Genomic DNA, 57,671 nt, shown 5'->3' on the forward strand with positions numbered 1-57,671 from the left:
GAAACTCCCCACCTAACCGTGTTAAAGGGAAAAGACTAATAAGGAAAATTAGCAATGCACCAAGTAAAATTGTCTTTGGATGAGCTAAAACCTTATCCAACATAGGGCTGTATATTTTGATCAGAAAACGGTTCAGTGGATTACGCTGTTCAGAAGGTAATTTCCCTCGAATCCAATAACCCATTAAAACGGGAATCAAGGTAATGGATAAACCTGCTGCTGCTGCCATTGCATAGGTTTTAGTAAATGCCAGTGGTGAGAACAAGCGACCTTCTTGTGCCTGTAAAGTAAAAATAGGAATGAAGGATAAGGTAATGATGAGTAGACAGAAAAATAAAGTTGGCCCGACCTCACTGGCAGAACGTGTAATGATGTTCCAACGGACTTGTGCTTCCAAGACTTGCTCAGGATGTTCGTGTTGCCAAGTTTCGATATGCTTATGTGCATTTTCAACCATTACAATTGCGGCATCGACCATAGCGCCAATCGCGATAGCAATACCACCCAACGACATGATATTGGCATTTAGCCCTTGATAATGCATCACCAAGAAAGCAGATAAAATCCCAAGCGGCAAAGAAACAATAGCCACCATTGCTGAACGTAAATGCCAGAGGAATAGTCCACAGACTAAAGCCACCACAATAAACTCTTCAATTAATTTATGGCTGAGATTTTCTACTGCTCTATCAATCAATTGACTGCGATCATATACAGGAACAACTTGTACACCTTTCGGTAGACTTTGTTGTAATTCAGCTAGCTTCGCTTTCACAGCAGTAATCGTTTCACGTGCATTTTTACCTGCTCGTAAAATCACGACACCCCCAACCGTTTCACCTTGCCCATTCAATTCACTGATGCCACGACGCATTTCTGGACCAAGTTGAATAGTTGCAACATCACCTAAAGAAACAGGAACACCGAAACTATTTGTTCGTAAAGGAATTTGGCGAAAATCATCTAAAGTTTTTAAATAACCAGAAGCCCGCACCATATATTCCGTTTCAGCCATTTCCAGAACTGAACCACCAGTTTCCTGATTAGCTTTTTGAATCGCCTCAATGACATTGTTTTGTGTGACACCTAAAGTAGCCATCTTGCTTGGGTCTAAGACAACCTGATATTGCTTAACCATTCCCCCAATTGTGGCAACTTCAGCCACGTTAGGTAATGTCTTCAGTTCATACTTTAAAAACCAGTCTTGTATGCTTCTCAGCTCCGAAAGATCATGCTGTCCTGTTGGGTCTACTAATGCATATTCATAAACCCAACCAACGCCAGTGGCATCTGGTCCCAATGAAGATTTCGCATTTGCAGGCATTTTCCCTTGAATTTGATTTAGATACTCCAATACACGAGAACGGGCCCAGTAAAGGTCAGTATGTTCATCAAAGATGACATAAACAAATGAGTCACCAAAAAAAGAATAACCGCGAACAGTTTTAACACCGGGCACCGATAACATGGTTGTTGTTAAAGGGTAGGTCACCTGATTTTCAACAATTTGTGGTGCCTGACCAGAAAAATTAGTTCGAATAATTACTTGTACATCAGACAAATCTGGTAATGCATCGACCGGAGTATTCTTTACGGCCCAAGTTCCCCAAGCAGCCAGAATTAAAGCGGCCAACAGGACAAATACACGATTTGCAATTGAAAAACGAATAATACGGGCAATCATAATCGTCCTCCCGTTTAGTTCTTCATAGATGTCATAGACATCTTGGAAATGTCAGAAATAACGTAAGTATCTCTAGCATGTGTAAAACTAAAACGGACCTGATCGCCTTGCTGAATTTGGGTAAATGGTTGCACTGGTTGTTTAAAGCTCATAGTCATAGCCCCCCAACCCAACTCAGGAATCGCCTGATGTGAAATGGTAATGTCTTGAGCTGTGACTTTTTCAACTTTACCAATGCCTTGATATATTGATGTCTTAACCACTTGAGATGAAGTCTTCGATTGTCCAGTGTTCAGCTTATCCAATACACCTTGTAAATTTGCTTCAGAATCAATCAGGAATTGCCCTGAAATTACCACCTTCTGACCAGCTTTCAACCCTTTTAGAATTGCAATTTTATTGCCATCACTTTGACCTAACTGTACTACAACAGGTTCAAAACGCCCTTGCTCATGTCCCACAATGACAACGTTCCGAGTACCTGTACGTATAACAGCTTGCTCTGGTATAACTAAATTGCTTTGTGGGTTGTTGGAGAATTTAACGGAAGCAAACATTCCCGGCTTGAGCAATCCCTCTCTATTGGGCAACTCAATACGAACTTTTATGGTTCTACTCGTGCTATCCAAAGTTGGTAAAATATCAATGACTTTACCGGACACTATTTGAGGATATGCAACAAAAGTAGCTTCAACTTTCATTCCCCGTTTTATCCCGGCAATTTGTGCTTCTGGAACAGATGCTTCTAACCAGATTGGGCTTATCCCCTTGATGGTGACAAGCGTTTGCCCCATAGCTAAAGCCATTCCATTGCGGACTTCTAACGAATCAATAAATCCACTTACAGGTGCACTTAAAGTCATATTGGATTGCACTCGATGTGTCCGCTCGACTTGATTAATCACATTTTGTGGGATTCCTAAAAGCTGTAAACGTTGTCGGCTTGCCTGAATAAGAGAACGATCTCTTGTTCGGAGTACAGCTAGAAATTCAGTTTGTTCTCCTGTCCATTCAGGTATTGAAATATCAGCTATGGGACTGCCTTGCGTCACCATATCCCCAACAGCATGTCCGTACACTCGTTGGACGAAACCACTTGCTCTTGTTTGTAAAATAGCTACCTGTCGTTCATTGGTCTGCAATATACCATTGGTTAACAAAGTATTTCCCATCACAGCTTGTTCGACTGAAGCATAACGAATTGCTAAATTTTGTTGGAGGGATGGATCAATCTTAACCGCAGGATAACTGTCTTCAGTCATCGTAGTATTTTCATCTGCATATTTAGGAACCAGTTGCATGTCCATAAATGGCGATTTCCCCGGTTTATCAAAATGCTGTTCAGGCTTCATTGGGTCGTACCAATACAACACTTTGGCAGCCTGTTGCGGACCTGATTGAGGATTGTATTTCTGATGTGCAATCCAGTATCCAGCACCACCACCCGCAGCCAGACTAATTACCGCAACGCCCATGACAGTAACTGCTAATTTATTTCTTAACATTATGGCTGCCCCTCAACATGGTTTAAGGTCGGTTCTTCAAAGGCATAATAAAGTTGGGCTTTAGTCACAGCCTGTTGCTGTTGGAGATCAATGAGACGCAAACGCTGTTCTAAAAGAGCTTGTCGAGCAGCAATAACATTAGACAAATTACTTTTACCTGCTTGATAGCTTGCCAACTGTAAACCCACTTTTTGTTTAGCGAGTGGAATACTTGTTTGCATCGCACGTCTAATTTGCTGATCAAGTGCATCAAGATCGGATAACCCATCATCTAGCATAGTGAGATGGTCACGGTATTGGACTTCTTGATCGGCGGTAATCCTGTTTTGTTCGGCTAAAGCTGCCTGAATGAGTGGACTACTACGTCTTTTTGAAAAGACAGGAAGCTCTGTTGTTAGTTGCACCCCGATCATATCGCCAAATTCGGGTGCTCGATGCTGATAAGCAAGTTCAATACCCCAATCTGGTTTCTGTAAAGCCTGAGCTTGCTTCAGTTTTGCTTCAGCAGTTTGCTTTTCTGCCTGAAATGCTTTTAATTCAGGATGTTGATGCAAATGATGATATAGCTTTGATGTATCAAGGTAGATAGATGGTGCTTGGTCAGGTAAGGTTTCAATTTGAGAGAGATTTTCAGTAGGTTCTGCACTGACTAACCGATGCAACTCTAACTTGGCTTTATTTAAATCACGAAGTAAATCATCCTTCTGGTCAAGCAATACCGTGGCTTCTTGTCTTGGATCAAGTGCATCGGCAATGATTGTACGACCAGAGATGACCTGTGTTTGAGTAATTTGAGAAAGTAATCGATTCTCTGAAAACAGTTCATCATATAGTGCTAATTTACGTTCAAGATAAAAGCGCTTAAGCCAAGCAGATGCGACTTTCTGACGTACCTCAATACGCAGAATCTCAGTTTGAGCATTGGCCGAACCTAGTTCAGCTTTTGCTAAATCGACCTCAGCTTGTCTTTTGGCACGATTTGGAAAATCTTGCATCACGCCAATTTTTTGCATAGTCATACCTTCGCGTGTGACTGACCATGCGGCATCGCCGGATACAGGGTAATTATCTAAACCTACAAATAATTTAGGGTTGGGTAAAATACCTGAAGCTGAAACCATATTTTCAGCCCCTTCAATCCTTGCACTATTTGCTCTTAGGGTAGGTGCATATTGCTCAGCAAGCTTCATAGCTGTATTCAAAGTTAATGGCTCAGCATAAGCCTGACCATAGACCAGACAGAAACAGATAGTAGCTATTGGCCATCTCTTACGATGAGATTTCTTTTCTTTATAAATATTCATATTTTTTGCTCTAAAATGTTTACGCGCACGCGCAGAACATTCATAGAAAATTCTATGAATGATAGAGGACTATCAAATTAGTTAGAGCGTGGAGGCTTCCATAAACCCGAAGGGTATGGAGAAGGAAGATTTTGATCTAAAGAGTAAAAAGCTGAGCGCTCTATAGGAAAGGAAACCATTGAGTGCAAAATACCCTGAACGTCATTAGCATATACAAGCTTGGTAAAAGACATAATGCAATCTTGTTCAGACAGACAGGATGGATCATGCAGAGTTTTTTTGGACTTTGCTTCTCCTTTCATACAATCAGTATGCATCATATTCTGATTTTTCGACTCTTCCATTTGCATGGATTGCATCTGTTCAGATGGCATTAAACATCGTTTATGTACAGACGAGGCAACAGCAGCCGATCCTACTAACAGGATAGCAAACGATAAAAACAGCGATAGGCATGTTTTTAACCACTGCATAGACATAGACCAAATTTTAAGCTTTTTTAGTTTTACAGAATTGAATCGTAATAGCAACAATTTCATGAATAGTAGCCGAAACTACTATTCATGATTTCAAGTTATAGTATTTTAAAATACCAATTCGATGCCTGCACCATATTTCCATCCTTTTTCGGACTCAGTTGCTTCTTGCACGTTAGTTGCTTTTTGTCCTTTTTCATATTGGTAAGCAACATCCACAAAAGGTCTGACTCTTTTAGTGACTTCATATCGGGTTTTAATACCGGTTTTTAGTTCAGACAAACCTGATTTTGCAGCATAGTTAGAATCATCGCTAAATACAGCATCTACTTCAAGATAAGGTTGTGTGATCAATTTCTGGGTTAACAGGAAATCACGCTCGACTTCTAAGCTTGCCCCCCAAAAATTATTCTCACCACCGTACAAATAAGCTTGGGTTTCAAAGAAATATGGAGCTAATCCCAACACGCCAACAACACCATCAACCCGATCGCTGTTGCTGTTATTTTTATCTTCACTGTATCTCACCCCAGCCTGTACATCCCAAAAGGGTGCTACATTACGGCTATAAAGCGCAGATACATCATATTTTGGATCATGACTTTCTGCTTTATCCAAATTTGCTTCAATAAATAGGCGATTTTCATCTGTACCTATCAATGTTTCAATTTTCGATCCTAAAGCACCTTTGCCATCTTCATCCACAGTCCACTCATTCTCAAACTTAGTCATTTGGAAAACTTGTCCACCATGTTCTTTCAGATGTTTATCATGATTTCGGTTATTAGAAGTTTCGGCTTCCAGGCCTATACCATTATCTCCATCATTACCAGAAGTTGAATTTTGGTAAGTATTACGATCAACATAACCTAATCCACCAGGCTCTTTTAACAGCATTTTCATACTCTCGGACTGAGAGGATTTAGTACTACTATCCATGCTTTGAACAGCAGTATCATTTGCAAAAGCTACACCTGATAATCCAATTAAAGCTATAGATAAAAATGTCTTAGAATATATTTTTTTAGTGGTGCGCATGTTGATTTACCCCCTTATCATTAGTATTAGGTTGAGCAACAACATCTTTCGAATCAGTACTATTACTATCGACATTTGCCACAATAAGTTTATTCATCATTCCAGCAGACATGTGATAGAGCAAATGGCAATGGATAGCCCATTCACCTAACTCATCAGCCGTTAATAAAGTTGTAACTGTTTTACCTGGTGGAACAATTACTGTATGTTTATTCGGCATATTGCTAGGATCTTGGCCATTTTCCAGTTGCATAAACATGCCATGTAAATGCATTGGATGAGCCATCATACTATCGTTAACAAATTTCAAGCGTATACGCTCACCATATTTCACTTTAAATGGTTCAGTTTCATTAAACTTCTTACCATTAATTGTCCAAATATAGCGCTCCATATTTCCACCTAAGCGGATTTCAATTTCACGTTCTGGAGCACGGGTATCTTTTTGGGGGGTTAAAGATTGTAAATCACTATATTGAAGTGCTTTTAGACCAGCTGGTGTTGATGCATTCGCCCATCCGTAAACCACTTGATCAGATCCAGAAGAGCTTACTGTTTTTGAAGGCATATCATGATCCATACCTTTCATTGAAGACATATCATGATCCATACCTTTCATTGAAGACATATCATGATCCATACCTTTCATTGAAGACATATCATGATCCATTCCCATATCTTCCATCGTCAGTAAAGCACGGGGACGAGGTGTCGGCATCGTAGTACTTTTTACAAGTGAAGTATTTTCATCATGTAATGTACCAATAGAAAAACCACTTCGATCAATAGATTCAGCTTCAATCTGATAATTTGCTTGTTTCGGTTCTACAATAACATCATAAGTCTCAGCTGTTCCTATCCGGAATTCATCCACTGGCACGGGTTTTACTGGTTGTCCATCTGCGCTGACTACTGTCATTTTCAGATTAGGAATTCTTACATCGAACAAAGACATTGCCGAGGCATTAATAAACCGAAGACGTACTTTTTCTCCAGCTTTAAAATTTCCAGTCCAATTTTGTTCTGGAGTCTTACCATTCATTAAAAACGTATAGTTTGTTACATCAGACATATCTGTCTTAAGCATTCGCATCTGATTCCACATGGAACGATCTTTCCATGTTGCCTTTAAACCGTCTCTTTTAATCTGCCTAAAAACATCAAAAACTGTTTCTCTTCGATTCTGGTAGTAATCAGCTTCTTTCTTGAGATTACTCATAATCTGACCACTAGTAGAGTTGTGAAAATCAGAGAGTAAGACTACGTAATCTCTATCAGCTTTTTCTCCGGCCGTTAAAGGTACTTTATTTTTGGGATAAATGACTAAAGGGCCATACAGACCATCTTGCTCTTGACCTTTACTATGCGAGTGATACCAATAGGTTCCATTCTGACGAACCTTGAATTTATATTCATAGGTTTTATTTGGTGCAATACCATCAAACTGGTTGAACCCAGGTACTCCATCCATGATGCCAGGTAAAATTAAACCATGCCAATGAATTGAAGAATCTTGGTTTTTCAACTTGTTGTGTACACGAATAACGGCATCATCGCCTTCCTCAAACTCAAGAAGAGGCGCAACAAACTTACCATTTACAGTAATTCGTTTTAGAGGCTTTCCTGTAATATTCACCGTCTGTTCAGCAATTGTTAAATCATATTCTTTAACCGCTGCCATAACCCAAGTCGACGAAAACAATCCGACTCCTATTAAAAGGACATGACTTAATTTTCTAGACATTTATTTTCACCTATCTATAGTTAATTGAGGGCTAAGCAGGTGGATAAAATACTTTTCCCTCAATATCTTATTTCGCGTATTAATTATTTATTTGGCATATTCATTTGAGAATGGTCCATCTCACCCATTTTAGAATGATCCATATTCATCATCTTAGAATGGTCCATATTCATCATCTTAGAATGGTCCATTTGGGACATATCAGACATTTGGCTGTGATCATGCTGACTATGATTCTGTTGATTTTCCTTATCTTCTTTCATATCACAAGGTTTTTTGCATTTCTCTTGCGCTTTTGAATTTACTTTAACTTCTGTACTTAAAGTATTTTTCTGTTGAGCATCAGCAGCCCAAGATTGGCTTCCAGCAATTAAAGTCCCAACACACATAAAAGCAGTTAAGCCACGACGGAATAGAGTTTTCATTGATTGCTCCAAAAATAAATTTTATATAACTAACTTATAGGTTGGAACCGGACATCTATGTGACTTGAAAATGACATTTTTGTAATCTACATCGCATCCTGTATTTATAACGTTATTATGGTCTTAATATGCGATACGGGGCTTAATAAATGAGAATCTTACTAGTTGAAGATGAACAAAAAACTGGTGATTATCTAAAGCAAGGTCTTTCTGAAGCAGGATATATTACAGACTGGGTTACAGATGGCTTATCAGGTAAACATCAAGCTCTTTCAGAAGAATACGATCTAATTATACTAGATGTAATGTTACCGAAGTTAGATGGCTGGAATATCATTAATGATATTCGCAAAAGTGGCAAAACTATGCCTATCCTTTTTCTCTCAGCTCGTGATCAAATTGAAGATAGAGTTAAAGGCCTGGAACTAGGAGCTGATGATTATCTCGTTAAGCCTTTTGCTTTTGCAGAACTTCTTGCCCGAATTAAAACCTTACTTCGTCGCGGTCAACAAAAGGAAGATAGCAATATTATTACAATTGCTGATCTTGAACTTGATCTTCGTAAACGTCGCGTCACACGTGCTGGACAAAGAATTGACCTTACAGCTAAAGAGTTCGCATTGATGGAATTATTTATGCGTAGACGTGGAGAGATTCTACCTCGTGCTCTTATTGCTTCTCAAATATGGGATATGAATTTTGATAGTGATACCAATGTTGTAGAAGTCGCTATTAAACGTCTAAGAAATAAAATAGATAGTAATTTCAGTCCTAAGTTGATCCAAAACATCCGCGGAATGGGGTATGTCTTAGAGGTAGAAGATGACTCATAAACTGTTTAATGCGATCAGTTTCCGTATTGCGATCATTTTTTCATTATCTACCATTATTATCTTAATGATTATGGGGCTGGTCATTCATCAGCTTGTTATGCATCATTTTGAAACTCAGGACCGCACTCAGCTAGAAGGGAAAATTCAGCTTTTAGAAAATTTACTGGAACAGAATCCGAAAAACACCGATGAACTAAAGATATATTTAAAAGATGCTTTAGTTGGTCATCATGATCTAATTGTCCAGATTGAACGCCCAACTGGCCAAATCATTTTTAGTTCAGCCCCTGCCGTTATAAAGGCTCAAACATTAGTAAAGTCTAAACATATCCCTTGGATAGAGTGGGAAATTCAAAATAAAACATACCGTGGCTTAGTTTATAAAAAATCGTTTGATAAAAATATGAGTGTTCCAACTGCTCAAATTATTGTTGGAATCGATACCTCCGAACATCAACATTTTTTAAACGACTTTAGACGACAATTGTTATATATCGGAGTTGTGGGCACAATTTGTTTAATGTTTTTAGGTTGGTTTGCCGCATGGAGGGGCTTACGTCCAGTTCAGAAAATGGCAAAAGTTGCAGAAGGCATTTCAGCTCAGCATCTATCTGAACGATTAGCGGTCGATAATACACGCACTGAACTAAAATCATTAGCCATAGCCTTTAACGATATGTTAGATCGGCTAGAAACGGCTGTAGAAAAACTCTCAGATTTTTCATCTGATCTGGCCCATGAAATTAGAACACCTATTAATAATTTAATGACTCAAACTCAAGTATGTTTATCTCGTAGTCGGGATATTAATACTTATCAGGAAGTCCTCTTTTCTAATCTGGAAGAGTTTGAACGTTTGGCTCGAATGGTTTCAGATATGTTATTTCTTGCAAAGGCAGAGCATGGCCTACACTTACCAAACCTACAACAGGTCAGCCTAGTAAAAGAGATTTCTGCTTTATTTGACTTCTATGATGCTATCGCTGCTGAAAAGGGAATGTCCCTAGAACAAAGTGGACAAGGATACGTAAAAGGCGATCCCTCAATGTTACGTCGTGCACTGAGTAATTTACTATCAAATGCGATCAAATATGGTAAACCTGATTCAATAATTAAGATTAATTGCCGACAAAATATTGATACCACTATATTCACAATCGAAAATGAAAGCTCACCAATAACATCTGAACAGCTGAATCGATTATTTGACCGTTTTTACCGTACGGATGTATCCAGACAAAGAGTTGAGGAAGGCACAGGTTTAGGTCTAGCAATTACCAAGTCAATTCTTGATGTACATGGCGCAACGATTCAAGCAGACTATAACAACGGTCGGATAGTTTTTAAAATAACTTTTAAAAACTAATTTTTGTAAATAAAAGACAACTGACTACTCATTTCCAGTATCTAAAAAATTATGAGTAGTCAGAAAATGATCCTTTCTTAACTACGTAGCCTTAAAGCATTACCAATAACCGATGCTGAACTTAGGCTCATTGCTAAAGCTGCGATCATAGGAGAAAGTAGCCAACCAGTAAATGGATATAAAATACCCGCGGCTAAAGGGATGCCTAATGCATTATAAAGGAATGCAAACATCAGGTTTTGCTTCATATTTTTAATAGTGGCCTCTGACAGGGAGCGAGCGATCTCTATACCTCGTAAATCACCTTTGACTAAAGTGACTTGAGCACTATTCATAGCCACATCTGTTCCAGTCCCCATTGCAATACCAATATCCGCTTGAGCTAAAGCTGGGGCATCATTGATACCGTCACCTGCCATTGCAACCATTCTTCCTTCTTTTTGTAATTTATTAACCAGTTCCAGTTTATCTGCTGGTTTAACTTCTCCGTAAACTTCATCAATACCTAATTTAGCTCCAACTGATTTTGCAGTAGTTAAACCATCTCCTGTGGCCATTATAATTCTTAATCCAGAATTCTTCAGAGCATGCACAGCTTCAGGTGTACTGACTTTGATTGGATCTGAAACAGCCAATAGTCCTACGAGCGTCCCATCAACAGCCAAATGCATAACACTTGCGCCTTCTGCTCTTAATTGCTCAGCTTGAGGGATATATGTATCAACTGATATGCCGAGTTGTTCCATTAAAGCTGTATTGCCTAATGATAATTGTTGTCCATCTAACTCACCCTTAACACCAATTCCAGAACCTGACTCAAAATATGTTGGTGTTGTTAGTACAAGATTTCTTTCACGGGCAGCCTGTACAATTGCATCCGCTAATGGATGTTCACTACCTTGATCCAAGCTGGCAGCTAATCTGAGAACTTCATTTTCTTCATATCCAGATAAAGCAATGACCTTATCAAATGAGGGGCGACCTTCTGTTAAGGTCCCTGTTTTATCAATAATTAATGTATCAATCTTACGTAAATTTTCTATTGCTGCAGCATCACGGAAGAGTACGCCATTGGATGCACCACGACCCGTTGCCACCATGATTGACATTGGTGTGGCTAATCCTAAAGCACACGGACAAGCAATAATTAAAACTGCGACAGCATTGATTAGTCCGTATACCCAACTCGGTTCTGGTCCAAATATTCCCCACCCAAAAAAGGTAAGGATAGATATACCGATCACCACCAGTACAAACCAGCCAGCTACCTGATCTGCCATTCTTTGCATAGGGGCTTTAGAACGCTGAGCTTGCGCTACCATTTGAACTATCTGTGAAAGTACTGTTGAAGAACCGACCTTTTCCGAACGTATCACTAATGAACCGTTCATATTCATTGTCGCACCGATTACTTGGTCACCTATACGTTTTGTTACTGGAACTGGCTCTCCCGTTAACATTGATTCATCAATAGAACTTGAACCTTCTGTAATTATTCCATCAACGGGGACCTTCTCACCTGGTCGTACTCTCAGTAAATCTCCAACATGTACATGGGAAAGTGGGATATCTTCCTCTGTGCCATCTTCATTAATTTTTCTTGCGGTTTTCGGTGCCAACCCAAGTAAAGATTTTATTGCTGACGAAGTTTGCGAACGTGCCTTTAACTCAAGAACTTGACCTAATAAGGTCAGTGAAATAATTGCGGCTGTTGCCTCAAAATATACAGCAACACGCCCCATAGAGATGAAAGACGCTGGGAAAACTTGTGGGGCTAGGGTTCCAACGACACTATAAATAAATGCAGCTCCAGTCCCAATTCCAATTAAAGTCCACATATTCGGACTACGATTTAAAATTGAATGCCAACATCTAACAAAAAATGGCCAACCTGCCCAAAAGACGATAGGTAAAGTAAGAACAAGTTCAATCCAGCTTTGTACCTTCATCTCAAACCAGTTCAACTGATGACCAAACATCGCCAAAAATATGATAATGAGGGTTAACGGTAAGGTGTACCAAAATCTTCTTTTGAAATCTTTAAGTTCAGGATTATCATCGGCTTCATCTAGATTGGGAAGTAATGGTTCTAGTGACATACCGCAAATCGGACAGTTACCAGGATGATTTTGTCGGATCTCCGGATGCATTGGGCAAGTATAAATTGATGAGGTATTTACACTATCTGAGTGTGTATCCATCTTATTTAGGGAGACATTTTCGGAAACAGATCTATCTTCTTTAGCAATGTAAAAAGTAGGATCATGCTTAAATTTTATCTGACATTTTTCACTACAAAAGTAAAAAGTCTTATTGCCAACTTGTTCATGAAATTTAGATTCTTCTGTTACAGCCATGCCGCAGACAGGATCCTTTAGTACGTTATTTATAGTTTTCTTTTCATGATGATGGTCCATATAGAAACCTCCTTCATATTTGATTTTAAAAAATTAATTACCTTCGTGCAGAAATACATTTCTGATTATTTGAGTATTTAATGAACATTACTCTTGATAAAGTCAGTGTAACACTTGTGAGTTTTTAATTCTAAAAATGACAAAAATGTAATTTTGGAGTCATCAAGACGTTGCTCTCTTTCTTAAATAATAAGCATACAAAGAGTGATGACCAACTCGATCAATTTAGGAATTTCACTGGGTCATTACTTAGCACGTACTAATTTTTAAAAGGTGATGAAATGAAAATTTTCCAAAATAAAGTGTCAGCTCTACGTAATGTACTAGTAGGTGCGACTATGGTTGTAGCTGCTTCAAGCGCATTTGCTCATGTCAAACTTGAAAGTGCCACTCCAGCTATTAATGCATCTGTAGCAAGTCAGCCAAAAAATATAACTTTAAATTTTGGTGAAGAAGTCATGTTAATGAATGTCAAATTACTTGATGCTCAACGTAAAGACATCCCTTTAACTTATCAGATAACTCATGATTTAAAAAAATCATTTGAAGTAGCAGTACCTAAACTTAAGAAAGGTAAATACACAGTGGTTTGGACCACAATGGGTACTGATGGCCATAACATGAATGGCGAATATAGCTTCACTATTAAATCAGCGAAATAACTATAGAGCATCAATAGTCTATATGCCAGCAGCTTGCTGGCATATTGCTATCGCAGGGAGGAAAAATATGAATCCTGAAACTTGGATATATGCAACGTGGCTGATTAAAGTCGTTTTATATTTAGGAATAGCATTTGTTGTTGGTGGTGCCTTTAGCTATTTTCTACTGGGACGTTATGTAGAAATCAGGGAAACTCTTCTAAAGTACATTACTATTGGTGCAGGATTAGGCTTTATTTCAAGCACTTTAGGCTTCTTTGTTCTTATAGGAAGTTTTGCCAATACAGGTCTTTCAGGAATGTGGGACAGTAACTACATTAATATCTTAATAAATACTCCCACTGGGCATATCCATATCATCCGCTCAGTTAGTTTTGCACTTTTATTGTTATTTATGATCGTAAAGCTTAGTAAAGGGACTATCCAAGTTTCCAAAGTAGAAGGAACAATTTTTACCATCCTACTTATCCCCATGGTTTTTAGTTTTTCACAATTAGGCCATGTCACAAACTTGCCCTTTTTCGCTCAATTCTTATTATCAATACATGTCCTTGTAATGTCCTTATGGATGGGATCACTTTTTCCTTTATGGAAAACAAGTAAAAAAATTACTGGTCTTCCATTAAAAGATCGCATGCACTTATTTGGGAGAATCGCAGCATTTGTTGTGGGAATACTACTCGCTTGTGGTGCTAGTATTGCTCTGTTACTCATTAAAGATTTCAATACTCTACTAAATACTCCTTATGGGCATGGTTTTATTATTAAGATCGCATTTGTTCTAAGCATTTTATTATTAGCTGCTTTCAACAAATGGTATTTTACCCCTCGCTTACAAGACCCGAAATTTGCCAGACAGTTGGGCTATGCCATTTTATTTGAAATGTCATTAGGCCTAATGATCCTTTTAACGACTGGATATATTACAACTGTAGTGGGAATTGATTAAATAGGTATATAGTAATTTAAAAAAGTAAAATGAAAAAAATTATCTGATTCTGCTTGATTTCATCATTGGTTCAATCCTTGATATTTTTTCTAACTCCATAAGCTTTACTATTGTAAGTAGAGTGTAGTGTAAGACTGTAGAGTCTCAGATCTTTTAAAATATAGGGGTAAAATTACTTACCCCATAATCTGCCCATGTTTTTATAAATTAATTACATGATTTTCTGTAATTCATGTATAAATAAACTTAAACAAATAATCATAACTTATACAACCATTCTTAGTGCCTGTTCCAGCCCGCGTTGTTTAAGGTTGGCTCCTACCCCAAACCATGCTGAATCTAATCGGTGATCTTTTGAGATCGCACGTCGCTCATGATCAACAAACTCGGTAATACTACAAAGCAGTCCATACGCCGTATCTTTAGCTGAAGCTAACTCGGCACCACGACCATGCCCGTTAAACATGGTCATGACCTTAGACATCGCACGTCCATTTGGCTCAGTTTTATTGTCGGTTTTGGATGAGTTGATTTGTTTAGGCGTAGCTACATTACGGTAGAACTGAATGATACTTTCATCTTGTTCAGCAATATTCAGGTTTGTATTATTGAACACTGCATCGAAGTAAGCTGCTGCTTCCTGCTGGGTGACTTTACGCTGGCTGAGCTGCTTCATTTCATACATGTGCTCGTCCCATGCATGAACCGAAATACCCAATTGCTGTTTAATCTTTTCAGCATCAAACTTGGTACTGTGTGGAACTTTCACCACACCTGCACTACTATTCTGCCCACGTAAGGCAATCGCTAAGGTGTTATTACACACCACACGTACACTTGTAAATTGCGCCGTGGTGGCTAATGTCCCATCACATGCTGTTGCCAGAAGGATATAACCATTACTCACATCCTTTCCTTTCAGTGCTGTTGATTGTCCAGTCGTAGCCAGTGCCCAGAACTTACGACCACCTTTCAATACCCCTGCTGTTTCCAGTTCAAAGCCTGATTGTTCTGTCAGGTCTTTATAGAAGTTTAATATCTCCATCGGTTGCACCTCCTGATAACGCTGACTTACCACTGATAGCGGCGCATGAGTATCTGAACGATAAAGGACTCTCTGATCTTCATACGGCATGATGATGTTTTGTCCACGTTCATTTTTTGTCATATAGCTGACATTGGATGATTCAATTCGCCAATCCATCCCTGCTTGTTGTGCCCATACTTCTAAAGGTTGATTTCTAGTGAGTTGATTGCCCAAACCATGCCAAGGGGTTTGACCTACAAAAGCCATTGTTTCAACTTGATGTGCCATGATGTTTTTCCTATTAAGTGATTTAAATAATTTGATTAAGAGTTTGGGATGAAGTTAAGAAAAGCTTGATTGCTGGATTTCAAAATGTTGCAGACACTGCTCACACTGATAATGCAAGGACACTGTATTGTCTTGATGCTGGACGTAGAGCAGAAACATGCCCCCTACAACTAAACCAACAAAGCCACCGACTAGTGGGTGAATAGGACTACGTTTTGACAATTGCATACAGGCTGCTGCCAGAGACATGGGGGAGAATGATGAAAGTTTTGCAAATACACCTTGATGGCTTTGTTCTGACTGCCGTAGTAATTTCAGATGTCTCGAATGGCAGTAAGGACATTGATGCATAGTCGTCTCCTCTCAATAAAAGGCATAAAAAAAACCACAAGCAAATGCTTGTGGTTTGATTGAGCTTTATGTCGTTTTAGATTAAGTCAAATTAACGAGTTACTTTTGGAGTCGCTAAACCTTTCTTGCTACAAGGTTGGATACTTTCAATATATTGACCATCTCCAGTGTCTTTAAAGAAACCATGTTTTGATTTGATTTCTAAACATTGCCCCTTCTTAAAAGGTTTAACTTGTGGAACGACTTTAGCTGGTATAGCGTAGCTATTTAAAATGACTTCGCCTTTAGTAGTTGGAAAAACCACCGATTCTTCGCCGTAATAGACATTGGCTTTAAGTGTAATCTGCTCAGTTTTAGCAAAAGCAATAGAACTGAGTGAAAGACTTAAAATTCCACATGCGATAAGTTTGATTGGGTTCATGGTATTTTCTCTGATTAAGTAAAGTAATAATTAAACGAATGCTACAGACCAGCTTTAATTAGTGACCAAAGCATGGCTGGTATCCTTCGTGAAGGACTTGATTGCTGTTCTTATCCCAACTCACCACATACCAAGTACATTGGTAACGGTCAGAGTCCCATGCAGTACGATAGGTCATGGTATTACCTTGCTGGCTCCATCCTTCAACTCGTTTACTCACCTGATCTGGACTTGAGCGGCCCCATACATTCATGAGATGTGACGCTAACATTTGATCAATATTCGGGATGGTTGACTTTAAATCAGCTGGAGCAGATTTGATTGGCTTTAATCCATAGCGAGAAGCATTGGAACTTAAGGTTTTCCCTTCATGGTACTCACCATCAACTTCTGAACTGAGATTACCTAGACTTGTATCTTGTGCTTTTGCCTGATCAACCGCGGCTATTGCCCCCGCAACAACCTCATCTTCAGCTTGTGAATGAGCAGATTCTGATTCCGGGTTTTCCACCATACTTTCAATTCCAGTGAAACCTGATTCAACGGGTTCCGATGCTGCTTGTGTTGTGGCAGATTGATTTTGTACCTTAGATTGTTCTAAAGCGAGTTGTGCTAACTGAAGTTCAGTTTGTCGTTTTTGATGTTGATTAAATAAAATACCGCCTGCAATTAACACCGCCATCATGACTACAGTTAACAACCAATATAACGGTGGTATCTTTTTAGTTGAGTTAGTGCTGTTCTTTATCATATTCATATCATTACCTTGAAATAGAGGATATACGGCGCTTTAGGGCTGCCTTCACTGGGGTAATATGTAAGTAAAAATTCTTTATTTTCAGTTATTGTCCAAATAGCTTTTTAATAAAGCTCTTGCTTCATTCAGTTGCTGTGCCTGACTTTCAATCAACTGACGAACAGATTCAGGTAAGTTCTGGTATTTATCGGGATGGAACTCAGCCATCTTTTTTCGGTAAGCAGATTGTAAGTTCTGCTCAGTCAGTGAATTAGGCTGAATATCAAGAAGTTTGCACGCTTGAAGTTGTCCACCGTTGAAAGTAGAAGTAGTAGACTGATTCATTTCATCAGCCAGACATTGATAGATAATTTTGACCAGATCAGGAAATACGGCTTTAGAAACATTGGATACACGACATAAATGGGTCATGAAGAGATCCGCCTGATTCTGCTCAACCTGACCCAGTGCCATGGCATAAACCAGTTGTTCGATCATCTCCGTACGAAGCTTGTAAGCCAGCACATCTTTCAGTTCTGCAAAGCGATGTAATAATTCTTCATATTCAAAGTTGGGATGTTCAGTCAGTAACCTTTTAATATAGTGCTGTGATGCTTCATCATTCAGCTTTACAAAATGTTTAGATATTGCATGACTAGATTCAGGATTCCACTTACCCATATTGAATGTGATGAAATAAGCAAACAGATCAATAATTACCTTCAGTTCTGCATCAATCTGTGGTGGAGCCCGATCGGTTTCTGTTTCACCCTGACAAACTTCATTTAGAAATGAAGCCAATGTTCGTACTGTGCCCTTATCCAGTTGGGTAAAGGTCAGGGTTTCTATACGATTCAGTACGATGCCATGATTAATGACGCCAATATCTGCCTCGACATGATGAATACTTTTAAAGAGATAAACCGCTTCATCTCCAAAGCTTTCTTTATAAAAGAGTCCTGTCGCCGTCACACAAAGTCCAGCTTTAGCACTGCCAAATACCGTATCGTCAATTAGCATAAGGATTTCATCTGGATGAATTCCTTGAGGGAGATAACTCATAGCCCCTTGCAATTTTTTATAAGGAATAGCGGGTGCAAAATAAATATTGTCACTCGCTCTTAACATCAACATCCAACGGCTTTTCTGGAGTGATTCTCTCGATATGATTGTCATGGCAACTTCCCCAATTTAGCGACTAAAACAACCAACGTAGAAAATCAGCAGGCCAAACAAGTGCCCGACCCAAAGAATATGAACCAGAATAAATAGGGTACTGCCAAATCAAATACAGCCAATAACCAATCACAATGGTGAAATAAAGGCCAATCAATGGATGTTTCATTGTAAATTCCTCATTTTTTTAGGTAAGCCTATCCAACCCACTGCTCTATGGCAGCAGGTGAGATCAAAAGACAAACTAAGATTTAATGTGAATACGAGCTCTAAAGTTTATGTGCACATTGCTGACCAGACTTAAAAGACACCTCTTCGAAATCCTCTGGCATCCTGACTTGCATCATGCCAATCGCCTCCAGCTTTTCTTCACCATAATGTTCTTCCATCCTGTCGTAGAAGCAGGAACAGAAACTGCGACTTCCTCCCGTATTCCTACAGCTTTGTTTCATACCCTTTTCGAAATCAGAAGAACAACCAGTAACCAACAAAATACTGACACCTACCAAACCCATCAAAATTTTATTTTTCATCATTTTATCCAGTGACGTCGTCATGGAGCTTAGGCTTTTTTAGGCAACACGAAGCCTTGCCATGGTGTAGCTCACATGACATTTTTTTAAGTAAATTTTTAGACGAAAAGATCTAAAGCTTGAGAAACTAGAAGTTCATCAAATCCTATTAAAACTAATCAGGCGTTATAAAAAGAATATGCATAGCCAACTCCTTTATATTGGGAGTTCTGCCAAAGCATTAGAGAATTATGGTGGCAGAACGAGAAAGGGTTGACAGACCGGATTGGATTGACACCAGCACACTCGAAAGTGTCCCTCTCCCGTCCTACCGCAACGGGAGGAGACGAGATGTACCCTCAAAATTATTCCTCAGAAGGAATAACTCTGATGCAACCCAATAAAACGGTCTGTCAAAACCGACTGGCAATGTGGCCAGCAAGCAAAGGATAATGTGCAATATTTAAGGTGTCAATGATCTATCGACTAAGTCGTAAAGTGATTGTTATTGTTTTTCATTAGATTAATTCTTTAAACTAACCATTAGGTAAATTTAAGGATGATTCAGTGTTTCGGTTAAAGTGTCTTGGTGGTCCACTGTATGGACAAGAATATTCTCATGCTCAGGATGAGTTTATTTTTAAAGACAAACAGACAGGAAAGCAGACGCGTTATCGAAAGCAGGCTTTAAACTTCACCCCACCCCAAGAGTTCTTTATAGCAGAGTCAATTTCTACAACCGTAGCCTACAATCTTGCATTGCAATTAATGAAACGCTATTGAGACCTTTTAGTAATACAAAGACATACTATTAACTAACCAATAATGAGTGATTTTCTAGCACTTGATTCAGTCCATAATAAATTTATAATCCAGTAGAATGCTTCACAGTACTACAAGTTTAGTCCAACAATTATAACTCTAAGCTACATTTTGATTTTGACTACTTTTCACCCAAAACATCGCAAGTCGGTACAGAATCATCATAAGTCGGTACATAAATGGAGTGCAGTTTAACACCTAACACCCCTCTACAAATGCTCATAATTCACTCTCAAGTTAAGCTAAATCATTTTTAAATTATAAGTAGTTACGACTTATAATATATGCACTTCTTTTAAAATGAATAAGTGAACTTGATTACATGGCAACTTCAGCTAAAAAAAATGCTAAGGCTAAACAAGAAACCACATCTACGAGTAACATCAAAAAACTTATTGGCTTAATTGACCAACTTGAAGAACATATTATTAAAAGACATAAATTTCCCTATGGTTTGCCATCAGCCTATGCCGAACACTACAAAGCTTATTTACCCGAACAAATGGAACCTATCAGTGAAGAAATGACGGATAATGACCGAAAGTGGTTTTATGAACAGCTTGATCAAGGCTTATTAAAAGAATCGCCAGAACAAAAGGCTCTCCGTCAACAGGCATGGAGATTACCCCCACCATTACTTCGAGGTAAATCGGAAATTTACATCTACATTCCCGAAGAGGACCGACTTGCCCGACACTATGGCGAAATCGCGACTGAAATTCGTAAATTCAAAAACTTGGTATCAACTAAAACCAGAATATTCAAAAAAACAGCACAACAAGCTGAGAAACATTTTGAAGAAGCATTTCGTCTCTACTCCAAACATTATGATTGTTCTTTCTATATCTACACGCTACCAGAAGATATCTATAAACAGATTAGGCAATCTCAATTAGCCCGAAACAGCCATAAAAAATCCCAGAGGGTAAAAAAAACTTACCTCTCACTTGTTCAACGTTTTATTACCAGTAATCAAAAAACTTACTCAAGTATGGATACGGTTCTAGGAGCCATTGAGCAGCAAGCTATCTCAAAAATTCCAGAATACCTCACTCAAGAATACAATGCTGAAATAGAACATTGTTTACGAAAAAAAGAAGAAGCTGAATATTTTCTTTTTGCAGCTCGAAATGATCTATCTACAGCTGAAGTCAAAGAAATTGAAGAATATGGTAAAAAAACTGTAATCATACAAGCTCAGAACCGTGATCAACCCCTAACTTCTTTTGCAGGTCGCCCTATCGAACGTTATAAGGAAATAAGAGTATTTTATCAGAAAAAGATTTCTGCCTTAGAAACTCAAAAAAGTAAAATTAGAACCGACGATCAGAGAATGAAGTTACTGAATAGCGCTAAATCTTGGTTAAAGGAAAGCGAGCCAAGCCTATATGATGCGCTGAACATTTTTATAGAAAAGAAAGGTAGAAAACTTTAGAATTCCCCTCCCACCCCAATAAAAATCCGATCACTCACATAATTTATTTAGAGCCTGTTAGTTCTACACTGACATGCTCTTAAAAAAAATTAATAAATTTTTAAAAGAGTAATAATTACAATGAAATTTCTATATTTTAAAGATTTTAAATACATATATATCAGTAGCTTAAATAAATTCTTCGCAGATTTTTAGAGGGTGCTTAATTTTTTTCTAGAATTTCCCTTATGCAATCAAGCATACAAAACTTGCTACATAAGGAACCAATATGACCAACTCAAACCTAAGCCAGCAACACATCAAATTAATAAGTACATTCAATTGGAAGCTTAGCAATTTACGGGTGTGGGTCACCCAAAGAATAGCTCAACGAAGCCATTTAAATGCTGCATAACGCAGGACATCACAACTTTTAAAAAGTCCTCGTATTACCGTCATTTTTTGGTAGAGCATTCTCGAAGTAAAGTGCAATCGGCTTTTCGGTTTAAATACAATTGTAATAAGTAATATTAGATATATGTAATTAATCTACTAGATACTTATTGTCATAAGCAGTGTGCCTTAGCAAATACTGCTTATAGATTAGATTGATTTAATTGTGTATCCATTTGAGATGAATACACTCCAGATAGATTAGCCAATATCCACTCTACGCCTACCCTAATGGACATTTTTAAACGATGTCCATAGGGAGAGCATTTACCTCATGACGCCTGATACGTAATTAATTATTTGTATGTAGGTATACTATGAAATCTCTGAACAACACAGCTAAACCAATTCTTCCACCTATCGCACAGTTCTCAGTTGCAGATAGAGATGCATTCCTAGAACAGCTCAAGGAAGATTTTTCAACTCATGAGTACATGACAGAAAACGGTAAGATTAAAATATTCAAAACGAGTATAAACCCTGAAGTTGAAAAAATGCTCAGTCGTGTTGAGTTCATCAAGTATTTTGAGAAAGAGCGCCCAATCGCTACTCTTAAATCTGTTCAAAGTTTTAAGGGCAAAGAGCAACTACGTGTTGAATATGCGAAGGATATTCCACTTTTGCTTAAGTGCCAGCTTACAACAATCTTTGTGTCTGCTCACTCTGGCAATTACAAGATGGGCATAGAGTTACAGGCCTTTAAGGATTCATTCTTAGAACTTTCAAAGGAAGAACAATATACCCTTTATGAATTTTCTCTGATCAATCAGTGTTACACATCTGAACAGGCTCAGGCTTATGTTGCAGCTTTAATTAAATTTCAGAAGTTGTTTGCAATAAGAATGAGCAGTGCCTCAATTCGTAAACAACTTTCGAATCGTGCTAGTAATCGACGCCGTTCTAAAGAGCGTTGTGTTGAGCTTGTAGAGACTCTACTCAAGATCCATTCTCGAATCCTTGTTGTTCGAGTAGACCTAGGATTAATACGCGATCCAGCTAAGCTTCAACAGCTTGCTATCTCAACTGATTTTGCTCAGGCTGAACATGATAGTGAGTTTATGCAAGAGTCTTTTATTCGGTTCTATGATGCATCTAAGCATAATCAGCTTAAGCAAGCGCTCGGGTATATCCTGCGTATTGAACACACCCCAACCAAGGGATTCCATGGACATCTTTATTACTTCTTCAATGCCAATGACCATCGTGAGGACATCACGTGGGGGCAATATATTGCTGAGAAATGGAGGGTTGCTACAAACAATCTTGGGACTGCTTTTATCTGCAATATGAAGAAAGATGAGTACCGCTATCGTGCCTTAGGCATTTTGGAGTATACCGACCATGAAATGCTTAAGAATCTCAAGGCTACGTTTGACTACATATGCAAAAATGATCAGTACTTCGCCTTTACTAATGGAGAACAAATTCGGAGCTTCCGAACAAGCCAAATACCAAAAGTTCCTGCTACCAAACTTGGCCGTCCACGCAAGTTCGAGCAACTTAACCTACTAGACTCTGATCAGTCAGATGATGCTCAAGTAGGAGGACAGTAACATGACTAAGTACGCATCAGATGCTTTACTTGCAGCTACACATTCGTCATGCAGCATTCAACCTATTTGGGCTTACGATCTGATTGGTTCTGAGAAGTCAGCAAAAGCTCTTGGGAGATCAAAAACTACAAGCATGTTTGCAAAACAAAATTCTCAAAATAGTAATCAGGCATTATCTCTCAGTAAACCTGTTGAGTTGATTAGATCAGCATATCCATTAGTGACAGGCTCCCCTGTCACTAATGGGATGTTATCTGTTCGACTAAAGCCAGAGAACGAATTGTTTATTCAGTTTATTAAACATATGGGGCCTATGCTTAATGGGGGGATTTACTGCCACGATCAGTATTTTTCTAATCAAATTACGGGCTACCAATATATGCTCAACACTAGGCAGTTTAGTGAGGATTTAACAGCTTGGAATACAGAACAAAGTCGTGCTGAAGAGTTATTTGATTCGACAATGAAGGTTCTATTCAGAGACTACGCAGGCTTCGAAACACATGAGCTATATTTGCCAATGCTATTTACGCTTTCAGCGAATACTCCAATGTATTCGAAACAACAATATTTAGATCAGCAGAAAAAAGAGATGATCGCCATTTTCCTTAATGAAGGTGGAAATAATGAAATTATTGCCGTATTTTCGAAATGGGAACTTACACCCCAAGGACAATTAGCACTTAGGCTGGTGTTTTTACTGGAACGCCAGTTCATAGATGATCCTGTTGGTTCTTCTGATGAAAATGCTTTCATTGCCTTACGAGGTAATCTGGAAGGCCTATTTAATTGCAAAGCATATCCTGTATCTATGCCATTAAACGGGTTTATGCAAACTAATCATTTTTTTAAAAGTGATCCAAGGTGCAAAGATCTTATTAAGCTGCTCAAAACGTACCTGATAGGCAGTGATGCAGTCCTTCGAATTTGGGATACACAGTCCAATTTTGATGTGTTGTATTCAAAGTTTAAAACTAACTAGTTAAGAGGCTATTTCACAATGGGTGCATTCCAGTTAAACACCGCTGATTACCTATTTATGAAATATCGCTCTATGACTGTCGAATTAATGAGCATAGTACAAGACTACTATCCTCACTTAAGCAAGGCAGAGGCGCTGAGAAAGGCAAATAATCAAGAGTTTCCTTTCTCTGTCTTTAAAATAGATTCAAGCAAACGCGCACCATTTCTGGTGCACGTTAAAGACTTGGCTGATATCTTAGATAAGAAGTATTCTGAAGCTGCTAAAGACTTTGCTACGTTTCATCAATGAGGCGTAGCACCTCTTCCAATTGAATTACATTTCGCCTTGACTTCACAGAAACATACCGCTGTAAGCTCCCCCAAGAATCATGCAAACTTACTTTCTGAATTTCAGGAATAGTAAAACTTTGTTCTGCAAGTCTCGTACAACCTTCATGTCTCAAATCATGAAAATGTAAATCCTCTATTCCCAATATTTTACATGCTTCGCGAAACTCTTTTCCTATGCTTTTGGGATTCAAAGGTAATAAGAGTTGTTCATCATATCCTAATCGAAGCATACGACTCCGCACTTCATTATCTAATAAAAGTTCAATTATTGTTTTACAAGGTTCCAACACATCAAAAGACTTGTGATTACCTTTAGAACCGTTCGGATTTTTCAAATCATGAACTTTCCATGAAGAGTTGTAAGAATCATAATCTTGCAGCCATAAGCGTGTTAACTCTGCTTCACGTCTACATGAAAAAATTGCGAACCAAATAATTAAATGCATTGGATACTTAGTACCGTATTTATTTAACTTCCAACGCTCAGCAAAAAGTTTTGTTAAAGCAATTAACTCTTCCTTTGTAGGAAGCCTATCTCTCACTTTACTAGACGAGATTTGACGAGTTTTTCTAAGCTGTGCTGTAGCTTTATCGAAGTTACTTAAATCAACTTCCATACCCCACATAACAGATGCATGAGATAGAACACCTCTAATATGTAAAAGCTCATGCTGCTGTGTACTTGTTGCAATAGGTTCTAAACCAAGATTAGGCACGCCTCTTCGTCTTAGAGCCACATGCTCAGCCAAATGTATCGAATGTATTTTTGTGATAATATTGCGCGCAATTGGCAACTTCTTAATTAAGAGTAGAGAATAGCGTTTCGTCCTGCCGTACTCGCTCCCAACTTCATCCAAATATTTATCTATGGCATCTGACAAAGTTAGATCAATCAGTTGTTCTTTGCCAAGTAAAATGTCTGGATTTTCTTGAATCTCAACTTCTCTTTTTTTAAGCCAGTTTTCTGCCACTTTTTTTGAATAAAATGTTTTGCTTTCAGAATAAGCAGGATAACCTTTTTTGTTGATCCGGATAGCAGCTCGGTAACTAACACTTCCATCTGCACTTTTTCTGGCAGTAATTGACCCCATAATTTTACACCATGAACCATTTTTTTCATTATGGTGTAAATTCTGGTGTAAATGCAAACCGATTAACGCAGCTAAACATGAGTTCCCACAGATTCAAACAGGTTGCAAAACACTGATTAAAGGTATGATTTTTAATGACTATTAACAAAACCATTGAAACTATTAAATCTCCAAGAATCAGTGTAGCCCCAATGATGGACTGGACTACAAAGGATTACCGATTCTTTGCACGGTTGTTTAACCCAAACGTTGTGCTATATACCGAAATGGTGACGACAGGCGCGATTTTATTTGGCGATGCAAAACGCCACTTGGACTATAACGCTCAAGAACACCCAATCGTACTGCAACTCGGTGGTTCAAATCCTCAAGAACTTGCCACTTGTACAAAAATGGCTGAAGACTGGGGCTATGACGAAGTCAACCTGAATGTAGGCTGCCCAAGTGACCGTGTACAGAACAATAAAATCGGCGCATGTTTAATGGCAGAGCCAGACTTAGTTGCTGAATGTATTCATAGCATGCAAAAAGCGGTGAATATTCCAGTAACGGTAAAACACCGTATCGGTATTGATGACATGCAGTCTTACGAAGAAATGCTGCACTTCGTAGACACCGTTGCGGCAACGGGCTGCACGCACTTTGTCGTCCATGCCCGTATTGCGATATTAAAAGGTTTATCTCCGAAGGAAAACCGAGAAGTACCACCGCTACGCTATGAAGATGTTTACCGTTTAAAGCAAGAACGCCCGCACTTGACGATTGAAATTAACGGCGGAATTAAAACTTTTGCCGAAACTCAAGCTCATTTACAGCATGTTGATGGCGTGATGATTGGTCGTGAAGTCTATCACAACCCTTACCTACTTGCTGAGCTTGGCCAACTTTGGAATTTAGAAGCACCAGACCGTTTCGATATCATGGAACAGATGTTGCCTTATATTGAACAACGTATGGCGGAAGGAGCTCCACTCTCTATCATTACGCGTCATATTTTAGGTTTATTTCAAAATCTACCGGGTGCCCGTAAATGGCGTCAAGCATTAAGCGGTGGAAATGCAAAAACTTTAACTGATGTCGAGAATGCTATTCGAAACATGCAAGCTGCAATTATTCGTACTGAAGAATATGTGAAAGAGCATCAGGCTTAAGCCCACTCAGCCTTCTTAAATTGTAAGAAAATGTGGCATTTTAAATCAGAGACTTAGATTTTGAGTATATTCGCAAATGTCGGCTCGAAATATTCAAATTTAAGCTCTGATTATTTATTTATACTCAATAATATCAGTCACTTAAATTTTACTAGTTTTAGCCACTATTTTAACTAGGCTATTTTTTCGCAGTCAGAAATAAAAACTGGAAAAAAGATACATTATTACATAACATAAACAAAACTTTTAAGTTTGGGCAATTAGTATCTCTGAACGCCACAGGTAGGTGGTGATTTTCTAAATACGGATATAGGTAGTACGGGTAGAGATTTCACGATGATTATTTATGACGGACAAGTAGCTGATAACTATATGTATCAGGATTCAAATCAGGCAGCGATTGTTGTATCACACAGCACACCAAGCCTTCCTTATCCCTTCACCATGAAACCCAATAATCACCGCACTGAAAGCAATACCCCTCCCGCCATTGATGTAGAAAAATTCGTAGCAAAACTAGAAAGTGTTACTTCTAGACGCAGCAAAGCTCGTTGTGCACGTAGCATTCGTCTTGCACTTGAATCTGCTGGTGCCGATGTTGAAAACCACCCAATTGCAGCATCTGATTGGGGCGATACCCTGAAAAAGATTGGCTATAAAGAAATTAACCCAGCTTTTGATGAGCCTCAAGAAGGCGACATTTACATCATTCACAGAACTCGCAACCATGTTTATGGTCACATCGCTGGTTACACAGGAAGTGAATGGGTTTCGGACTTCAAACAAAGCAGTTACGACGTCTATAAAGATGACAACGTCACCTATACTTACTACAGATTAGGTTAATTTACTGCTTTTTAAGATCGAAACATTTGATGAATTTGCTCGGCACAATGCTGAATCATTTCATCCTGATCTTTTCTATAAACCAACAAAACTTCTGAGAATGACAAATCATCTGCCAAAGGTAAAAGCTTTACTTGGTTAGGCAAAATTTGTTTGAACTCTTCAGGAACTATACTGATTCCCAAATTTGCAGCGACCAATTGTAACTGCGAAACCTTACGTGACAGAATGGGGGCTTTTTGTGGAGTAAATCCTGTAGCTAAACACAGATTTGCGACCAAATAACTTAAGCCCCCTCTGTCGGCATGAGGTGTAGTTACAAAACACTCATCTTTCAAGTCTCTTAAATAAACCTTTTCTGCTTTAGCGAATTTGGCATGCTCAATATGCATAGCCACCATTAAAGGCTCTTCATATAACTTAAGAATGCTCATCTCATCTAGAGTGTGCCGAACGGGAGGTCTAATAAAACCAATATCAATTTCACCGTTCATTAAAGCTAAGATTTGCTGCTCTGATGACAAGGTATTGATCTCAAAACTCAACTGCTGCGTTAAGCTAACTTCTTTTAATATTTGTACCTTTTTATGATCCATAACAATGCTACTTGAATGAGCAATTTTAATCTGGCGGTTTTTCCCTTCCGAAACACTCTTGGCAAGATCAATAATTTCATTTAAGTAGAGCAAATTATCTTTTATTTTCTTATAAAACACTTCTCCCGCTGTCGTGAGTTTTACCCTTTTATCCGTGCGATCAAACAACTGAAAACCTATCTCTTCTTCTAATAGCTTCATTTGTCGACTTAAAGCAGACTGAGCAATAAATAGTTTTTCGGAAGCAGCGGTAAAACTCCCTTCTTCAACAATTTTTATGAAATATTGGAATTGTTTTAATGTGAGCATTACCATCTCAAAATTAGATCATTCGGTCTATTTTCTATATTAGATTAGATGAATATCCTTGACTAGAATTTTATTAAGACCATTCACTTGATTGAATTCTTCATGAAGTATTTAAAAGGTTTCGCAATATGCACCATCGTTATTTTAATTTTATGGTGCTTTAAATTTTATGATCAGCAACTACCTACACAGCCCCAGCAAGACCACATAGAGCTGTACGATTAAATAGTTTCTCTAAAAAGACAAAAGGCACGCCCTCACCTAAGCGCATGCCTTTTCAATATTTAAATTAGGCTTTCTTTAAATCGAGCTTTTTCAAAACTTCGGCCACAGCAATCATGGCAAAGCTTGAAGTCACCACTACCGCTGAACCATAGCCACCACAGCGCAAGCCAGCTGATGGGCAGACATCTGCACTTGAAAATGGATTGTCGATAGAATAAATGCAGGTAATGCCAAATTTCTCTTTTGGCTTTTTACAGATGCCACGAGCACGAAGTTGACTACGTAGCTTCGCTAACATTGGGTCTTGTTCTGTTTTTGATAAATCAGCTACACGGATTTTAAGTGGATCAAGCTTACCACCTGCCCCACCTGAAACAATCAAAGGTATTTTGTTAAAACGACAATGAAGCATTAAAGCCAGTTTTGCTTTAACGTCATCGATGCAGTCCAAAACAATGTCTGGTACAGGGTTTAAAAGCTCTGCGACATTTTCAGGTGTTAAGAAATCATCAATAATATTAACTTTAATACGCGGGTTAATTTGGCGACAACGCTCCGCCATAATCTCAACTTTTTCACAGCCCAGAGTAGATGTCATCGCAGGTAGCTGACGATTCACATTTGATGCCGCAACTACGTCCATATCGACTAGTGTGATCTCACCAATACCTGTACGTGCTAAAGCTTCTACCGCCCAACTGCCGACCCCACCAATACCAATCACCATCACATGACTTTTTTCATAGTGCTGGAACGATGAATCACCATAAATTTTGGCTACACCTGCAAAACGGCGGTCATATTCATCTTGTTGAAGATCGGTCATTGCTACTCTTTGAGGGGATATAAAACACGGAGAGTATTTTACTGCTTTTCAGAAGAAAGTGTATTTCAGATCAAAGAAAACTTGAGATGGTGATATTTAAATTCACGACAAGTCTTATCATTATAATTCAAGTACTAACAGCTAAATCTTCTTACTTTTTTAAAAAAGTAAGCAAAAACTTTCTCATTCACAAAACCTGTCATCTGTTCACGAGTATCAGAAGAATCGCAGAAACTATTATCTTTTTATAATGGGCAGGTTGTGAATGATGATTAGCTCAAGCAAATAAAATGAAAAGTTCTAATGTAAAGCTCAATTAATACCAACCAATAAAAATATTGATTGGTATTAATCTCAAGACAACATTAACCAGCAATCAAATTCCGCAGCACATAATGCAAAATACCACCTGCCTTAAAGTACTCAACCTCATTTAACGTATCAATTCGACATAACACATTAAAATGACTTGCTACCCCATTTGGCCCTTTCACATCAACTTCAAGAATTTCATGAGGCTGAATGCCATCCGATAAACCACGAATCGAAATAACCTCATGACCAGTTAAGTTAAGCGACTGTCTGGTTTGACCATCAACAAACTGTAATGGCAACACGCCCATACCCACCAAGTTTGAACGGTGAATACGTTCAAAACTTTCGGCAATGACAGCTTTAACACCTAGCAAATTCGTACCTTTGGCAGCCCAGTCACGTGAAGAACCTGTTCCGTACTCTTTACCAGCAATAATCACAAGCGGTGTATGTTCTTGTTGGTAACGCATCGCCGCATCATAAATAGCAAGCTTCTCGCCACTTGGCACATGAATGGTATTACCACCTTCTTCGCCACCCAACATTTCGTTTTTAATACGAATGTTGGCAAAGGTGCCTCGCATCATGACTTCGTGGTTACCACGTCGTGAACCATAAGAGTTGAAGTCTTTTGGCTCAACACCTTGTTCTTGTAAATATCGACCTGCCGGACTGTCTTTTTTGATATTACCCGCTGGTGAAATATGGTCGGTGGTTACCGAATCACCTAGCACTGCCAAAATACGTGCCTGTTCAATATTTTTAATTGGTTTTGGTGGCTCACCAATGCCTTCAAAGAACGGCGGATGGCGAATATAAGTCGAGTCATCAGCCCATTCGTAAGTTTTACTTTTTGGAATCTGAATCGCTTGCCAGCTTTCATCACCATCAAACACCGCAGCATATTCTTTGTGGAACATGTCGGTATTTACTTTTTGTAAGACAGCATCAATTTCTGCCTGACTTGGCCAGATATCTTTTAAGTAAACAGGTTGCCCATCTTTACCTTGCCCGATTGGTTGAGTCGTTAAGTCGGTACGGATATTCCCAACTAAACCATAAGCAACTACGAGTGGTGGCGAAGCAAGCCAGTTGGTTTTAACCAATGGATGTACACGACCTTCAAAGTTACGGTTACCCGAAAGTACAGATGCCACGTTTAGATCATGACACTGAATTGCATCTTCAATTGGTTCAGGTAAAGGACCCGAGTTACCAATACACGTTGTACAACCATAACCTACCAAGTTATAGCCTAACTCATCTAAATACGGGGTAAGTCCAGCAGCCAATAAATAGTCGGTTACGACTTTAGAACCAGGTGCAAGTGAACTTTTTACCCACGGTTTACGCTGCAAGCCTTTTTCAATGGCTTTTTTAGCAAGTAAACCTGCCGCCAGCATTACACTTGGGTTAGAGGTATTGGTACATGAAGTAATTGCTGAAATGACGACATCACCATGATTTAACGGATATTCCTGCCCTTCAATCACACAAGATGGGCTTTCATGCTGAATATTGGCTTTGGTCGCTTCTACAGCCGTACCACCACCGCCTTCATTTTCCAAACGCTCTTTGGCTTCTTTGGCTGGCTTAAGTGTTAGCTCCATGAGCGCATTAAACGTTTTTGGTACTTCTGATAAAAGCACACGGTCTTGAGGGCGTTTTGGACCTGCCAAACTTGCCTGAACCGTACTCATATCTAAACTTAAGGTATCTGTGAAAACAGGTTCATCACCTGGATTACGCCATAAGCCTTGTGCCTTGCTATATGCTTCAACCAATGCAATACGGTCACTTTGACGACCAGTTAATTTCAAATAACCCAAAGTCACTTCATCAATTGGGAAGAAGCCACAAGTTGCGCCATATTCAGGTGCCATGTTGGCAATGGTCGCCCGGTCAGCAAGTGGTAACTCGGCTAAGCCATCACCATAGAATTCTACAAATTTACCTACCACACCTTTTTGGCGAAGCATTTGAGTAATGGTGAGTACCAAGTCAGTTGCCGTAATTCCCTCTTGTAATTTTCCGGTCAGTTTAAAACCGATCACTTCAGGAATAAGCATAGAGATAGGCTGACCCAACATGGCAGCTTCTGCTTCAATACCACCAACACCCCAACCTAAAACCCCTAAACCATTAATCATAGTGGTATGTGAGTCTGTACCTACTAATGTGTCAGGGAAAGCAAAGGTTTGACCATTGTCTTCACCTAACCACACCGCTTGAGCCAAATACTCTAAATTGACCTGATGGCAAATACCGGTACCCGGTGGCACAACACTAAAGTTATTAAATGCAGATTGTCCCCAACGTAAAAATTGATATCGCTCGCCATTACGCTGCATTTCAATTTGAACGTTTTCTTCAAAAGCCTGATCATCGGCAAAATAGTCCACCATCACGGAGTGATCAATGACTAAGTCTACAGGTGATAAAGGATTAATTTTTTCAGGGTCACCGCCTGCTTGTGCCATTGCAGCGCGCATTGCAGCCAAGTCAACAACTGCCGGAACACCGGTAAAATCTTGCATTAAAACCCGTGCAGGTCGATATTGAATTTCCTGATCGGAAGTACGGGTTTTTAGCCACTCAGCTAAAGCATAAATGTGTTCTATTTTAACACTGTGCTGATCTTCAAACCGTAATAAGTTTTCCAACAGTACTTTTAATGATTTCGGCAGTTTGGCAATGTCACCTAGCTTTTTCTCGGCTTGGGTTAAGCTAAAAATCTGATAATTGCTGGAACCTACTGTTAGCGTCTGTAGAGCATTAAAACTATTGATATTGCTATACTTAGCCATTGGGTTATCCTCCCATGTCTGGCAATGTTATCTTTCACGTTTTTACATGTTGTTTTCTTACTTTAAGCTTCTTTTTTCATCGCTGTGTTTTGTTTTAGTTACTATTTCTAATCTTTGATTTTTATTACGATAATTTCAATGCTGATAGTGAGTTTTTCCACAGCAAATCAGCTAAATCTGACTCGGCCATATTTAAATTTTCGGCCAAACTTTTGAGTACATAAGGTAAGTTCACAGGCGTATTGCGAGTACGCTGCTCAGTTGAAGTTTGACAGCAAAGCGGCGTCATATCAGGACAGTCTGTTTCAATCACTAAATGCTCTGCACCTATAGCCTGTACCACAGTATGAAGCTTTTTCGCATTCGGGTTAGTCACTTGTCCCGTCACACCAATTTTAAAACCAAGCTTAATCAACCCTTTCGCCTCTTCCACACCACCACTAAAGGCATGAGCAATTCCACCGAGTTTAAACTTATGTGCTTTTAATATTGCTAATACGTCCCCGTGTGCTTTTCGAATATGAAGTAACACTGGCTTTTGGTATTGAGTTGCCAGATCTAACTGGTCGGCAAAATACTGTTTTTGCTTTGTATATATATCAGGCTGCTTATGTTCTTTCAAAAAAGTGTCGAGGCCAATTTCACCCACTGCCACGCAGTCTTCTTGCTGCAAAATTTGTTCAAGATGAGAAAGATGCTCTGATTTGTGCTGCTCAATATAAAATGGATGCAACCCCGGCGCTAAATAAGAAGCGGGCACCTTCTCCCACTGCTTGAGCTGATGATGAGTGTGTACCAAATCATCAAAACGTGACTGTAGAAAGCCAATTAACACCAAAGCATCCACACCCACTTTTTTAGCCTCAAGTGCTAACTGCTGCCGATCTTCATCAAAATCGGCAACATCGAAATGGGTATGGGTATCAAACAAATGCATTAGCTAGCACTTTTTTCGGCAGGTGTCGAAGCTGGTTTCGCTTTAGGCTGCGGCAAATATTCTTCTTTCAATACATCTTGTAATTGGTCGTATGGAATAACTAAACGAGGCAACCCCACAACATAAGGACCAATTTCATATTCGCCATATTGAAGAATCAAGCCCTGATCACCGAGCAGGAAGTTTTCGGTGAGTTTAAATGGCCAAGCTTGTTCATATTCACTCACACTATTGGCAAGTTTTGAGTCAGTCACCCAAGCTTTAAACGCCTCATGTGCTAACTTTTCTAAAGCGGCTTTTTTCTCTGGACGCAGCAAGTTTTCAAGTTTAACTTGCTTTTCCTCTTTTAAATCAAAATTGTAATAGTGTTGTGCAGCCGAACCATGTGCCCCGCCCAAATAGCTACTACTGTTAACCACAACAGTTACGACCTTACCTTGCGACTGTATGATTTTAGGTTTTACTAAAAGATTAATCTGATGATTACTACTTAACTCTTTTAGTTCCTTGTCTAAACCAATAAATGAGTTTGCATAGCGCTGAACCTGAGCATCGAAACTATCTTGTTGGTCAGCAGCAGCAACTCCCGAAGCTTCTGCCTTTTTATCAGTTTTTGCTGTTTTTGCATCTGGTTCTGCAATTTCAAGAATCTGTCCGAGTGCTTTTAAAACTTGTTGGTCAATAATCTTATCAATAAATGGATAGTTACTTTGCAAGCGCTCTACAGTAAATTCAGGGCAAATTTTACCACTACAGTCTGGCAAAACCACCTTACTTTGAACTGTTTCCCCTTTTAAAGTCAGTTCCACAGGCTTTTGCTCAACCACTGCTGGCTTTTGCTGATCTTTCGACTCTTTAGGATCACTTTTAGGCTGACATGCCACTAAAAATAGTGCAGAAGCAAGTAGCGTCAAACGTAGCGAGGCCTTAGAAGTTAACATCATATTTTGCCTTTATTCTGAGAAGATTATGCATAACTCATATGAAGTTAGCGCATCTATAAGTAGGTTGCAAATTCTGCTACCAACTTAAAACATTTGTTCATAAACCTCAGGTTGTAATATTTTTTTGGTTTGTTCTGTCGTTAAATAAATATCGAGCTGAGGCGCATCTTTGGTAATCTGATTTGCCTGATAATGCAGACCTACACCCTCACCATCAAAGAACCAGTCGGCCTGTCCCCAATACAAAGTTTTTGGTGCGTCTTTTTTAACATCAGCATTTTGTTTTTTCAGCCAATCCTGATACGCAGTTTGCACGATTTGATGCACAGTGGTTTGCTGGTCTTTTTGAAGTACATCAAGCAAAGTTAAGCTTTTATGCAATTTACGATCAGCCACGAAAAAATAATAACGATCTTTTATGGTGATCTCTTCTTGTTTACTGTCCAAAGCCAGTTGTAGTAATACATATTGATTACGCTGCGAAGCAATACGTGTATGAATGTGTAATTCATAGGCACGGTTTTTAGAATATTTATCTTGCCATTCGTCTGACTTTTTAACGTAAGCATCAACTGCTTGTTGCAAGCTCAAATCTTTTTTCAAATTAATTTGAGTCTGAATGACTTTCGCCTGATTTTTTTCGATCCAGCTATTTAACCACGCATCTTGGGTTTTTATGGTTTGAATATCGACATCAATACAGTTTTTCTTTTCACAAAAAGGCACTGCATAATTTGCCTTGGTTTCAGTCAAGTTTAAGTAAGGTAAAACCTCTGCCTTTTCAGTAGTATTCTTTTGGGCAGAAGCTATATTTTTTTCAGAAGATGATGAGGACTGAGTGCTTTTCCAGACAAATGCAGAAATAGCAGAAATTAGTGCTATAGCTGCAACCACAAGCGCAATAATAGCCTTTTTACTCAAATTCATTTCATCATCCTTTCTTATTTTTCAAAACAAAACAGCTTCTGTTCGAAGCTGTTTGTCACATTTATATGCTTAGTGTTCACGTGTACTACGGAACTCAATATCAGGCCAACGCTCTTGCATAATCTGCAAGTTTACTCGGCTAGGAGCAAGATACGTTAAGTGACCGCCGCCATCAATTGAAAGTTGGTCATGTGCTTTTTTCTTGAACTCATTAAGAATCTTGTCATCATCACAATGAATCCAACGCACAGTATTTACACTTACTGGCTCGTAAACACAGTCAACTTTATATTCTTCTTTCAAGCGGTAAGCAACAACGTCAAACTGAAGCACACCAACCGCGCCTACGATCAAATCATTGCTAATTTGTGGCATAAACACCTGAGTTGCACCTTCTTCAGACAACTCTTTCAAGCCTTTTTGCAATTGTTTTGACTTTAATGGATCTTTCAAACGTACACGGCGGAACATTTCTGGCGCAAAGTGTGGAATACCAGTGAAGTGTAAGTTTTCACCGCTAGTGAAAGTATCACCAATCTGGATGGTACCGTGGTTGTGTAAACCAATAATATCGCCCGGCCATGCTTCTTCTAAATGCTCACGTTCACCAGCCAAGAAAGTTAAGGCATCACTAATGCGGACTTCTTTACCAATACGCACGTGGTTCATTTTCAGGCCTTTTTCGTACTTACCTGAACAAATACGCATAAAGGCAATACGGTCACGGTGTTTAGGGTCCATGTTGGCTTGAATTTTAAATACAAAGCCAGAGAAACCTTCTTCTTTCGCTTCAACCATACGCTCTTGCGTTGGATGTGCTTTAGGTTCAGGCGCCCAGTTCATAAATGCATCAAGTACGTGGTCAACACCAAAGTTACCTAATGCTGTACCAAATAGAACAGGTGTTTGTTTACCTTGTAAGAAAAGTTCACGGTCTAATGGTTCATTTGCCATTTGTACCAACTCAAGCGACTCTTCAAAAGAAGCCCAAGCCAACTCACCTACTTTTTCACGAATATCGGCGTGATCATAGCCATCGCGTACTTCAATATCGGTAATGGTTGAACCAAAACCTGCTTTGTAAACATACAATTTATCTTCAAGAATATTGTATACACCAGCAAAGTCACGACCCATACCAAGTGGCCATGTAATTGGTACACAGCGAATATTTAAAACGTTTTCGATTTCGTCTAACAACTCAAGTGGTTCACGAATTTCGCGGTCCATTTTGTTGACGAAAGAAATAATTGGTGTGTCACGCATACGACACACTTCCATCAATTTGATGGTACGTTCTTCGACACCTTTTGCACCGTCAATCACCATCAGTGCAGAGTCAACCGCGGTAAGCGTACGATAAGTATCTTCCGAGAAGTCTTCGTGCCCCGGTGTATCGAGTAAGTTAATGGTGTGACCTTTATATGGGAACTGCATAACAGACGTGGTGATCGAGATACCACGTTCTTTTTCCATTTCCATCCAGTCAGATGTAGCTGCACGGTCAGATTTACGGCTTTTTACCATCCCTGCAACCTGAATCGCTTTACCCCATAACAACAGTTTTTCTGTCATGGTGGTTTTACCGGCATCGGGGTGGGAAATAATAGCAAATGTGCGTCGTTGAGCGACCTGTGCCGCTAACTCATCTTTAAAACTCATGAAATACACCTACTGCGGAGACTGCAGTGCCAAAGATCTAAAGTCGATCAAAATAAAAATTGGCGTAATTGTAGCAGATTTATAGGTACTGTTTAGAGATTGTTGAGTTGTTGGCCCGTGTTTTCCTATTTGAAAATAACTTTGGTGAAAATATAAAAATTCGGGTCCTCACACCAATAAAAAAGCCTGTCCAATATAAACAGGCTTTTACGAGTGAACTTAAAAAACTTATGCCAATTTCTTTTCTTCAATAAAATGAACATCGGCAATTTGTGCATCCCAAAACTCAGTCCACAATGCACAATAATCAAGACATAGTTTGGTCAAGCTTTCATAATCATCTTTGGTAATCGCTTGTGCTAATGCAAACCACAAGTCGTCTTGATGATCATCATCAGCAGCTTCTGCTGTTTCATCTGTTGAGACGCCGTGGACGTGATAATAACCACCACCCTCAACATCAATATTAACAAACTTGGTGGCTTGTCTTAATGGCGGGCTAAAAAGAATAACCTCTTCTTCTGCTACAGCCAATAAAGCCACTACATTCATATAGCTATCATAAGAAGCTTCTAAAAATGTTCTCACCTGATCTGCAATTTTTGAAGGTTTATAATTACGGCGGTCCTCCTCAGACAAACCGTAGTCATTTAATAAATCTTCATATAATGGATAATGTGCGTATTCAGGGTTTCCTAAATAATAATTATCTTTACCCAAACCCGGTCTAAAACCAAATTCATCTAATATATTTAGGCTTAATAGCACACGTGGAAACATTTTGGCGCCAGAGTGAAGCTTTGGTTCCAATTGCTTTGTTAAAAACTGTGCCTGTAATAAAGCATCAGTAAAAATTTGTACGATGGCATGACGATATTCTAAATGAATACGTGTCAAGGTTTGTTTATCAAGATAACCGTTATTTAATATTTCAATGGCTGGATGATGACTTACTGGTAAATGTGCAATTCTATTCCTTAACTGTTTGAGAAATTGTAAGTTTTCTTCCCACTGTTGGGCAGAAATACTATTTTTCATACCTTGTAATGCTTTTTGTCTTGGATTATCAAAGTCTTCAAATTTTTTTGACATAATCATTCTCAATAAAAAGTTTTTCTTATAGTTAAGCTAAGGCTTATCCCTCTATTTCCATTTCGCACTCTATTGCTAAAAGGATAAATTCCATATACCCATACTTAACGAGTCGATATTATGTTTATTATCTCAACAAATCAATGGATTAATTAATATTATTTAAAAAAGTAAACTATTGCCAATAAAAAATATATATTATTGTTTTTTAAAATAAACCAAACTATTGAATAAATATAATTTTTTAAATATCATAAAATAAGTTTTATTTAAGCTTTCATACTTTACAATAGCAAAGTTAATCAAAAAATATCTATGACGGGGCAACCAATGTCAAAAAGAGAAACGATTATAACAACAGCAATGACCCTTTTTAATCAGAAAAGTTATACCTCAATTGGGGTAGACAAAATTATTGCTGAGTCCAATGTTGCAAAAATGACTTTCTATAAGTACTTCTCTTCTAAAGAAGTTTTAATTGAAGAATGCCTTCAGCGAAGAATTTTGGAAGTGCAGGCTTCTTTACTAGAAAAGGTAAACCGCGCACATGATCCGTTAAATAAACTTAAAAATGTTTTTAACTGGTATATAGACTGGATTAATACTGAAGATTTTTATGGTTGTTTATTTAAAAAAGCGACTATAGAAGTTTTACAAATGTATCCATCCATTAAAAGCCAAGTGAACCAATATAGACAATGGATTTACGACTTAGTAGTCTCTATGTTTTTAGAGCTAGAAATTGAAGATCCAACAGTTCTAAGCAGCCTTTTTCTAAATATTATTGATGGACTTATTATTGATGGCACCATTAATAAACCAGAAATTAATGCTGAAAGAACATGGTCTTATATAAATAAACTCATTGAGCTTGAAACAACGCAGAGCTGTGCGGCTGCGTAAATAGATTTAATTATTTATGATGCTATCTCATAAATAAACCTTGTTTTAACCCATACGAAAGTTTGAATACATACTCTTTTACATGAACAGACTTGTTTCATCTTCTTAGCTATATATAGATTAGGCCGTTATGTTTTAAATGCATAGCGGCCTTATTTTATATAAGCTCAAGCTTTTCTTAAAAAAATTTATTAATAAAACTCTAATGTTAGTTAAGCTCATCTATTTAATTAATTAATCACTAAGAAAAATACTTTTTAAAATATATTGCAATAACAGTTCTCTATTATCAGCCTTCGTTTCATCTAGCAGTTGAATAATGGCACCATCAATTACAAATAAAAACATATGAGCATCTTTTTTAGTAGCATCGTTCTTCGCTGTTAAAAGCAATTTATAAACTTCATCAATTAACCATTGACGGTACTGTATAACCACTTGATAGGCTGTAGGGTAAATTTTTTCAATTTCAAAAATAGCTCTAAATGGCAAATAATAATGCCCTTCCAGATTGACATGTAAAAAGAATATTTCCTTTAACTTTTCACGCACCACTAAATCTTTTTGTGTATAAATAATTGAGAAGACTTTTTCTTTTAAAGCATCTTTTTGAAAGTTTAAACTCATTTCAATAAGCCGCTCTTTAGACTGAAAATATTTATAAAACGTGGTTTTGGTCACTTCCGCTTCTTCTACAATGCGGTCTACACCAACGTTGTGAAAACCATGGTCATTAAAAAGATAACGAGATGTATGAAGCACACTTAACGCGCGAAATGAGAGATCTGAATATGGCATATATGTACCGTTATAAAATAATTTGTTGTTGTGTCTAAATGAGATAAAACAGCCGCAACTTTTGCTCTAGGCAAAAAAAGCATGCAAAGGCCCCAAAGATGGCCCTAAGGCATCTCAAGTTTTATTGTTGATATGATTTTTTAGTCGTGACGAACTAAAGCCTGAAAACTCGAAAGTGATCAAACAACGCTAAAGACTAATCGGGAGGTGTAAAAAAAGTATGCACAGCCAACTCCTTATATGGGGAGTTCTGCCAAAGCATTAATAAAGAATTATGGTGGCAGAACGAAAGAGGGTTCGCAGACTAGTCACACAACTAGCACACCATAGGTGTCCCTCTCCCGTCCTACCGCTACGGGAGGGAACGAGAGTACACACAAAACTATTCCTCAGACGAAATAGCTCTGATGCGGTGTGAGACGGTCTGCGACAACCGGCTGGCAAATGTAGGCCAGCAGGCAAAGGATAATCTGAGAGTTTAGAAGTGTCAATGTGGAATTTATGACAAGTTTTTAAATTTCTTATTGTTTTTCACTAGATTAACTAAATTATTATTTTAGATATTATATAAAGTTGTAATTTTAAAATTTATCACAAGTTCGTTAAACAAAATGAGCGCCTTGTGACTGAATCAGTTGCCCTACATTTACAGGCATTCCTAACAAGTAACCTTGGAACTGCTGACAGCCTAAACGCGTTAAAATTTCGACTTGCTGCTGAGTTTCCACCCCTTCGGCTGTTACGGTTAAACCTAATTTTTTCGCCAAATGAATAATACTTTCTAAAATGACTTCTTCTTTTGAGCCCGGTTTTAAATCGACAATAAAACCACGGTCAATTTTAAGCTCATCGACTGGTAAGTCTTTTAAATATAAGAAGCTTGAGTGCCCTGTTCCAAAGTCATCAATTGCCACACGAATCCCCATATCACGCAGCCGCTCACAAGCACGAATGCTTAAGTCGATATGTCGCATTGCAGTTGATTCAGTAATTTCAATAATGAGGTGATGAGGCTTAATTTGGTATTTTTTTAACAAACCTTCGAGGGTACTAAAGAGCTTTTTATTTTCAAACTGCAAAGCCGATAAATTGACTGCGATTGGATAAAACTGCGTATTGCTACGTTCCCATTCCTGAATTTGCTGGCAAGCTTGCTCAAGCGCCCAATATCCCATTGGAATAATTAAACCTGTCTTTTCCGCGCCACCAATAAACATATGTGGTGTCAGCATACCTAAAGATGGATGATTCCAGCGAATGAGTGCCTCTACCCCGCAAATCTCAAGATTGGTATTAAATTTAGGTTGGTAATAAAGAACAAATTGTTTTTCTTCGACTGCTTTATATAAATCATTGATCAGTTTTGACTGACTTCTGGTTTCTTGTTGGTGGGTTGAATAACTAAAGACGGTGTAAGTATTGCGGCCCTGCTCTTTAGACATCAGCATGGCAGCATCGGCATTCATTAGCAGGTCTTGAACATTCTGCCCATGTTCAGGAAACAATGCGATGCCAAGGCTTGCCGAAATGTTAATTTCTTTACCGGAAATCTGGTAACTGTCTTGAATAAGCTGCAATACTTTTTCAGCAAGTTGCATTGCCTCTTCAGTATCGGTATTTTCAGCTATTAATAAAAACTCATCCCCACCAATTCGAAGCAACTTACATTTTTCATTGAGTTGCCAATGTAAGCGATTGGCCATTTGAATAAGAAGCTGATCACCAATGTGGTGTCCAAACGCATCATTTACCGATTTAAAACGGTCTAAATCAATATAGAGAAAAGCAATTTTCTGGTCTTTATAACGATGATCTGACAAAAGAACTTCTGCGTAATCAACTAAATAAAGTCGGTTTGGTAATTTAGTTAAGTTATCTTGAATGGAGAGATTGGCGAGTTCTTTATTGGCTTTACGGAGTTCTAAATTTCGTTGGTTCAGTCGTTGTTCCAGCACGGCGACAATAAAACTCGCGACCAGTACCAGACATGTAACCAGAATAATAGTAAACAGCAACAGGTCATGTTCAGCCTGATATTGGCTCACAAATTTATCGGTAATATTTGTCGAAATAAGTGCCGTATAGTGCATGCCCATAATGCTTAAAGTCATCATGACTGCAAAAGCGAGTTTTAAACTTACTCGATTACGCTCGCTCTCTTTTAATTTATAGGCCAACAAAAAAGCTAGACCTGAACCACTCATGGCAATTAAGACAGAAAATAAAATGAGAAATGAGGTGTAATCTTTCTTATAAATATCAATATTCCAGCCCAGCATACTCACATAATATGAAGCTGAAATACCAATGCCCATAATGACTGAGCTTAAAACCAACCTAAATAATGGTAGTGTAAAACGGGAAGTGAGCCAAATTGCGACACTTGAAAGTACAGCACTAATTCCAAAAGACAGTGTAATTAAAGGAACGTTCGAAGAAGCTGCTTCAAATAAATGGTAAGCATGCATACCGACAATATGGACAATACTAATCGCTGCTGCGAGTAATAATCCATTAAGTAATAGAATAAACGGCTCAATCTTTTTATAAGTTTGCTTAAATATTAACTGCTCCATGGAAATCACAATATAGCAAATAGCGCCAGCCGCAATAAAAGAGCCGACGATCAATGTGCTATCGTAATCAACATGACCCATATTGGACTTCCATGATTATTCAATACTTTTTTTTATTTTGTTCAACTCATTGCACAAAATACAATTAAACACGTTAAAGAAAAATTAGTAAATTCGACTTTTTTAGTCAGTTATAAACAATAACATTATCTAACATTTGGTCAAGTATTTTTTACTTTAGAAATCAATAAAGTAAACAAAAATTAAGCATCCAATTATATGAAAAATATAGGATTTCTTAAGTCTAGGTCAATTGACCTTAATGATGTTTTTTTAAACTTGTTTTAGGGGCTAATAAAATAAAAAAACCCTGCATGAAGCAGGGTCTTTTTAAACAATAGAAAAGAGTATTAGTTTTTCTCTTTATCTACGATCTTGTTTGCTTGAATCCAAGGCATCATCGCACGTAATTTAGCACCAGTTTGTTCAATACCATGTGCAGCATTTTGACGACGACGAGCTGTCATAGATGGGTAGTTCAATGCACCTTCTTGGATGAACATCTTCGCGTATTCACCAGATTGAATACGTTTTAATGCATTACGCATTGCTTCACGAGACTGTTCGTTAATTACTTCAGGACCAGTTACGTATTCACCGTACTCAGCGTTGTTAGAAACTGAGTAGTTCATGTCAGCGATACCGCCTTCGAACATCAAGTCAACGATTAACTTAAGTTCGTGTAAGCATTCGAAGTAAGCCATTTCTGGTGCATAACCAGCTTCAACCAAAGTTTCGAAGCCCATTTTAACAAGTTCAACTGCACCACCACAAAGAACTGCTTGCTCACCGAATAAGTCAGTTTCAGTTTCTTCACGGAATGAAGTTTCGATAATACCTGTACGACCACCACCTACGCCAGAAGCGTAAGAAAGCGCAACGTTACGTGCATTACCAGAAGCGTCTTGGTGAATCGCGATTAGGTCAGGAACACCTGAACCACGTTGGAATTCAGAACGTACAGTGTGACCAGGAGCTTTAGGCGCAACCATGATTACGTCTAAGTCTTTACGTGGAACAACTTGGTTATATAGAACAGAGAAACCATGAGCAAATGCTAAAGTCGCGCCTTCTTTGATGTTTGGCTCAATCACGTCACGGTAAAGTTGTGATTGGAATTCATCTGGAGTCAAAATCATTACGAGGTCAGCTTGCTTAACTGCTGCTGGGACTTCAGCAACTTTAAGACCAGCGTTTTCAGCTTTCTTCCAAGAAGCTGAACCTGCACGTAAACCTACAGTTACGTCTACGCCTGAGTCTTTAAGGTTAAGTGCATGAGCATGACCTTGAGAACCGTAACCAATAATCGCAACTTTCTTGCCTTGGATGATTGATAAGTCACAGTCTTTATCGTAAAAAATTTGCATTTGTGTTCTCCGCTAAAATACTTTTTAAAAAATTAAATGGCTAAAACTTTTTCGCCACGGGCGATACCTGATACACCTGAGCGAACGACTTCAAGAATGGTGTTTTCTGCAAGCGCATCGATAAAACCATCTAATTTTTCAGTTGTCCCTGCTATTTGAATGGTATAGGTTGTTGGTGTCACGTCTACAATTTGCGCACGGAAAATATCCGCAGTGCGCTTAATTTCAGCACGTGAAGCACCTAATGCTTTTACTTTGATTAGCATGAGTTCACGTTCAATGTGTGAACCTTCTGATAAATCAACTACTTTTACCACCTCAACAAGTTTGTTGAGCTGTTTCGTAATTTGTTCGATCTTATGGTCATCGCCATAAGTCGTTAACGTCAAACGCGATAATGTCGGATCTTCGGTTGGTGCAACATTTAAAGTTTCAATGTTGTAGTTACGTTGGCTGAATAAGCCCACCAAACGAGAAAGCGCACCAGCTTCGTTTTCAACGAGTACAGAAATAATATGTCTCATTAAATGCGCTCCCCTTTAGAAATCCACATGTCACGCATAGATTGACCTGCAACCTGCATTGGATAAACGTGTTCGCTACGGTCAACCATAACGTTGATAAATACGCATTTATCATTGATGGCCATTGCTTCTGCAAGCTTAGATTCAAGTTCATCGGCATGATTAATTTGAATGCCTACATGACCATAAGCTTCCATTAACTTGGCAAAGTCAGGTAATGACTCAACATAAGAACTTGAATGACGACCTTCATAGTTCATATCTTGCCATTGTTTCACCATACCTAAAGCACGGTTGTTCAAGCACAAGATTTTTACGTTCAAGCCATATTGTTTACAGGTTGAAAGCTCCTGAATACACATCTGAATTGAAGCTTCACCCGTAATACAAACAACTTGTTGGTCAGGGAAAGCAAGCTTCGCAGCCATTGCATAAGGTAAGCCAACACCCATGGTGCCAAGACCACCTGAGTTAATCCATTGACGAGGACGTTTGTACTTATAATAAAGTGCACCAAACATCTGATGTTGACCAACGTCAGAAGTAATGATGGCATCACCATTGGTTACTTTATATAAAGTTTCAACAACCTGCTGTGGCTTCATGGTGCCATCAGATGGGTTTTCATATTTCAAACCATGAACTTTGCGCCATTCATTAATTTGAGACCACCAAGCCGCAATTGCTTCAGGATTTGGTTTAGACACATTTAACTGTTTTAACTGTGCCAACATTTCTTGAAGAACAGGCTCTACTGCACCAACGATCGGAATATGCGCCATAATCGTTTTTGAAATGGTCGCAGGATCGATATCGACATGAATCACTTTTGAGTTCGGGCAGAATTTGGCTGGGTTATTTGTTACACGGTCATCAAAACGCGCACCAATCGCCAAAATTACGTCTGCATGGTGCATTGCCATATTGGCTTCGTATGTACCGTGCATGCCCAACATGCCAATAAACTGTGGATCGTCGCCCGGGAATCCGCCTAACCCCATAAGTGTGTTAGTTACCGGATAACCAAGTAAATGTGCAAGTTCGGTTAATAACGCAGAAGCATTACCTTGTACGACACCACCGCCTGTATAAATAACAGGACGTTTTGCAGTAAGTAATTCATCAATTGCTTTACGAATTTGACCAGAGTGGCCACGTGAAGGCGGTTGATATGAACGCATCTTCACTTTTTCAGGGTATTCGTAGGCAAACTTTTCTGCAGGGTTCGTCGCATCTTTAGGAATATCAACTACAACTGGACCAGGGCGCCCACTTGACGCGATATAGAATGCTTTTTTAATAATTGCAGGGATTTCACTCGCGTGACGGACCTGAAAGCTGTGTTTCACGATAGGACGTGAAATACCAACCATGTCAGTTTCCTGGAAAGCGTCTTCACCAATCAGATGTGATGCAACCTGGCCAGACAAAATCACCATTGGGATTGAGTCCATATAAGCTGTTGCAATTGGAGTTACTGTATTGGTTGCGCCCGGACCAGAAGTGACCAGTACTACGCCAGTCTTACCTGTAGCACGCGAGTAGGCATCTGCCATATGACCAGCAGCTTGCTCATGGCGCACGAGGTAATGATTGATTTTGTCTTGTTGAAATAGCGCATCATAAATATGTAATACAGCGCCGCCTGGATAACCAAAAACATGTTCAACGCCTTCGTCCGCAAGAGCACGAACGAGCATTTCACCACCAGATAAAAGTTCCAACGTGATTCACCCTAAAATTTTTATCACTATTTATGGAAGGCACAAATAGTGTTTCATTCATTGAATTGTCTGCACTGTTATAGCACACATATTGTCTAGTTTTCGTTGCAATAGAAAAATTTCTGTTTTTCAGCCGTATAAGCTGTTTTAACATTAATAAAGCATGTCTGGATATACATACTTTAGTAAAATCAATCTCTCGGCTAGAGAGAATGTCTATTACAAAACATGATATTTATTCGAAGGGTGATCGAGTAAATACATATAAAACTAGAGAAAGCATTTTTGTTGTTTCTATATACAAAGTCAAGAATAAAGAAATGGTTTTTCCATAAAAAGTTTTAGCTGTTGTTTTTTTAATCTAATATTAAGCCGTAAATTTGTTCATTCCCTCTCCATTTTTATTAAAAAAATACTCTTTTTTATATAAAACCATGCATTCTAAATTGCTTATTTATGAACTTTATTTAAATATAGTCAGTATTTTTTGGGGAACATCTAATATGAATTTATCTTATTTAAAAACAAGCTTATATACAGCAATCACCACAGCAATTTTAGTTTGCTCAACTCAAAGTCAGGCCGAGCAGTATTATAAATGGGTAGATAAAAACGGCTCGACACATTACACCACGACGCCACCACCTAAGGGTGCGAAACATTTGAACAAAGTTTCAACTTACGGTACCCAGCCTTCCGTAAAGAATCCGACATCAAACCCAGAACAACCAGCTCAGACTAAAACAGATAAAGCCGTATCAGAAGCAGCTAACGCCACGCAGGAAAAAACTGCGCCTGCAGTAGCAGCTCCACCTGCTGCATCCGCACCTGCTCCATCAGCTTCAGCACCACGATAAGTAAAATGAGAGTGGTGAATACTTTCACCACTCTTCTCGGATTTAAAATAAAGAAGAATAAGTTGGGAAATTTTTATAGCGCATATTAAAAGATAAAATCGTGATCTAAAAACTGACATTTTCCTCTATTTTGCGCTATGCTGTGCAGCAATCTTTCATTTCAATTTTCGTTGTATAGCTTACGTCTATGACTATTTCTCACATTGACCCAGAATATCAAGCAAACACGATTGAACCATCCGTCCAACAAGATTGGGAAAATCGTAAAGTCTTTAAAGTTGCCGACACTGTCGAAGGTAAACATCGTTACATCCTGTCAATGTTCCCTTACCCAAGTGGCAAACTGCACATGGGTCATGTGCGTAACTATACAATTGGCGACGTAATTAGCCGTTTCTATCGTTTAAAAGGCGAAACCGTACTACAACCTATGGGTTGGGACGCTTTTGGTTTGCCTGCGGAAAACGCTGCAATTGCCCATAAAGTTGCTCCGGCAAAATGGACATTTGAAAACATCGCTTATATGCGTGACCAATTAAAAAAATTAGGTTTATCTGTTGATTGGGACCGTGAATTTGCAACGTGTACACCAGAGTACTACCACTGGGAACAATGGTTGTTTGTTCAGCTTTATAAAAAAGGTTTGATCTACCGTAAACTTTCAACAGTGAACTGGGATCCGGTTGACCAAACAGTTTTGGCAAACGAACAAGTTGAAAATGGTCGTGGATGGCGTTCTGGTGCATTGGTTGAAAAACGCGATATTCCAATGTACTACTTCCGTATTACGGACTATGCACAAGAATTATTAGACGACCTAGACACTTTACAAGACGGCTGGCCTCAACAAGTGTTGACCATGCAACGTAACTGGATTGGTCGCTCTACAGGTATGGAAATTACTTTCCCATCTGCAAATACCGAAATTTATGCTGACGGCTTAACTGTTTATACAACACGTGCTGATACGCTTATGGGCGTAACATACGTTGCTGTTGCCGCAGAACACCCTCTTGCACTTAAAGCTGCTGAAAATAACCCTGAATTGGCTGCATTTATCGAAGAATGCCGCATGGGTTCAGTTGCAGAAGCTGACTTGGCAACAGCCGAGAAAAAAGGCATGGCAACAGGCTTGTTTGTAAAACACCCTGTCACTGGTGAGGAGCTTCCTGTCTGGATCGCAAACTACGTATTAATGTCTTACGGTTCTGGCGCAGTGATGGCTGTACCAGCCCATGACGAACGTGATCTTGAATTTGCGAACAAGTTCAACTTGCCAATTAAGCAAGTGATTGATGCCAAAGGCGCTGACGATGCAGACTACTCTGCAACTGAGTGGCAAGAATGGTACGGTTCTAAAGAAGGTAAACTTGTTAACTCTGGCGAGTTTGACGGTTTAGAATTCCAAGCTGCGTTTGACGCATTCCTTGCGAAATTAGAACCACAAGGTTTAGCAAACTCTAAAGTTCAATTCCGTTTACGTGACTGGGGTGTTTCTCGTCAACGTTACTGGGGTTGTCCAATTCCAATGATTAACTGTGATACTTGTGGTCAAGTCACAGTTCCAGAAGACCAACTTCCGGTTGTATTACCAACTGATGTTGTTCCAGATGGTTCAGGTAACCCGCTTAATAAAATGCCTGAATTCTATGAAACAAAATGTCCTTGCTGTGGTGGCGATGCTCGCCGTGAAACAGATACATTGGATACATTCGTAGAGTCATCTTGGTACTACGCACGCTATGCGTCTCCAGACTTCACTGGTGGTATGGTTAAACCTGAAGCAGCTCAAAACTGGCTTCCTGTAAACCAATATATTGGTGGTGTTGAACACGCGATTCTTCACTTACTTTATGCACGTTTCTTCCACAAATTAATGCGAGATGAAGGCGTTGTACAAGGTAATGAACCATTTACTAACTTGTTAACTCAAGGCATGGTGCTTGCAGATACATTCTATCGTGAAGCGGAAAATGGTAAGAAAACTTGGTTCAACCCTGCTGACATCGAATTAGAACGTGATGAGAAAGGTCGCATCATTTCTGCAAAATATTCAGGTGATGGTCAAGAAGTGATTATCGGCGGACAAGAAAAAATGTCTAAGTCGAAAAATAACGGTATTGACCCACAAGCAATTATCGATCAATACGGCGCAGATACAGCACGTGTATTTATGATGTTTGCTGCTCCACCAGATCAATCTTTAGAATGGTCTGATGCAGGTGTTGAAGGCGCAAACCGTTTCTTGAAACGTGTATGGCGTCTGGTAGCAAGCTTCCTTGAAAAAGGAAATGCTGCAACTGCAATCGATACGGCAAACTTGTCTAAAGACGCTCAAGATTTACGTCGTAAGACTCACGAAACGATTCAAAAAGTAAGTGATGATATTGAACGTCGTCATGCATTCAATACTGCAATTGCCGCGTTAATGGAATTATTAAACGCAAGCAATAAGTTTGAAGCAAAAGATGACAACGACGTTGCTGTAGAACGTGAAGCAATCACAACATTGTTAACGTTGCTTGCTCCATTTGCTCCGCATTTAAGCCAGACTTTATTGGCTCAGTTTGGTACGGACTTAACAGAAGCAACTTTCCCTGAAGTTGATGCTTCTGCGTTAACACGCAATACCCAAACGATTGTTGTACAAGTAAATGGTAAACTTCGCGGTAAACTTGAAGTTCCTGTTGATATTTCTAAAGATGAATTATTAGCTCAAGCTAAAGCGTTACCAGAAGTTCAACAGTTCTTAACAGGACCAACCAAAAAAGAAATTGTGGTTCCAAACAAATTGGTTAACCTCGTGGTTTAATTACAGGTATTAATGAGAGGATCAAGCATGCACTTAGCCCAACGTTTAGCCGCTGTTGTTTTAACCTTAGGCCTTAGTGCAGGCTTAGTCGGGTGTGGTTTCCATTTAAAAGGAACTAACCCGACTGCGACTCCACTTGTTTATAAAAAGTTGAGCCTTGAGTTACCGGCAAAAACCGATGACTTAGAAACACAATTAAAAGTGTACTTAACAGCAAATGGCGTTCAGCTCACCAATGACAACGACGCCTATGTTCTTCATGTTTTAGAGTACACGCCTCGTCGTCAACTTCTAAATGGTAAGCTTACAGAAGTTCTATTACGTCTGACTGTGACTTTCCAAATTGAAGACCGTCAAGGGAATAAAATTACCGAGCCACGTACTTTAACCGCAGCTCGTAGTTATCAATACGACTTGGCAACTGTCAACACTGAAAACCAGCAAGAAGGTTACTTGCAACGTATTGTGATTGATGACATTGCTCAGCAAATTACTCGTCAAATTTCAGCTAATCGCTTACCAAAAGCTCAACCATAAGATTTATCTATTCTTTAGTAATGAAACTTGACTACTTACAAGCCCTTAAACGCATTCCGGAAGCTCGGGGTGCGTGGATCCTGCATGGTCAGGAACCATTACTTGAACAAAATTTACTAGATACTTTCCGTAAAAGCTGGCAGCAACAAGACATTGAAAGACAGCGCTATGACATTAGTAGTGTGAGTGACTGGAAAAATGTCTTTAATGCTCTGAACAGCTTGTCTTTATTTTCACAGCAACTTGCTATTGAAGTTCACGGCAATATCAAGCCCGATGCAAATGGTTTAAAACAGCTTAAAAGTTATATTCAGCATAATGAAACCAACCTGCTGTTAATTGTTTTACCCAAACAAGATAGCAGTAGCTTAAAGTCTGCTTTTTTCCAAGTTGTTGAAGCAAACGGCGTTGTTGTTGCTCTTACTGCAAACTATCCGCAAGACCGCCAAAGAATTTTAGCTGCTGAAGCAGAAAAGCTCGAAATTCAACTCGACAATGATGCTTGGCAGTGGCTCATGCAACATCATGAGCACAATTTACTCGCTGCTAAAAATAGTTTGATGCGCGTACGAGATACTTTCCCAGACCAGAAACTGATTCAAATTGAACAGTTATATGCTTGTTTGCAAGATCAGTCTCGTTACACCACTTATGATTTAAGCGATGCTTTATTAGAAGGCAATCTTGCTCAGTCTATTAAGATTTTCCAATATTTAATTGGTTCGGGTGAACCAGAAAGTCTGATCTTATGGACATTAAGTAAAGAAATGCGTTTATTAATGCAGTTGTTTGAACAGCCACACAATGCATTGCAACTCGGTATTTGGAAAACCAAAGTTAGCTTATACCAACAAGCTTTAAGAAGACTCAATCCACAGCAATTTTTGGGATGGTCTGCTCTACTCTTGCAAATCGATGCGGCAATTAAAGGCATGTCTAATGAAAATGCCGAACATTTAATGCAACAAGCGATTGCCGAGTTGTGTGGGAAAACATTATTTATACAATAGAGCGGTCAAATCCTTTGTCTGCTTTGTTGAAATATCATAAAAATTCACGTTTTATCCTCAATTGACTCTTATACTAATTAAAATTTTAGACTTTTCGACCTCTCGCCATGCCAAAAATAAAGCCCATTAAACTCGTTATTATTGTCGTCTGTATAGCCGTTATTGCTGCATTAGCTTGGAAGTTTTTTAAACCTAAACAGCAGCAGCCTCAATATATTACAGCTGAGGTAACTCGCGGAGATATTGAGAATAATGTACTTGCAACCGGTACGCTTGATGCAACCAAGCTCATTAGTGTCGGTGCTCAGGTATCCGGTCAGGTTAAAAAGATGTATGTGCAGCTTGGTGATCAAGTGAAACAAGGTCAACTTATTGCACAAATTGACTCAACCACCCAAGAAAACAGTTTAAAAACATCTGATGCCAATATTAAAAACTTAGAGGCACAGCGCCTTCAACAAGTGGCATCTTTAAATGAAAAGCAACTCGAATATCGTCGTCAGCAACAAATGTATGCTCAAGATGCGACACCTCGTGCAGATTTAGAGTCAGCTGAAGCTGCTTATAAAACAGCCCAAGCACAAGTCAAAGCATTAGATGCACAAATCGAGTCTGCGAAAGTTACTCGTTCAACAGCACAAACAAATATTGGCTATACCCGTATTGTTGCGCCAACTGATGGTACCGTTGTTGCGATTGTGACTGAAGAAGGCCAAACCGTAAACGCGAACCAAAGTGCTCCAACGATCGTTAAGATTGCAAAACTGCAAAATATGACGATTAAAGCACAGGTAAGTGAAGCCGATATCATGCGAGTAGAAAAAGGTCAAAAAGTCTACTTCACTACTTTAGGCGATGACAGTAAGCGTTATGCGACATTACGTCAGATTGAGCCAGCACCAGATTCAATTTCTAGTGAGTCAAACAGTACTACAAGTTCAACCAGTAGCTCAGCTGTCTACTACAACGCTTTATTTGACGTTCCAAATACAGATGGCAAATTGCGTATTGATATGACTGCTCAAGTTTATATCGTATTAGATTCAGCAAAAAATGCCTTACTGGTTCCATCTTCTGCCTTAAGTAGCAAACAATTTTCTGGTCAGAAAAAACCTGGTCAGTCAGCAGATAAAGCGGCTTCAACTCCAAATGCCGAAAGAAAACATTCAGGTAATGGTGCCCGTTTAGAACGCTTAAACTTAACTCCTGAACAAAAACAACTTATTGAACAAGGTAAAGCAACCTTGAGCGTAGTTCGTGTTTTACAAGCAGATGGCACAACTAAACCAACACAAATTTTGGTAGGTATTAATAACCGTGTAAATGCACAAGTACTTGCCGGATTAAAACAAGGTGATCAAGTTGTAATTGCGGATAGTTCAGAAAACTCTGCTGCCTCTGCAAATAGTGGCAATAACCGTCGCCGTAATGGTCCAATGGGAATGTAAGCATGACAAAACAAGCTTTGCTTGAAGTCAGCAATCTGGTCCGGGAATTCCCTGCTGGCGAAAGCACGATTCAAATTTTAAAAGGCATTGACCTGACCATTTATGAAGGTGAACTGGTTGCGATTGTCGGCCAGTCCGGTTCTGGTAAATCAACGCTTATGAATATTTTGGGCTGTCTGGACCGACCAACAAGTGGTAGTTACAAGGTTAATGGTCAAGAAACTGGTAAGCTAGAACCTGACCAGTTGGCCCAATTACGCCGTGAATATTTTGGCTTTATTTTCCAGCGCTATCACTTACTTGGTGACTTGTCAGCCGAAGGTAACGTTGAAGTTCCAGCCGTTTATGCAGGTGTTACACCTTCAGATCGTAAACAGCGTGCAACTGCCTTACTTACCGAGTTAGGTTTAGGCACAAAAACACAAAACCGACCAAGCCAACTTTCAGGTGGTCAACAGCAACGTGTTTCAATTGCCCGTGCCTTAATGAATGGCGGTGATGTGATTTTAGCCGATGAGCCAACAGGTGCACTCGACTCACATAGTGGTATTGAGGTAATGCGAATTTTGCGTGAACTCAATGCGGCTGGTCACACCATTATTTTGGTCACGCACGATATGCAAGTTGCGAAAAATGCAACGCGTATTATCGAAATTAGTGACGGAGAAATTATTAGTGACCGTCCTAATGTTCCAGACCAATCTACAGAAGAAGTTAAATCTGACCCCGATGCTGCCCCTGCTCTACAAAATAAGCAGAAAAAAGGTAAAAGCATTTCAGCTTGGCGTTCAACTTTAGACCGCTTATCTGAGGCGTTCCAAATGGCGTTGCTGTCTATGAATGCCCACCGTATGCGTACCTTTTTAACCATGCTCGGGATTATTATTGGTATTGCATCTGTCGTAACGGTAGTCGCACTGGGTAATGGTTCACAAAAGCAGATTTTGGAAAATATTAGCGGCCTCGGTACTAACACAATTACGGTATTCCAAGGCCGTGGTTTTGGTGATAACTCCAAGACGGCCAATTTTAAAACATTGGTACCTGCCGATGCCGATGCATTAATGACGCAGCCTTATGTGAGTGCGGTCAGTCCAATGGTCAGCACATCCAAAACTATGCGTTATCAACAAAATGAAGCGAACGCGACCATTAATGGCGTAAGTAACGATTTTTTTGATGTAAAAGGTCTGGTTTTTAAAGATGGTCAAACTTTTGATCAACGTAGTGTACGTGATCGTTCACAAGATGTAGTGATTGACACGAATACACAAAAACAATTCTTTAGCGATGGTACTAACCCAATCGGGCAAGTGGTCTTACTAGGTAGTGTGCCGGCTCGTATTATCGGCATTGTTGAACCTCAGACCAGTAGTATGGGCTCAGATGATACGCTTAATGTGTATATGCCATATACCACGGTCATGAGCCGTATGTTAGGGCAAGCGCATGTCCGTAATATTGTTGTACGTATTAATGATAAATACTCGACCAGCGCTGCTGAAAACGCCATCGTTAACTTATTAACGCAGCGACATGGTGCCCAAGATATTTTCACTATGAATAGTGACAGTATCCGTCAAACCATTGAGAAAACAACCAGCACCATGACCCTTCTGGTCTCAGCAATTGCCGTCATTTCTCTGGTAGTTGGTGGTATTGGTGTAATGAACATTATGTTGGTTTCGGTAACTGAACGTACGCAAGAAATTGGTGTACGTATGGCTGTCGGTGCTCGACAAAGTGATATTTTGCAACAGTTCCTAATTGAAGCAATTTTAGTGTGTTTAATTGGTGGTGTTCTCGGCGTATTACTTTCGCTAGGGTTAGGACAACTTATTAACAAAGTAGCCGCAGGTAATTTTGCAGTGGCATATTCAACGACTTCGATTGTGGCAGCATTTGTTTGCTCAACACTGATTGGTGTCGTATTCGGTTTCTTGCCTGCCAAAAATGCCGCAAAACTTGACCCTGTTGCAGCACTATCACGAGAATAAGGAAAATTGCATGTCTTTTTCAATGACTAAACTTAGCGCAGCACTTCTCCTCAGCAGTTCTCTTGTGGGATGTGCAGCAATGGTTAAAACGCCTTACCAAGCACCGTCTGTACAGGTTCCGGGTAGTTTTCAGTACGATACGACTAAAACTAAAACAGCATCAGTTGAACAATACTCTGACCGTTGGTGGACACTGTTTGGAGATGCACAGCTCAACCAACTCGTAAACAACGTATTAGAGCGTAATAGCGATTTAGCTGTAGCGGGAATTACCTTAAAGCAAGCTCGCTTGAAAGCTGATTTAACGGCAAATCAACAAGGCTTACGTACCAGTTCAAATGTTTCTACAGGCCATACTTTCGACTTAAATTCAGGCGATGATAGTGCTAAAGGACTATCCTTAAGTGCAGGCGTAAGTTATGAACTTGATTTGTTTGGCAAGCTTGCTCGCCAAACCGAAGCGAGCAAATGGGAAGCTTTAGCGACTGAACAAGACTTACAGTCTACAGGTCAAAGTCTGATTGCCACTACAGCGAAACTCTACTGGCAACTGGGCTACTTAAATGAACGTTATGCAACTGCACAGCAGAGCTTAGCCACTTCACAAAAGCTTTATCAGTTAGTTCAAACTCAGTATAAAGCAGGTGCAGTTTCAGGCTTAGACCTTACGCAAGCCGAGCAGTCTGTTCAAAGCCAAAAAGCAAGTTTAAGCCAAATTGAACAACAGCTTGTTGAAACGCGTACAGCCATTGCAGTGTTATTGCATGAGCCAGTACAGCAACTCAACATCCAAGAACCACAGCGTTTACCACGTACAGCGCTTCCTGCTATTGGTGCAGGTTTACCGGCGGATATTTTGTCACGCCGCCCTGACTTGCAAGCAGCCGAGCTTCGTTTAAGAAAGGCTCTGGCAACCAAAGATGCGACCAAAGCAAGTTACTATCCGTCTATTAGCTTAACCAGTAGTTTAGGTTCAAGCAGCACATCGTTAACCGAGTTATTACGCAACCCAGCCCTCACGCTTGGGGCAAGTTTGAGTTTGCCATTTTTGCAATATAACGATATGAAAAAAGATATCGCGATTAGTAATCTTGATTATGAAAAAGCGATTATTCAATATCGCCAAACGCTTTATCAGGCTTTTGCTGATGTAGAAAATGCGTTATCAAGCCGTACAGAACTCGACAAACAAGTAGAACTGCAAGAGCGTAATCTTCAACTTGCAGAAAAAACCGAACGTTTAACCGAAGTACGTTACCGTTATGGCGCTGTTGCGTTAAAAACACTTCTCGATGCCCAGCAAACAACACGTACTGCGCGCTTGAGTCTTGTTGAAACCAAACAAAGCCAATACAACGCTTATGTCACCCTCATGCAGGCATTAGGTGGTTCACCTGTAAAAGAATTGCCACAATAACTTGCGCCCAGTAAAAAAGCCGTAGTCCTTCAACTACGGCTTTTTTTTATCTGAATAAATCTTAAGACTTATTCATCATCCATCATAGATTGGCTCATACCGACAGTATTGAAACCAGCATCTACATATAGAATTTCACCAGTAATACCTGAAGCCCAAGGTGAGCATAGGAATAACGCTGCGTTACCCACTTCTTCAATCGTTACGTTACGCTTTAACGGTGCAACTTTTTCGTTAGCATCTAACATTTTACGGAAAGATTTAATACCAGAAGCAGCTAAAGTACGGATTGGACCCGCAGAAATCGCGTTTACACGGATACCATCAACACCTAAGCTTGATGCTAAGTAACGAACACCAGCTTCTAAAGAAGCTTTTGCCATACCCATTACGTTATAGTTAGGCATAACGCGTTCAGAACCTTGGTAAGTCAAAGTTAATAAACAACCTTGGCGAGCTTGTAATAAAGGTTTTGCAGCACGTGCCATTGCAACAAAGCTGTATGCGCTAATGTCATGAGCAATTTTAAAACCGTCACGGTCAGTCACGTCAGTAAAGTCACCGTCAAGCGTGTGTGCAGGTGCAAAACCGATTGAATGTACAACACCATCTACGCCGTCCCAATGTTTTGCAAGTTCCGCAAATGCATTATCAATTTCAGCATCAACGGCAACATCACATGGAAACACAAGTTTAGAACCGAATTGCTCAGCAAACTCATCTACACGTTTTTTTAATTTTTCGTTTGGATAAGTAAATGCAAGCTCAGCACCTTCACGGTGTAATGCTTGTGCAATACCATAAGCAATTGATAATTTACTAGCAACGCCTGCAATCAAAAAGCGTTTACCTGCTAAAAGTCCTTGTGTCATGCCGATCTCACTCAAAACAATTTCCAGCATAATGCCAATATTCAACATTTTTCGAAATTGCATAATGCATCTTTTTTCAAAAATCGCACGAAAAAAAATCGCCCCTACGTAGGAGCGACTTTTTACCAACTCATTTTTAGTCGTCAGACAATAAGCCAAGTAAACGTAAGAACGAGATATACATCCAAACTAAAGTTGCAAGTAAGGCAATACCACACAACCATTCCATGAATTTTGGAGCACGGTATGCTGCATTGGTTTCGATCAAGTCAAAATCTAAAATCAGATTAAGTGAAGCAATGACTGCAACAAATGCAGCAAAACCAATACCCAACCAGTTGCTTTCAAAAATATAAGGAATGCTTGAACCAAACGCTAAACGCATCACCATCTGTACAATAAATACAATAAAGATTGCTAGAGATGCCGAAATTACAACTGATTTGAACTTTTCGGTTGCGCGTATAATTTGGAACTTATAGAGACCAAACAACACTAAAGTGGTAACGAAAGTTGCTAATAAGGCTTGAAGCGGAACGCCCGGATATTTCAACTGGAAAGTAAAAGAAAT

The 57,671-nt window shown here is 39.2% G+C and carries 51 protein-coding genes (2 of these 51 cut by a window edge); 20 read left to right on the forward strand and 31 right to left on the reverse strand.

Features of this window, described 5'->3' with window-relative positions; translation table 11 throughout:
- The 7 genes from J582_RS05985 to J582_RS06010 all read right to left on the reverse strand — a co-directional run.
- Window positions 1-1,684, reverse strand: the 5' portion of a protein-coding gene (locus tag J582_RS05985; RefSeq protein ID WP_000561666.1) for an efflux RND transporter permease subunit. The gene continues 1,463 nt to the left of window position 1, outside the view; the window shows 1,684 of its 3,147 coding nt (coding positions 1-1,684); its start codon is at window positions 1,682-1,684; its stop codon lies off the left edge, out of view.
- 14 nt (window positions 1,685-1,698) lie between these two features.
- Entirely contained in the window at window positions 1,699-3,189 is a 1,491-nt protein-coding gene (locus tag J582_RS05990; protein ID WP_000945698.1) for an efflux RND transporter periplasmic adaptor subunit, read from the reverse strand.
- Window positions 3,189-4,493, reverse strand: coding sequence for a TolC family protein (locus tag J582_RS05995; protein ID WP_032047486.1), 1,305 nt, complete (start codon window positions 4,491-4,493; stop codon window positions 3,189-3,191). The genes J582_RS05990 and J582_RS05995 overlap by 1 nt, the downstream gene beginning before the upstream one ends.
- 77 nt (window positions 4,494-4,570) lie before the next feature.
- Window positions 4,571-5,032 (reverse strand): hypothetical protein, encoded by a 462-nt coding sequence (locus J582_RS0104320; protein ID WP_000771473.1) that lies wholly within the window; start codon window positions 5,030-5,032, stop codon window positions 4,571-4,573.
- Window positions 5,033-5,077: 45 nt separating this feature from the next.
- Window positions 5,078-6,007 (reverse strand): copper resistance protein B, encoded by a 930-nt coding sequence (locus tag J582_RS06000; RefSeq protein WP_001260874.1) that lies wholly within the window; start codon window positions 6,005-6,007, stop codon window positions 5,078-5,080.
- Complete coding sequence (locus tag J582_RS06005; protein ID WP_079266999.1) at window positions 5,994-7,751, reverse strand: copper resistance system multicopper oxidase; 1,758 nt, start codon at window positions 7,749-7,751, stop codon at window positions 5,994-5,996. Before J582_RS06005 ends, J582_RS06000 begins: the two co-directional genes overlap by 14 nt.
- An 83-nt stretch (window positions 7,752-7,834) precedes the next feature.
- On the reverse strand, window positions 7,835-8,176 hold the full coding sequence (locus J582_RS06010; protein WP_000853608.1) for a hypothetical protein: 342 nt from the start codon (window positions 8,174-8,176) through the stop codon (window positions 7,835-7,837).
- 149 nt (window positions 8,177-8,325) lie between these two features.
- Here J582_RS06010 and J582_RS06015 point away from each other — a divergent pair, with 149 nt between their 5' ends.
- The gene (locus J582_RS06015; RefSeq protein ID WP_001221580.1) at window positions 8,326-9,009 is read left to right on the forward strand and encodes a heavy metal response regulator transcription factor; all 684 of its coding nucleotides are present in this window, start codon (window positions 8,326-8,328) and stop codon (window positions 9,007-9,009) included.
- The gene (locus J582_RS06020; protein ID WP_000149040.1) at window positions 8,999-10,375 is read left to right on the forward strand and encodes a heavy metal sensor histidine kinase; all 1,377 of its coding nucleotides are present in this window, start codon (window positions 8,999-9,001) and stop codon (window positions 10,373-10,375) included. The genes J582_RS06015 and J582_RS06020 overlap by 11 nt, the downstream gene beginning before the upstream one ends.
- A gap of 77 nt (window positions 10,376-10,452) precedes the next feature.
- On the opposite strand, the gene J582_RS06025 is transcribed toward J582_RS06020, so the two are convergent.
- The gene (locus J582_RS06025) at window positions 10,453-12,792 is read right to left on the reverse strand and encodes a heavy metal translocating P-type ATPase (RefSeq protein WP_000349578.1); all 2,340 of its coding nucleotides are present in this window, start codon (window positions 12,790-12,792) and stop codon (window positions 10,453-10,455) included.
- A gap of 281 nt (window positions 12,793-13,073) precedes the next feature.
- Here J582_RS06025 and J582_RS06030 point away from each other — a divergent pair, with 281 nt between their 5' ends.
- Together J582_RS06030 and J582_RS06035 are read left to right on the forward strand one after the other, a co-directional pair.
- A complete protein-coding gene (locus tag J582_RS06030) occupies window positions 13,074-13,454 on the forward strand; it encodes a copper resistance CopC family protein (RefSeq protein ID WP_000689221.1) in 381 nt (126 codons plus the stop codon).
- A gap of 67 nt (window positions 13,455-13,521) precedes the next feature.
- Window positions 13,522-14,403: a copper resistance D family protein gene (locus J582_RS06035; RefSeq protein WP_002035490.1), complete on the forward strand. Its 882-nt coding sequence runs from the start codon at window positions 13,522-13,524 to the stop codon at window positions 14,401-14,403.
- A gap of 265 nt (window positions 14,404-14,668) precedes the next feature.
- Here the strand turns inward: J582_RS06035 and J582_RS06040 are convergent, their stop codons facing one another.
- From J582_RS06040 to J582_RS0104325, 7 genes are all read right to left on the reverse strand, one after another.
- The gene (locus tag J582_RS06040; RefSeq protein ID WP_000951143.1) at window positions 14,669-15,718 is read right to left on the reverse strand and encodes a DUF932 domain-containing protein; all 1,050 of its coding nucleotides are present in this window, start codon (window positions 15,716-15,718) and stop codon (window positions 14,669-14,671) included.
- A 54-nt stretch (window positions 15,719-15,772) separates the two neighbouring features.
- A complete protein-coding gene (locus J582_RS06045) occupies window positions 15,773-16,069 on the reverse strand; it encodes a hypothetical protein (RefSeq protein WP_000553831.1) in 297 nt (98 codons plus the stop codon).
- 91 nt (window positions 16,070-16,160) lie between these two features.
- Window positions 16,161-16,490, reverse strand: a complete 330-nt coding sequence (locus J582_RS06050) for a hypothetical protein (RefSeq protein ID WP_001068164.1) — start codon at window positions 16,488-16,490, stop codon at window positions 16,161-16,163.
- Between the two features lie 58 nt (window positions 16,491-16,548).
- A complete protein-coding gene (locus J582_RS06055; protein WP_001985473.1) occupies window positions 16,549-17,247 on the reverse strand; it encodes a hypothetical protein in 699 nt (232 codons plus the stop codon).
- An 81-nt stretch (window positions 17,248-17,328) separates the two neighbouring features.
- Entirely contained in the window at window positions 17,329-18,354 is a 1,026-nt protein-coding gene (locus J582_RS06060; protein ID WP_000942646.1) for a J domain-containing protein, read from the reverse strand.
- A gap of 70 nt (window positions 18,355-18,424) precedes the next feature.
- Entirely contained in the window at window positions 18,425-18,571 is a 147-nt protein-coding gene (locus J582_RS26935) for a hypothetical protein (protein WP_000682545.1), read from the reverse strand.
- A gap of 100 nt (window positions 18,572-18,671) precedes the next feature.
- Window positions 18,672-18,935 (reverse strand): hypothetical protein, encoded by a 264-nt coding sequence (locus J582_RS0104325; protein ID WP_000790976.1) that lies wholly within the window; start codon window positions 18,933-18,935, stop codon window positions 18,672-18,674.
- 546 nt (window positions 18,936-19,481) lie between these two features.
- On the opposite strand from J582_RS0104325, the gene J582_RS06065 reads away from it, so the two are divergent.
- From J582_RS06065 to J582_RS06085, 5 genes are all read left to right on the forward strand, one after another.
- Window positions 19,482-19,697 (forward strand): hypothetical protein, encoded by a 216-nt coding sequence (locus J582_RS06065; protein WP_000489165.1) that lies wholly within the window; start codon window positions 19,482-19,484, stop codon window positions 19,695-19,697.
- A gap of 361 nt (window positions 19,698-20,058) precedes the next feature.
- Window positions 20,059-21,171, forward strand: a complete 1,113-nt coding sequence (locus J582_RS06070; protein WP_000235770.1) for a hypothetical protein — start codon at window positions 20,059-20,061, stop codon at window positions 21,169-21,171.
- 749 nt (window positions 21,172-21,920) lie between these two features.
- Window positions 21,921-23,156 carry a YagK/YfjJ domain-containing protein gene (locus J582_RS06075; RefSeq protein ID WP_000838814.1) on the forward strand — a complete coding sequence of 412 codons (1,236 nt, stop codon included), beginning with the start codon at window positions 21,921-21,923 and terminating at the stop codon, window positions 23,154-23,156.
- A 1-nt stretch (window position 23,157) separates the two neighbouring features.
- Window positions 23,158-24,138: a hypothetical protein gene (locus J582_RS06080; RefSeq protein ID WP_000170392.1), complete on the forward strand. Its 981-nt coding sequence runs from the start codon at window positions 23,158-23,160 to the stop codon at window positions 24,136-24,138.
- 18 nt (window positions 24,139-24,156) lie between these two features.
- A complete protein-coding gene (locus J582_RS06085) occupies window positions 24,157-24,429 on the forward strand; it encodes a pyocin activator PrtN family protein (RefSeq protein WP_000500676.1) in 273 nt (90 codons plus the stop codon).
- On the opposite strand, the gene J582_RS06090 is transcribed toward J582_RS06085, so the two are convergent.
- Complete coding sequence (locus J582_RS06090) at window positions 24,413-25,561, reverse strand: tyrosine-type recombinase/integrase (RefSeq protein WP_000534873.1); 1,149 nt, start codon at window positions 25,559-25,561, stop codon at window positions 24,413-24,415. The genes J582_RS06085 and J582_RS06090 overlap by 17 nt on opposite strands.
- A gap of 134 nt (window positions 25,562-25,695) precedes the next feature.
- Here J582_RS06090 and dusA point away from each other — a divergent pair, with 134 nt between their 5' ends.
- Together dusA and J582_RS06100 are read left to right on the forward strand one after the other, a co-directional pair.
- On the forward strand, window positions 25,696-26,712 hold the full coding sequence (gene dusA / locus J582_RS06095; protein WP_032047487.1) for a tRNA dihydrouridine(20/20a) synthase DusA: 1,017 nt from the start codon (window positions 25,696-25,698) through the stop codon (window positions 26,710-26,712).
- A gap of 336 nt (window positions 26,713-27,048) precedes the next feature.
- Complete coding sequence (locus J582_RS06100) at window positions 27,049-27,558, forward strand: hypothetical protein (RefSeq protein WP_002050979.1); 510 nt, start codon at window positions 27,049-27,051, stop codon at window positions 27,556-27,558.
- 11 nt (window positions 27,559-27,569) lie between these two features.
- Here J582_RS06100 and J582_RS06105 read toward each other — a convergent pair whose 3' ends face one another.
- Window positions 27,570-28,463, reverse strand: a complete 894-nt coding sequence (locus tag J582_RS06105; protein ID WP_032047488.1) for a LysR family transcriptional regulator — start codon at window positions 28,461-28,463, stop codon at window positions 27,570-27,572.
- A gap of 102 nt (window positions 28,464-28,565) precedes the next feature.
- On the opposite strand from J582_RS06105, the gene J582_RS25755 reads away from it, so the two are divergent.
- The gene (locus J582_RS25755; RefSeq protein ID WP_009503237.1) at window positions 28,566-28,688 is read left to right on the forward strand and encodes a hypothetical protein; all 123 of its coding nucleotides are present in this window, start codon (window positions 28,566-28,568) and stop codon (window positions 28,686-28,688) included.
- Between the two features lie 64 nt (window positions 28,689-28,752).
- Here J582_RS25755 and J582_RS06110 read toward each other — a convergent pair whose 3' ends face one another.
- From J582_RS06110 to J582_RS06140, 7 genes are all read right to left on the reverse strand, one after another.
- Window positions 28,753-29,514 (reverse strand): ThiF family adenylyltransferase, encoded by a 762-nt coding sequence (locus tag J582_RS06110; protein ID WP_000130925.1) that lies wholly within the window; start codon window positions 29,512-29,514, stop codon window positions 28,753-28,755.
- A gap of 365 nt (window positions 29,515-29,879) precedes the next feature.
- Window positions 29,880-32,636 carry an aconitate hydratase AcnA gene (gene acnA, locus J582_RS06115; protein WP_032047489.1) on the reverse strand — a complete coding sequence of 919 codons (2,757 nt, stop codon included), beginning with the start codon at window positions 32,634-32,636 and terminating at the stop codon, window positions 29,880-29,882.
- A gap of 124 nt (window positions 32,637-32,760) precedes the next feature.
- Window positions 32,761-33,573, reverse strand: a complete 813-nt coding sequence (locus tag J582_RS06120) for a TatD family hydrolase (RefSeq protein WP_032047490.1) — start codon at window positions 33,571-33,573, stop codon at window positions 32,761-32,763.
- Entirely contained in the window at window positions 33,573-34,514 is a 942-nt protein-coding gene (locus J582_RS06125) for an RsiV family protein (protein WP_032047491.1), read from the reverse strand. Before J582_RS06125 ends, J582_RS06120 begins: the two co-directional genes overlap by 1 nt.
- An 87-nt stretch (window positions 34,515-34,601) precedes the next feature.
- Window positions 34,602-35,444, reverse strand: a complete 843-nt coding sequence (locus J582_RS06130; RefSeq protein WP_032047492.1) for a hypothetical protein — start codon at window positions 35,442-35,444, stop codon at window positions 34,602-34,604.
- Between the two features lie 69 nt (window positions 35,445-35,513).
- Entirely contained in the window at window positions 35,514-37,106 is a 1,593-nt protein-coding gene (locus J582_RS06135; protein WP_004710644.1) for a peptide chain release factor 3, read from the reverse strand.
- A gap of 228 nt (window positions 37,107-37,334) precedes the next feature.
- Window positions 37,335-38,198 carry a hypothetical protein gene (locus J582_RS06140; RefSeq protein ID WP_032047493.1) on the reverse strand — a complete coding sequence of 288 codons (864 nt, stop codon included), beginning with the start codon at window positions 38,196-38,198 and terminating at the stop codon, window positions 37,335-37,337.
- Window positions 38,199-38,528: 330 nt separating this feature from the next.
- Here J582_RS06140 and J582_RS06145 point away from each other — a divergent pair, with 330 nt between their 5' ends.
- Entirely contained in the window at window positions 38,529-39,101 is a 573-nt protein-coding gene (locus tag J582_RS06145; protein WP_002053226.1) for a TetR/AcrR family transcriptional regulator, read from the forward strand.
- A gap of 234 nt (window positions 39,102-39,335) precedes the next feature.
- Here J582_RS06145 and J582_RS06150 read toward each other — a convergent pair whose 3' ends face one another.
- From J582_RS06150 to J582_RS06170, 5 genes are all read right to left on the reverse strand, one after another.
- Complete coding sequence (locus tag J582_RS06150; protein ID WP_002053434.1) at window positions 39,336-39,899, reverse strand: TetR/AcrR family transcriptional regulator; 564 nt, start codon at window positions 39,897-39,899, stop codon at window positions 39,336-39,338.
- Window positions 39,900-40,501: 602 nt separating this feature from the next.
- Complete coding sequence (locus tag J582_RS06155) at window positions 40,502-42,556, reverse strand: GGDEF domain-containing phosphodiesterase (protein WP_022575773.1); 2,055 nt, start codon at window positions 42,554-42,556, stop codon at window positions 40,502-40,504.
- Window positions 42,557-42,885: 329 nt separating this feature from the next.
- On the reverse strand, window positions 42,886-43,902 hold the full coding sequence (ilvC, locus tag J582_RS06160) for a ketol-acid reductoisomerase (protein ID WP_002053209.1): 1,017 nt from the start codon (window positions 43,900-43,902) through the stop codon (window positions 42,886-42,888).
- Between the two features lie 32 nt (window positions 43,903-43,934).
- Window positions 43,935-44,426: an acetolactate synthase small subunit gene (ilvN, locus tag J582_RS06165; RefSeq protein WP_001215920.1), complete on the reverse strand. Its 492-nt coding sequence runs from the start codon at window positions 44,424-44,426 to the stop codon at window positions 43,935-43,937.
- Window positions 44,426-46,150: an acetolactate synthase 3 large subunit gene (locus J582_RS06170; RefSeq protein ID WP_002053493.1), complete on the reverse strand. Its 1,725-nt coding sequence runs from the start codon at window positions 46,148-46,150 to the stop codon at window positions 44,426-44,428. The genes ilvN and J582_RS06170 overlap by 1 nt, the downstream gene beginning before the upstream one ends.
- A 503-nt stretch (window positions 46,151-46,653) precedes the next feature.
- Here J582_RS06170 and J582_RS06175 point away from each other — a divergent pair.
- From J582_RS06175 to J582_RS06205, 7 genes are all read left to right on the forward strand, one after another.
- Window positions 46,654-47,007 (forward strand): DUF4124 domain-containing protein, encoded by a 354-nt coding sequence (locus J582_RS06175; protein ID WP_032047494.1) that lies wholly within the window; start codon window positions 46,654-46,656, stop codon window positions 47,005-47,007.
- A 187-nt stretch (window positions 47,008-47,194) separates the two neighbouring features.
- Complete coding sequence (gene leuS, locus J582_RS06180) at window positions 47,195-49,819, forward strand: leucine--tRNA ligase (RefSeq protein WP_032047495.1); 2,625 nt, start codon at window positions 47,195-47,197, stop codon at window positions 49,817-49,819.
- 27 nt (window positions 49,820-49,846) lie between these two features.
- Window positions 49,847-50,356 carry an LPS assembly lipoprotein LptE gene (lptE, locus tag J582_RS06185; protein ID WP_002053498.1) on the forward strand — a complete coding sequence of 170 codons (510 nt, stop codon included), beginning with the start codon at window positions 49,847-49,849 and terminating at the stop codon, window positions 50,354-50,356.
- Between the two features lie 20 nt (window positions 50,357-50,376).
- Complete coding sequence (gene holA, locus J582_RS06190) at window positions 50,377-51,366, forward strand: DNA polymerase III subunit delta (RefSeq protein WP_002053357.1); 990 nt, start codon at window positions 50,377-50,379, stop codon at window positions 51,364-51,366.
- Between the two features lie 107 nt (window positions 51,367-51,473).
- The gene (locus J582_RS06195) at window positions 51,474-52,814 is read left to right on the forward strand and encodes a MacA family efflux pump subunit (protein WP_002053440.1); all 1,341 of its coding nucleotides are present in this window, start codon (window positions 51,474-51,476) and stop codon (window positions 52,812-52,814) included.
- 2 nt (window positions 52,815-52,816) lie between these two features.
- Window positions 52,817-54,811 (forward strand): MacB family efflux pump subunit, encoded by a 1,995-nt coding sequence (locus tag J582_RS06200; RefSeq protein ID WP_004710652.1) that lies wholly within the window; start codon window positions 52,817-52,819, stop codon window positions 54,809-54,811.
- 22 nt (window positions 54,812-54,833) lie between these two features.
- The gene (locus tag J582_RS06205; RefSeq protein WP_079744810.1) at window positions 54,834-56,228 is read left to right on the forward strand and encodes an efflux transporter outer membrane subunit; all 1,395 of its coding nucleotides are present in this window, start codon (window positions 54,834-54,836) and stop codon (window positions 56,226-56,228) included.
- A 68-nt stretch (window positions 56,229-56,296) separates the two neighbouring features.
- Here J582_RS06205 and J582_RS06210 read toward each other — a convergent pair whose 3' ends face one another.
- Together J582_RS06210 and J582_RS06215 are read right to left on the reverse strand one after the other, a co-directional pair.
- Window positions 56,297-57,100 carry an enoyl-ACP reductase FabI gene (locus tag J582_RS06210; RefSeq protein WP_002027450.1) on the reverse strand — a complete coding sequence of 268 codons (804 nt, stop codon included), beginning with the start codon at window positions 57,098-57,100 and terminating at the stop codon, window positions 56,297-56,299.
- Window positions 57,101-57,236: 136 nt separating this feature from the next.
- Window positions 57,237-57,671, reverse strand: the 3' portion of a protein-coding gene (locus tag J582_RS06215) for a Bax inhibitor-1/YccA family membrane protein (protein ID WP_032047496.1). Its footprint extends 297 nt past the window's final position; 435 of the gene's 732 nt are visible here — the last part of the coding sequence; the start codon falls outside the window, past its right edge; its stop codon occupies window positions 57,237-57,239.

It is taken from the genome of Acinetobacter sp. 1566109 (genome assembly GCF_000582255.1).
GTDB classification, from domain to species: Bacteria; Pseudomonadota; Gammaproteobacteria; order Pseudomonadales; family Moraxellaceae; genus Acinetobacter; species Acinetobacter nosocomialis.

Excerpts from the sequence above, each read along its gene's own strand:
- J582_RS06010 (WP_000853608.1), bottom strand. The coding sequence starts at position 8,176 with ATGAAAACTCTATTCCGTCGTGGCTTAACTGCTTTTATGTGTGTTGGG.
- J582_RS06055 (WP_001985473.1), bottom strand. The coding sequence starts at position 17,247 with ATGAATATGATAAAGAACAGCACTAACTCAACTAAAAAGATACCACCG.
- J582_RS06070 (WP_000235770.1), top strand. The coding sequence starts at position 20,059 with ATGGCAACTTCAGCTAAAAAAAATGCTAAGGCTAAACAAGAAACCACA.
- J582_RS06025 (WP_000349578.1), bottom strand. The coding sequence starts at position 12,792 with ATGGACCATCATCATGAAAAGAAAACTATAAATAACGTACTAAAGGAT.
- J582_RS06090 (WP_000534873.1), bottom strand. The coding sequence starts at position 25,561 with ATGGGGTCAATTACTGCCAGAAAAAGTGCAGATGGAAGTGTTAGTTAC.
- J582_RS06000 (WP_001260874.1), bottom strand. The coding sequence starts at position 6,007 with ATGCGCACCACTAAAAAAATATATTCTAAGACATTTTTATCTATAGCT.
- J582_RS06155 (WP_022575773.1), bottom strand. The coding sequence starts at position 42,556 with ATGGGTCATGTTGATTACGATAGCACATTGATCGTCGGCTCTTTTATT.
- J582_RS06110 (WP_000130925.1), bottom strand. The coding sequence starts at position 29,514 with ATGACCGATCTTCAACAAGATGAATATGACCGCCGTTTTGCAGGTGTA.
- J582_RS06210 (WP_002027450.1), bottom strand. The coding sequence starts at position 57,100 with ATGACACAAGGACTTTTAGCAGGTAAACGCTTTTTGATTGCAGGCGTT.
- J582_RS06195 (WP_002053440.1), top strand. The coding sequence starts at position 51,474 with ATGCCAAAAATAAAGCCCATTAAACTCGTTATTATTGTCGTCTGTATA.
- J582_RS25755 (WP_009503237.1), top strand. The coding sequence starts at position 28,566 with ATGAAGTATTTAAAAGGTTTCGCAATATGCACCATCGTTATTTTAATT.
- acnA (WP_032047489.1), bottom strand. The coding sequence starts at position 32,636 with ATGGCTAAGTATAGCAATATCAATAGTTTTAATGCTCTACAGACGCTA.
- J582_RS0104320 (WP_000771473.1), bottom strand. The coding sequence starts at position 5,032 with ATGAAATTGTTGCTATTACGATTCAATTCTGTAAAACTAAAAAAGCTT.
- J582_RS06015 (WP_001221580.1), top strand. The coding sequence starts at position 8,326 with ATGAGAATCTTACTAGTTGAAGATGAACAAAAAACTGGTGATTATCTA.
- J582_RS06200 (WP_004710652.1), top strand. The coding sequence starts at position 52,817 with ATGACAAAACAAGCTTTGCTTGAAGTCAGCAATCTGGTCCGGGAATTC.
- J582_RS06130 (WP_032047492.1), bottom strand. The coding sequence starts at position 35,444 with ATGAATTTGAGTAAAAAGGCTATTATTGCGCTTGTGGTTGCAGCTATA.
- J582_RS26935 (WP_000682545.1), bottom strand. The coding sequence starts at position 18,571 with ATGAAACATCCATTGATTGGCCTTTATTTCACCATTGTGATTGGTTAT.
- J582_RS06135 (WP_004710644.1), bottom strand. The coding sequence starts at position 37,106 with ATGAGTTTTAAAGATGAGTTAGCGGCACAGGTCGCTCAACGACGCACA.
- J582_RS06205 (WP_079744810.1), top strand. The coding sequence starts at position 54,834 with ATGACTAAACTTAGCGCAGCACTTCTCCTCAGCAGTTCTCTTGTGGGA.
- J582_RS06080 (WP_000170392.1), top strand. The coding sequence starts at position 23,158 with ATGACTAAGTACGCATCAGATGCTTTACTTGCAGCTACACATTCGTCA.
- J582_RS0104325 (WP_000790976.1), bottom strand. The coding sequence starts at position 18,935 with ATGAAAAATAAAATTTTGATGGGTTTGGTAGGTGTCAGTATTTTGTTG.
- ilvC (WP_002053209.1), bottom strand. The coding sequence starts at position 43,902 with ATGCAAATTTTTTACGATAAAGACTGTGACTTATCAATCATCCAAGGC.
- J582_RS06005 (WP_079266999.1), bottom strand. The coding sequence starts at position 7,751 with ATGTCTAGAAAATTAAGTCATGTCCTTTTAATAGGAGTCGGATTGTTT.
- J582_RS06030 (WP_000689221.1), top strand. The coding sequence starts at position 13,074 with ATGAAAATTTTCCAAAATAAAGTGTCAGCTCTACGTAATGTACTAGTA.
- J582_RS06045 (WP_000553831.1), bottom strand. The coding sequence starts at position 16,069 with ATGCATCAATGTCCTTACTGCCATTCGAGACATCTGAAATTACTACGG.
- dusA (WP_032047487.1), top strand. The coding sequence starts at position 25,696 with ATGACTATTAACAAAACCATTGAAACTATTAAATCTCCAAGAATCAGT.
- J582_RS06150 (WP_002053434.1), bottom strand. The coding sequence starts at position 39,899 with ATGCCATATTCAGATCTCTCATTTCGCGCGTTAAGTGTGCTTCATACA.
- J582_RS06035 (WP_002035490.1), top strand. The coding sequence starts at position 13,522 with ATGAATCCTGAAACTTGGATATATGCAACGTGGCTGATTAAAGTCGTT.
- J582_RS06140 (WP_032047493.1), bottom strand. The coding sequence starts at position 38,198 with ATGTCAAAAAAATTTGAAGACTTTGATAATCCAAGACAAAAAGCATTA.
- holA (WP_002053357.1), top strand. The coding sequence starts at position 50,377 with ATGAAACTTGACTACTTACAAGCCCTTAAACGCATTCCGGAAGCTCGG.
- J582_RS06125 (WP_032047491.1), bottom strand. The coding sequence starts at position 34,514 with ATGTTAACTTCTAAGGCCTCGCTACGTTTGACGCTACTTGCTTCTGCA.
- J582_RS06105 (WP_032047488.1), bottom strand. The coding sequence starts at position 28,463 with ATGCTCACATTAAAACAATTCCAATATTTCATAAAAATTGTTGAAGAA.
- J582_RS06175 (WP_032047494.1), top strand. The coding sequence starts at position 46,654 with ATGAATTTATCTTATTTAAAAACAAGCTTATATACAGCAATCACCACA.
- ilvN (WP_001215920.1), bottom strand. The coding sequence starts at position 44,426 with ATGAGACATATTATTTCTGTACTCGTTGAAAACGAAGCTGGTGCGCTT.
- J582_RS06075 (WP_000838814.1), top strand. The coding sequence starts at position 21,921 with ATGAAATCTCTGAACAACACAGCTAAACCAATTCTTCCACCTATCGCA.
- J582_RS06145 (WP_002053226.1), top strand. The coding sequence starts at position 38,529 with ATGTCAAAAAGAGAAACGATTATAACAACAGCAATGACCCTTTTTAAT.
- leuS (WP_032047495.1), top strand. The coding sequence starts at position 47,195 with ATGACTATTTCTCACATTGACCCAGAATATCAAGCAAACACGATTGAA.
- J582_RS06085 (WP_000500676.1), top strand. The coding sequence starts at position 24,157 with ATGGGTGCATTCCAGTTAAACACCGCTGATTACCTATTTATGAAATAT.
- J582_RS06040 (WP_000951143.1), bottom strand. The coding sequence starts at position 15,718 with ATGGCACATCAAGTTGAAACAATGGCTTTTGTAGGTCAAACCCCTTGG.
- J582_RS06120 (WP_032047490.1), bottom strand. The coding sequence starts at position 33,573 with ATGCATTTGTTTGATACCCATACCCATTTCGATGTTGCCGATTTTGAT.
- J582_RS06050 (WP_001068164.1), bottom strand. The coding sequence starts at position 16,490 with ATGAACCCAATCAAACTTATCGCATGTGGAATTTTAAGTCTTTCACTC.
- J582_RS05995 (WP_032047486.1), bottom strand. The coding sequence starts at position 4,493 with ATGAATATTTATAAAGAAAAGAAATCTCATCGTAAGAGATGGCCAATA.
- J582_RS05990 (WP_000945698.1), bottom strand. The coding sequence starts at position 3,189 with ATGTTAAGAAATAAATTAGCAGTTACTGTCATGGGCGTTGCGGTAATT.
- J582_RS06100 (WP_002050979.1), top strand. The coding sequence starts at position 27,049 with ATGATTATTTATGACGGACAAGTAGCTGATAACTATATGTATCAGGAT.
- J582_RS06020 (WP_000149040.1), top strand. The coding sequence starts at position 8,999 with ATGACTCATAAACTGTTTAATGCGATCAGTTTCCGTATTGCGATCATT.
- lptE (WP_002053498.1), top strand. The coding sequence starts at position 49,847 with ATGCACTTAGCCCAACGTTTAGCCGCTGTTGTTTTAACCTTAGGCCTT.
- J582_RS06060 (WP_000942646.1), bottom strand. The coding sequence starts at position 18,354 with ATGTTAAGAGCGAGTGACAATATTTATTTTGCACCCGCTATTCCTTAT.